Source organism: Oleiphilus sp. HI0067, assembly GCF_001635735.1.
The window spans coordinates 1-57250 of record NZ_LWFI01000922.1 but is presented as its reverse complement, the minus strand read 5'-3'; the positions used below and the strand labels follow the sequence as shown (position 1 = coordinate 57250).

61 protein-coding genes and 3 pseudogenes (1 of these 64 cut by a window edge) are annotated in these 57250 nt (G+C 41.9%); 32 read left to right on the top strand and 32 right to left on the bottom strand.

Annotation, left to right across the window (positions count from 1 at the left end; translation table 11 throughout):
- Positions 1–242 carry the end of a hydantoinase/oxoprolinase family protein gene (locus A3739_RS11045; RefSeq protein WP_197472275.1) on the top strand. Its footprint begins 1720 nt before the window's first position, so 242 of the gene's 1962 nt are visible here — the last part of the coding sequence; its start codon lies beyond the left edge, outside the window; the stop codon is at positions 240–242.
- Here the strand turns inward: A3739_RS11045 and rsmD are convergent.
- The gene (gene rsmD / locus A3739_RS11040; RefSeq protein WP_068501325.1) at positions 239–835 is read right to left on the bottom strand and encodes a 16S rRNA (guanine(966)-N(2))-methyltransferase RsmD; all 597 of its coding nucleotides are present in this window, start codon (positions 833–835) and stop codon (positions 239–241) included. The two genes, A3739_RS11045 and rsmD, sit on opposite strands and share 4 nt — an antisense overlap.
- Positions 836–969: 134 nt before the next feature.
- Here rsmD and ftsY point away from each other — a divergent pair, with 134 nt between their 5' ends.
- From ftsY to A3739_RS10995, 9 genes are all read left to right on the top strand, one after another.
- The gene (ftsY, locus tag A3739_RS11035) at positions 970–2181 is read left to right on the top strand and encodes a signal recognition particle-docking protein FtsY (RefSeq protein WP_156493586.1); all 1212 of its coding nucleotides are present in this window, start codon (positions 970–972) and stop codon (positions 2179–2181) included.
- Between the two features lie 11 nt (positions 2182–2192).
- On the top strand, positions 2193–2867 hold the full coding sequence (gene ftsE, locus A3739_RS11030) for a cell division ATP-binding protein FtsE (RefSeq protein WP_068480398.1): 675 nt from the start codon (positions 2193–2195) through the stop codon (positions 2865–2867).
- Positions 2860–3825, top strand: a complete 966-nt coding sequence (gene ftsX / locus A3739_RS11025) for a permease-like cell division protein FtsX (RefSeq protein WP_082878368.1) — start codon at positions 2860–2862, stop codon at positions 3823–3825. The genes ftsE and ftsX overlap by 8 nt, the downstream gene beginning before the upstream one ends.
- Before the next feature lie 122 nt (positions 3826–3947).
- On the top strand, positions 3948–4802 hold the full coding sequence (rpoH, locus tag A3739_RS11020) for an RNA polymerase sigma factor RpoH (RefSeq protein ID WP_068482772.1): 855 nt from the start codon (positions 3948–3950) through the stop codon (positions 4800–4802).
- 68 nt (positions 4803–4870) lie between these two features.
- Complete coding sequence (locus tag A3739_RS11015) at positions 4871–5764, top strand: NAD(P)-dependent oxidoreductase (protein WP_068501322.1); 894 nt, start codon at positions 4871–4873, stop codon at positions 5762–5764.
- Positions 5757–6536 carry a hydroxypyruvate isomerase gene (hyi, locus tag A3739_RS11010; RefSeq protein WP_068501318.1) on the top strand — a complete coding sequence of 260 codons (780 nt, stop codon included), beginning with the start codon at positions 5757–5759 and terminating at the stop codon, positions 6534–6536. The genes A3739_RS11015 and hyi overlap by 8 nt, the downstream gene beginning before the upstream one ends.
- Before the next feature lie 75 nt (positions 6537–6611).
- On the top strand, positions 6612–7415 hold the full coding sequence (gene djlA, locus A3739_RS11005; RefSeq protein ID WP_068501315.1) for a co-chaperone DjlA: 804 nt from the start codon (positions 6612–6614) through the stop codon (positions 7413–7415).
- A gap of 9 nt (positions 7416–7424) precedes the next feature.
- Positions 7425–8108: a response regulator transcription factor gene (locus A3739_RS11000; RefSeq protein WP_068501313.1), complete on the top strand. Its 684-nt coding sequence runs from the start codon at positions 7425–7427 to the stop codon at positions 8106–8108.
- 34 nt (positions 8109–8142) lie between these two features.
- Positions 8143–9531, top strand: a complete 1389-nt coding sequence (locus A3739_RS10995; protein WP_197472274.1) for a HAMP domain-containing sensor histidine kinase — start codon at positions 8143–8145, stop codon at positions 9529–9531.
- 18 nt (positions 9532–9549) lie between these two features.
- Here the strand turns inward: A3739_RS10995 and A3739_RS10990 are convergent, their stop codons facing one another.
- The gene (locus A3739_RS10990; RefSeq protein ID WP_156502539.1) at positions 9550–9849 is read right to left on the bottom strand and encodes a hypothetical protein; all 300 of its coding nucleotides are present in this window, start codon (positions 9847–9849) and stop codon (positions 9550–9552) included.
- A 228-nt stretch (positions 9850–10077) separates the two neighbouring features.
- Here A3739_RS10990 and A3739_RS10985 point away from each other — a divergent pair, with 228 nt between their 5' ends.
- A complete protein-coding gene (locus A3739_RS10985) occupies positions 10078–10698 on the top strand; it encodes a hypothetical protein (RefSeq protein ID WP_156493610.1) in 621 nt (206 codons plus the stop codon).
- A 24-nt stretch (positions 10699–10722) separates the two neighbouring features.
- Here the strand turns inward: A3739_RS10985 and A3739_RS31430 are convergent.
- The 3 genes and pseudogenes from A3739_RS31430 to greB all read right to left on the bottom strand — a co-directional run.
- A pseudogene (locus A3739_RS31430) lies at positions 10723–10983 on the bottom strand (lipid A-modifier LpxR family protein); the annotation flags it as partial.
- 221 nt (positions 10984–11204) lie between these two features.
- Positions 11205–11735: a lipid A-modifier LpxR family protein gene (locus A3739_RS28100; protein WP_197472272.1), complete on the bottom strand. Its 531-nt coding sequence runs from the start codon at positions 11733–11735 to the stop codon at positions 11205–11207.
- Between the two features lie 105 nt (positions 11736–11840).
- On the bottom strand, positions 11841–12314 hold the full coding sequence (gene greB, locus A3739_RS10975; RefSeq protein WP_068482957.1) for a transcription elongation factor GreB: 474 nt from the start codon (positions 12312–12314) through the stop codon (positions 11841–11843).
- 110 nt (positions 12315–12424) lie between these two features.
- Here greB and A3739_RS10970 point away from each other — a divergent pair, with 110 nt between their 5' ends.
- Both A3739_RS10970 and A3739_RS10965 read left to right on the top strand, forming a co-directional pair.
- The gene (locus tag A3739_RS10970; RefSeq protein ID WP_082878364.1) at positions 12425–13021 is read left to right on the top strand and encodes a FlgO family outer membrane protein; all 597 of its coding nucleotides are present in this window, start codon (positions 12425–12427) and stop codon (positions 13019–13021) included.
- Positions 13022–13033: 12 nt separating this feature from the next.
- Entirely contained in the window at positions 13034–13744 is a 711-nt protein-coding gene (locus A3739_RS10965) for a FlgO family outer membrane protein (RefSeq protein ID WP_068482960.1), read from the top strand.
- A gap of 42 nt (positions 13745–13786) precedes the next feature.
- Here the strand turns inward: A3739_RS10965 and A3739_RS10960 are convergent, their stop codons facing one another.
- Positions 13787–14410 (bottom strand): FlgO family outer membrane protein, encoded by a 624-nt coding sequence (locus tag A3739_RS10960; protein WP_082878363.1) that lies wholly within the window; start codon positions 14408–14410, stop codon positions 13787–13789.
- A 174-nt stretch (positions 14411–14584) separates the two neighbouring features.
- Between A3739_RS10960 and A3739_RS10955 the strand changes: the two genes are divergently transcribed.
- The 4 genes from A3739_RS10955 (at position 14585) to A3739_RS10940 (ending at position 17192) form a co-directional block, all read left to right on the top strand.
- Positions 14585–15034: a hypothetical protein gene (locus A3739_RS10955; protein ID WP_068482965.1), complete on the top strand. Its 450-nt coding sequence runs from the start codon at positions 14585–14587 to the stop codon at positions 15032–15034.
- Positions 15034–15636: a DUF938 domain-containing protein gene (locus tag A3739_RS10950; RefSeq protein ID WP_068482967.1), complete on the top strand. Its 603-nt coding sequence runs from the start codon at positions 15034–15036 to the stop codon at positions 15634–15636. Before A3739_RS10955 ends, A3739_RS10950 begins: the two co-directional genes overlap by 1 nt.
- Before the next feature lie 85 nt (positions 15637–15721).
- The gene (locus A3739_RS10945; RefSeq protein ID WP_068474684.1) at positions 15722–16198 is read left to right on the top strand and encodes a PAS domain S-box protein; all 477 of its coding nucleotides are present in this window, start codon (positions 15722–15724) and stop codon (positions 16196–16198) included.
- A complete protein-coding gene (locus A3739_RS10940; protein ID WP_082878362.1) occupies positions 16116–17192 on the top strand; it encodes a diguanylate cyclase in 1077 nt (358 codons plus the stop codon). Before A3739_RS10945 ends, A3739_RS10940 begins: the two co-directional genes overlap by 83 nt.
- Here A3739_RS10940 and glmS read toward each other — a convergent pair whose 3' ends face one another.
- The 16 genes from glmS to A3739_RS31425 all read right to left on the bottom strand — a co-directional run bounded on the left by glmS (position 17193) and on the right by A3739_RS31425 (position 32927).
- Positions 17193–19025, bottom strand: a complete 1833-nt coding sequence (glmS, locus tag A3739_RS10935) for a glutamine--fructose-6-phosphate transaminase (isomerizing) (protein WP_068482970.1) — start codon at positions 19023–19025, stop codon at positions 17193–17195.
- A 38-nt stretch (positions 19026–19063) separates the two neighbouring features.
- Positions 19064–20431 carry a bifunctional UDP-N-acetylglucosamine diphosphorylase/glucosamine-1-phosphate N-acetyltransferase GlmU gene (gene glmU, locus A3739_RS10930; RefSeq protein ID WP_068483020.1) on the bottom strand — a complete coding sequence of 456 codons (1368 nt, stop codon included), beginning with the start codon at positions 20429–20431 and terminating at the stop codon, positions 19064–19066.
- A 131-nt stretch (positions 20432–20562) separates the two neighbouring features.
- Positions 20563–20979 carry a F0F1 ATP synthase subunit epsilon gene (locus A3739_RS10925; protein WP_068475520.1) on the bottom strand — a complete coding sequence of 139 codons (417 nt, stop codon included), beginning with the start codon at positions 20977–20979 and terminating at the stop codon, positions 20563–20565.
- A 58-nt stretch (positions 20980–21037) separates the two neighbouring features.
- A complete protein-coding gene (atpD, locus tag A3739_RS10920) occupies positions 21038–22435 on the bottom strand; it encodes a F0F1 ATP synthase subunit beta (protein WP_068482973.1) in 1398 nt (465 codons plus the stop codon).
- Positions 22436–22488: 53 nt separating this feature from the next.
- Positions 22489–23349, bottom strand: coding sequence for a F0F1 ATP synthase subunit gamma (gene atpG, locus A3739_RS10915; protein WP_068482977.1), 861 nt, complete (start codon positions 23347–23349; stop codon positions 22489–22491).
- A 58-nt stretch (positions 23350–23407) separates the two neighbouring features.
- Complete coding sequence (gene atpA, locus A3739_RS10910; RefSeq protein WP_068482980.1) at positions 23408–24952, bottom strand: F0F1 ATP synthase subunit alpha; 1545 nt, start codon at positions 24950–24952, stop codon at positions 23408–23410.
- A gap of 31 nt (positions 24953–24983) precedes the next feature.
- Positions 24984–25520: a F0F1 ATP synthase subunit delta gene (locus tag A3739_RS10905; protein ID WP_068481440.1), complete on the bottom strand. Its 537-nt coding sequence runs from the start codon at positions 25518–25520 to the stop codon at positions 24984–24986.
- 16 nt (positions 25521–25536) lie between these two features.
- Positions 25537–26007 carry a F0F1 ATP synthase subunit B gene (locus A3739_RS10900; protein ID WP_068482983.1) on the bottom strand — a complete coding sequence of 157 codons (471 nt, stop codon included), beginning with the start codon at positions 26005–26007 and terminating at the stop codon, positions 25537–25539.
- 59 nt (positions 26008–26066) lie between these two features.
- The gene (gene atpE / locus A3739_RS10895; RefSeq protein ID WP_068453646.1) at positions 26067–26306 is read right to left on the bottom strand and encodes a F0F1 ATP synthase subunit C; all 240 of its coding nucleotides are present in this window, start codon (positions 26304–26306) and stop codon (positions 26067–26069) included.
- Positions 26307–26360: 54 nt separating this feature from the next.
- On the bottom strand, positions 26361–27239 hold the full coding sequence (atpB, locus tag A3739_RS10890; protein ID WP_068482987.1) for a F0F1 ATP synthase subunit A: 879 nt from the start codon (positions 27237–27239) through the stop codon (positions 26361–26363).
- Between the two features lie 42 nt (positions 27240–27281).
- Positions 27282–27752, bottom strand: a complete 471-nt coding sequence (locus A3739_RS10885) for an ATP synthase subunit I (RefSeq protein WP_082878361.1) — start codon at positions 27750–27752, stop codon at positions 27282–27284.
- Positions 27753–27843: 91 nt separating this feature from the next.
- Positions 27844–28713, bottom strand: coding sequence for a ParB/RepB/Spo0J family partition protein (locus tag A3739_RS10880; RefSeq protein ID WP_068482990.1), 870 nt, complete (start codon positions 28711–28713; stop codon positions 27844–27846).
- Positions 28714–28724: 11 nt separating this feature from the next.
- Positions 28725–29519, bottom strand: a complete 795-nt coding sequence (locus tag A3739_RS10875; RefSeq protein WP_068482994.1) for a ParA family protein — start codon at positions 29517–29519, stop codon at positions 28725–28727.
- A gap of 19 nt (positions 29520–29538) precedes the next feature.
- Positions 29539–30192: a 16S rRNA (guanine(527)-N(7))-methyltransferase RsmG gene (gene rsmG, locus A3739_RS10870; RefSeq protein WP_197472271.1), complete on the bottom strand. Its 654-nt coding sequence runs from the start codon at positions 30190–30192 to the stop codon at positions 29539–29541.
- Between the two features lie 2 nt (positions 30193–30194).
- Positions 30195–32093 (bottom strand): tRNA uridine-5-carboxymethylaminomethyl(34) synthesis enzyme MnmG, encoded by a 1899-nt coding sequence (gene mnmG, locus A3739_RS10865; protein ID WP_068482998.1) that lies wholly within the window; start codon positions 32091–32093, stop codon positions 30195–30197.
- Between the two features lie 273 nt (positions 32094–32366).
- Positions 32367–32927 carry a lysophospholipid acyltransferase family protein gene (locus tag A3739_RS31425; protein ID WP_369819768.1) on the bottom strand — a complete coding sequence of 187 codons (561 nt, stop codon included), beginning with the start codon at positions 32925–32927 and terminating at the stop codon, positions 32367–32369.
- A gap of 31 nt (positions 32928–32958) precedes the next feature.
- On the opposite strand from A3739_RS31425, the gene A3739_RS31420 reads away from it, so the two are divergent.
- Positions 32959–33165 (top strand): DUF2523 family protein, encoded by a 207-nt coding sequence (locus tag A3739_RS31420; RefSeq protein WP_369819767.1) that lies wholly within the window; start codon positions 32959–32961, stop codon positions 33163–33165.
- Here the strand turns inward: A3739_RS31420 and A3739_RS31415 are convergent.
- The 6 genes and pseudogenes from A3739_RS31415 to rpmH form a co-directional block, all read right to left on the bottom strand.
- Positions 33099–34133: pseudogene (locus A3739_RS31415) on the bottom strand (MFS transporter); the annotation flags it as partial. The gene A3739_RS31420 and the pseudogene A3739_RS31415 overlap by 67 nt on opposite strands.
- Before the next feature lie 137 nt (positions 34134–34270).
- Positions 34271–35638 carry a tRNA uridine-5-carboxymethylaminomethyl(34) synthesis GTPase MnmE gene (gene mnmE, locus A3739_RS10855; RefSeq protein ID WP_068483003.1) on the bottom strand — a complete coding sequence of 456 codons (1368 nt, stop codon included), beginning with the start codon at positions 35636–35638 and terminating at the stop codon, positions 34271–34273.
- A gap of 3 nt (positions 35639–35641) precedes the next feature.
- Positions 35642–37303 (bottom strand): membrane protein insertase YidC, encoded by a 1662-nt coding sequence (gene yidC, locus A3739_RS10850; protein ID WP_068483006.1) that lies wholly within the window; start codon positions 37301–37303, stop codon positions 35642–35644.
- A 33-nt stretch (positions 37304–37336) separates the two neighbouring features.
- A complete protein-coding gene (yidD, locus tag A3739_RS28095) occupies positions 37337–37582 on the bottom strand; it encodes a membrane protein insertion efficiency factor YidD (RefSeq protein WP_082878359.1) in 246 nt (81 codons plus the stop codon).
- 38 nt (positions 37583–37620) lie between these two features.
- A complete protein-coding gene (rnpA, locus tag A3739_RS31410; protein ID WP_068476076.1) occupies positions 37621–37989 on the bottom strand; it encodes a ribonuclease P protein component in 369 nt (122 codons plus the stop codon).
- A 10-nt stretch (positions 37990–37999) separates the two neighbouring features.
- Positions 38000–38134 carry a 50S ribosomal protein L34 gene (gene rpmH / locus A3739_RS28090; RefSeq protein WP_082878358.1) on the bottom strand — a complete coding sequence of 45 codons (135 nt, stop codon included), beginning with the start codon at positions 38132–38134 and terminating at the stop codon, positions 38000–38002.
- 630 nt (positions 38135–38764) lie between these two features.
- Here rpmH and dnaA point away from each other — a divergent pair.
- The 10 genes from dnaA to A3739_RS10795 all read left to right on the top strand — a co-directional run bounded on the left by dnaA (position 38765) and on the right by A3739_RS10795 (position 51673).
- Positions 38765–40225, top strand: coding sequence for a chromosomal replication initiator protein DnaA (gene dnaA, locus A3739_RS10840; protein WP_068477561.1), 1461 nt, complete (start codon positions 38765–38767; stop codon positions 40223–40225).
- A 15-nt stretch (positions 40226–40240) separates the two neighbouring features.
- The gene (dnaN, locus tag A3739_RS10835; RefSeq protein ID WP_068477560.1) at positions 40241–41344 is read left to right on the top strand and encodes a DNA polymerase III subunit beta; all 1104 of its coding nucleotides are present in this window, start codon (positions 40241–40243) and stop codon (positions 41342–41344) included.
- 16 nt (positions 41345–41360) lie between these two features.
- Positions 41361–42641: an AarF/ABC1/UbiB kinase family protein gene (locus A3739_RS10830; protein ID WP_068477558.1), complete on the top strand. Its 1281-nt coding sequence runs from the start codon at positions 41361–41363 to the stop codon at positions 42639–42641.
- A 50-nt stretch (positions 42642–42691) separates the two neighbouring features.
- A complete protein-coding gene (locus A3739_RS10825; protein WP_068477556.1) occupies positions 42692–43801 on the top strand; it encodes a DNA replication/repair protein RecF in 1110 nt (369 codons plus the stop codon).
- A gap of 28 nt (positions 43802–43829) precedes the next feature.
- The gene (gyrB, locus tag A3739_RS10820) at positions 43830–46250 is read left to right on the top strand and encodes a DNA topoisomerase (ATP-hydrolyzing) subunit B (RefSeq protein WP_068477554.1); all 2421 of its coding nucleotides are present in this window, start codon (positions 43830–43832) and stop codon (positions 46248–46250) included.
- 155 nt (positions 46251–46405) lie between these two features.
- On the top strand, positions 46406–47200 hold the full coding sequence (locus tag A3739_RS10815) for an alpha/beta fold hydrolase (protein WP_068474928.1): 795 nt from the start codon (positions 46406–46408) through the stop codon (positions 47198–47200).
- Between the two features lie 287 nt (positions 47201–47487).
- Positions 47488–48501, top strand: coding sequence for an amino acid ABC transporter substrate-binding protein (locus A3739_RS10810; RefSeq protein WP_068474931.1), 1014 nt, complete (start codon positions 47488–47490; stop codon positions 48499–48501).
- A 74-nt stretch (positions 48502–48575) separates the two neighbouring features.
- Positions 48576–49766 carry an amino acid ABC transporter permease gene (locus tag A3739_RS10805; protein ID WP_068474934.1) on the top strand — a complete coding sequence of 397 codons (1191 nt, stop codon included), beginning with the start codon at positions 48576–48578 and terminating at the stop codon, positions 49764–49766.
- Between the two features lie 11 nt (positions 49767–49777).
- Positions 49778–50881 carry an amino acid ABC transporter permease gene (locus A3739_RS10800; protein WP_068474938.1) on the top strand — a complete coding sequence of 368 codons (1104 nt, stop codon included), beginning with the start codon at positions 49778–49780 and terminating at the stop codon, positions 50879–50881.
- A 12-nt stretch (positions 50882–50893) separates the two neighbouring features.
- A complete protein-coding gene (locus A3739_RS10795) occupies positions 50894–51673 on the top strand; it encodes an amino acid ABC transporter ATP-binding protein (protein ID WP_068474940.1) in 780 nt (259 codons plus the stop codon).
- Positions 51674–51718: 45 nt separating this feature from the next.
- Here A3739_RS10795 and A3739_RS28775 read toward each other — a convergent pair whose 3' ends face one another.
- The 3 genes from A3739_RS28775 to trxA form a co-directional block, all read right to left on the bottom strand.
- Positions 51719–51880 carry a hypothetical protein gene (locus tag A3739_RS28775; RefSeq protein WP_156502538.1) on the bottom strand — a complete coding sequence of 54 codons (162 nt, stop codon included), beginning with the start codon at positions 51878–51880 and terminating at the stop codon, positions 51719–51721.
- 129 nt (positions 51881–52009) lie between these two features.
- Positions 52010–52642: a molybdenum cofactor guanylyltransferase gene (locus tag A3739_RS10785; protein ID WP_068474948.1), complete on the bottom strand. Its 633-nt coding sequence runs from the start codon at positions 52640–52642 to the stop codon at positions 52010–52012.
- Positions 52643–52694: 52 nt separating this feature from the next.
- The gene (gene trxA, locus A3739_RS10780) at positions 52695–53021 is read right to left on the bottom strand and encodes a thioredoxin TrxA (protein ID WP_068474951.1); all 327 of its coding nucleotides are present in this window, start codon (positions 53019–53021) and stop codon (positions 52695–52697) included.
- 138 nt (positions 53022–53159) lie between these two features.
- Here trxA and A3739_RS10775 point away from each other — a divergent pair, with 138 nt between their 5' ends.
- The 4 genes from A3739_RS10775 to folK are packed head-to-tail and all read left to right on the top strand — an operon-like array spanning position 53160 to position 56557.
- The gene (locus A3739_RS10775) at positions 53160–54638 is read left to right on the top strand and encodes a hypothetical protein (RefSeq protein WP_068501303.1); all 1479 of its coding nucleotides are present in this window, start codon (positions 53160–53162) and stop codon (positions 54636–54638) included.
- Positions 54639–54672: 34 nt separating this feature from the next.
- A complete protein-coding gene (tsaD, locus tag A3739_RS10770) occupies positions 54673–55713 on the top strand; it encodes a tRNA (adenosine(37)-N6)-threonylcarbamoyltransferase complex transferase subunit TsaD (protein ID WP_068482500.1) in 1041 nt (346 codons plus the stop codon).
- Between the two features lie 8 nt (positions 55714–55721).
- Entirely contained in the window at positions 55722–56078 is a 357-nt protein-coding gene (folB, locus tag A3739_RS10765) for a dihydroneopterin aldolase (protein ID WP_068482504.1), read from the top strand.
- Positions 56078–56557, top strand: a complete 480-nt coding sequence (gene folK, locus A3739_RS10760) for a 2-amino-4-hydroxy-6-hydroxymethyldihydropteridine diphosphokinase (protein WP_068482507.1) — start codon at positions 56078–56080, stop codon at positions 56555–56557. The genes folB and folK overlap by 1 nt, the downstream gene beginning before the upstream one ends.
- 21 nt (positions 56558–56578) lie before the next feature.
- On the opposite strand, the pseudogene A3739_RS10755 reads toward folK, so the two are convergent.
- Positions 56579–57250, bottom strand: a pseudogene (locus A3739_RS10755) (glucose-6-phosphate isomerase); the annotation flags it as partial.

The window sequence follows — 57250 nt, the reverse complement described above, 5'->3', positions numbered from 1 at the left end:
TGAAGTTGAGTATCGAAGGTGTTCCAGCAATTAATTCTTTATCGAAACCAATGCATACAAGTTCTTCTTCAACATCATTGCTAAACAATGAAATCGCAGTGATCGAACGAGATCATATTCAACTGGGCGATATAGTGACTGGTCCAGCTATTATCACAGAAAAAATATCGACCACCTGGATACCAAAAGCCTGGCAATGTGAATTAGATAGGTTTGGAAATTTACTGCTATCGAGGCCTTAAGATTTGATTTCGTAAAGCCTAGAGATAACCTGACCTGCCTTTTTGGATTTCAGCTCTTGCCATACGCTAGGAATGTCTAGCTGTGACAATTCCGCCTCTGTTTCGATGTAAACAAGCCCCTCTGGCGCTAAGACTTGCCGGTTATCAAGAAGCGCTAGAACCTGATTAACTAAATCTTTTCTGAACGGCGGGTCAATCAATACGATATCTAAAGGCTCTCCAGAATAGCTTTGAAGAAAACTGAGGGCATCGACATGACTCACTGATGCCGGCACATTTAACAGCGCTTTGTTTTGTTCTAGGTAGCGAAATGCTTGTGTATTTTTTTCGATAAACTGCACATGTTTCGCGCCGCGTGATGCAGCCTCAAAACCAAGCGCGCCACTGCCCGCAAACAAATCTAGTACGTTCGCACCAATGACTTCATGGCGCATCCAATTAAATACTGTCTCACGAACGCGATCTGTTGTGGGACGCAAACCTTCTACTTCAGGAAAACTCAAACGACGACTTCGATGCTCTCCAGCAATAATGCGAAAAGAACCTTCACTTTTTTTTTCTGGCTTACGGTTTTTTTTAGCTCGTGCTGGCATTAGAATTTAGCTCATAATCGCGTTGATCTCGGTCGGCATAAATGCTCGCCGCTTATTGTAGTGCGGACACAGTTTCTATCAATCTAATTATCACCTGTCGATATACAGGATGACATTCTTTCTTTGGACGACTCATGGATAACCAAATGCTTATCGGTTTCGCAATTATCGCGCTCATCGCGATCGCCTTCGTTATCGATATCAAAACCAGAAAAGTTACTCACAAGCAACTTCCTCCGTTTGCTAAGAAACAAAGCTTACCGCCTCGAGAGCAAGTCACCGAACAGCCAAAACCAATTAGCGAAACACTAGATACTTCTAGCGTTGAACCGACTCCAACAGCAGAAATCGCAGAAGTTACTGACATTGAACCGGCTGCTGAAGAAAAAGTCGAAGAGATTACTGAAGAACCCTCAACGAACTTCTTCTCTCGTATTGTATCTGGCTTAAATAGAACAAGAGGCCAACTCAGTGATGGCTTGGGCCAACTTCTTCTTGGTAAAAAAGAGATTGATGAAGACCTTCTTGAAGAAATCGAAACACAACTCCTGATGGCAGACATCGGTGTTGAAGCGTGCTCTCAAGTTATTCAAACAATCACAGAGCGCTCTGAGCGCAAAGAGCTTAAAGATTCTGAAGCTATTTATCAGCTACTCAAAACCGAACTAGCTGCTCTTCTTGCCGACAAGCAAGCGCCGCTTGAGATCCCCAAAAGCGATACACCTTTTGTCATATTGGTAGTTGGTGTAAACGGCGTAGGCAAAACGACAACCATAGGCAAGATGGCCAAGCGTTTTCAAAGCCAAGGTCACTCTGTCATGCTGGCTGCAGGTGATACATTCCGCGCAGCAGCCGTGGAGCAACTGCAAGTATGGGGCGAACGCAATGATGTTCCAGTCGTTGCGCAACACACGGGCGCAGACAGTGCATCAGTGATCTTTGATGCCGTTGAATCCGCAAAATCTAAAGGCATTGATGTCATCATCGCCGATACAGCAGGTCGTCTTCAAAACAAAGACAACTTGATGTCAGAACTCGAAAAAGTTGTTCGAGTGATGAAGAAGGTTGATGCACAAGCACCACACGAGGTGATGTTGGTACTTGATGCTGGCACAGGACAAAACGCACTTAGCCAAGCGCAAATATTCCAACAAGCCGTGGGCGTTACAGGAATCAGTCTGACGAAATTAGATGGTACTGCAAAAGGCGGTATTATTTTCGCCATTGCAAAACAGCTCGGTTTACCGATTCGTTTTATTGGCGTCGGCGAACAAATCGATGACTTACGTCCCTTCGATGCGGATGAATTCATTGAAGCACTTTTTGAAAAACAAACAGACGCTTAAGTTGTTAAAGCATGATTCAGTTTATTAACGTCGGAAAACGTTACCCTGATGGGCACGAAGCCCTGAAAAATGTTTCATTCGAGCTCGCGAGAGGTGAAATGGCATTTCTAACAGGACATTCCGGCGCAGGAAAAAGCACACTACTTAAACTAATCATGCTGATGGAACGAGCCAGCAAAGGTCAAATCACGGTTGGCAATCAAAACCTTGCACGTATTCCTCCGCGACAAGTTCCTTATTATCGTCGCCATGCAGGTGTTGTATTCCAAGACCACAAACTTCTGTTTGATCGCACAGTCTTTGATAATGTCGCGATTGCGATGGAAGTTGCAGGAACGCCACCAAAGGAAATTGCTAAACGCGTACGGGCTGCACTCGATAAAGTTGGGCTACTGAGCAAAGAGAAGCTCACGCCCATTCAACTTTCTGGAGGTGAACAACAACGTGTTGGTATTGCTCGTGCTGTCGTCAACAAGCCACCTATTCTGTTAGCTGACGAACCTACAGGTAATCTTGATCCAGAGCTATCGGCAGAAATCATGAAGCTGTTTAGCGACTTTAACCAAGTGGGTGTCACGGTGTTGATTGCAACGCATGACTTAGAGCTTATTTCACGCCTACCTTACCGAGTAATCGAACTTGATCATGGCCACATCAGAAACGAAGAGGCATTCGTAAATGGCTAAGTCAAATTCACAAGGCGCTCAAGTTTCTGCATCAAAACCGATGCTTGGCAGTTACTTTGGTAATCACAAAAAAGCTCTTTCTCATACCCTTAATGAGCAAAAGAAAAAACCATTAGCATCAATCCTTACGTGCGCCGTTATTGGTATTGCTATCTTATTGCCCACTTTACTAGGCGTGTTCTTAAGCAATCTCGAGCGCTCTCAATTGAGCTTTGATAATACGACTCAAATGACGGTGATGCTAAGCAAAACATTATCGCCGATTAAAGGGGCAACATTTGCGCAAGAACTAACAAAAATCGAAGGCATAGAGTCAGCCAAGTTCATCCATCAAGATGATGCTCTTGAGGAATTTAAAGCAACATTTGAACTCGAGTCGACACTTGAGCACTTGAGCGACAATCCCCTTCCTCACAGTATTATCGTAACCCTGAGTGATTCTGCTAATACGATAGAACAAGCGCAAAAACTTCGCACTAGCCTACTAGGAAAGCCTGAAATTGATCTGGTTCAGCTTGATTTAATGTGGGTTCAGCGACTCAACTCTATTACCAACTTTCTTAGTTTAAGCACCTGGATTCTTGGGCTAATGCTAAGTATTGCTGTCATTTTAATTCTCGGAAATACGATTCGATTAGCAATCGAAAACCGAAAAGACGAAATTGCCGTACTTAAGCTGGTAGGAGGAACGGACGCGTTTGTTTGTAGACCGTTTCTGTACTTAGGTATTTTCTATGGCATAGGCGGAGGAATATTTTCCATTATTTTATGCAGCGTGGTGTTAGCCATTCTAGCGCAACCTATTGAAGCACTGAAAGCTTCATATCAAAGCGATTTTAGTTTGTCAGGTTTGAACATTGAAACTACACTTTTTATTCTGTTAGTTGGAACATTTTTAGGTTGGTGCGCTGCCAAAATTTCTGTGAAACAACATATAAGCGCAATTGAACCAAGCTAATACCTATCTACGAAATTCGGAACTTTTTAAGGCTTAAGTAGTCCAACCACTCAACATTAGCACACTTGAGCACAAAAGCGCCGAGATGCTATGATGCAAGGATAACGAATAGAGGAATATTAATGGGCACAAGCTTACAACCCGTCGACATGTTAACTCCTGGTGGCAACCTTGAGTCTTACATCCAAACGGTCAACAGCATCCCGATTTTGTCAATTGAAGAAGAGCGAGATTTAACTGCGCGCTTACATGACGAAAACGACCTTGTGGCTGCGCGACACTTGATTATGTCGCATCTACGTTTTGTTGTTCATATCGCTAAAAGTTACTCTGGATATGGTTTAGCTCAAGCTGATCTTATTCAGGAAGGAAACGTCGGCCTAATGAAAGCCGTTAAACGTTTCGATCCGACATTCGGCGTTCGCTTGGTGTCTTTTGCTGTACATTGGATCAAAGCTGAAATTCACGAATTCATTTTACGTAATTGGCGCATTGTCAAAATTGCGACGACCAAAGCGCAACGTAAAATGTTCTTCAATCTTCGCAGCTCTAAAAAGCGTCTTGCTTGGTTTACCGCAGATGAAGTTGATTCAGTAGCTAAAGACCTTGGTGTAGAACCTCGCGTCGTTCGCGAAATGGAAGGTCGCTTGAGCGCTCAAGATACAGCATTCGATGCTAGCTCTGATGAAGATGATGACAGCGCGTTCTTAGCTCCAGCGAACTATCTAGAAGATCATTCAGCAGACCCTGCACGTGCTGTAGAGCTGGCTGATACATCGAGCGATACGCGTCATCGTTTAACTGAAGCCTTACGTACTCTCGATGAGCGTAGTTTAGATATCATCACCAAACGCTGGTTAAATGAGAAAAAAGCCACGCTTCATGAGCTGGCAGATGAATACGGCGTTTCAGCTGAACGAATTCGTCAATTAGAAAAAAATGCGATGAAGAAAGTAAAAGGCTTAATGGATAGTTAGGCCTCTTTCTTCTACTAAAAACCGCCAACAGGCGGTTTTTTTATGCCATTAAAATTCGGAGTTATGTCATGCATATTGCTTTTATTGGTGTAGGCCTCATGGGCGCTCCCATGGTTACTAACCTGATTCGTGCAGGTTTCTCTCTACACCTATGGAACCGCACCCAATCAAAACTCGACCCATTTCAGAAAAACGCGAATACATATACAGCTATCAGCGAGGCAGTTGCTCACGCAGACATTATCATCACTATGCTAGAGACCGGAGATATCGTTGAGCAAACACTCATGCAAGGCGATGTTCTTCAGGCGATAAAGTCTGGAAGCATGGTCGTTGATATGAGTTCAATACCGCCGGAACAAGCGCGTGCACATGCTCAGCTACTTAAGAATTATGGTATTTCGTATTTAGATGCCCCAGTGTCTGGAGGTACCGTAGGTGCTGAACAAGCGACTCTGTCGATTATGGCCGGCGGAAATAAAAATGACTTCGATAAAGCTCTCCCTATTTTCAATGCAATGGGTTCCGCCACACACATCGGCCCGCATGGTACGGGACAAGTCGCTAAACTGGCTAATCAAGCTATTGTAGGTATTACGATTGGAGCAGTCTCAGAAGCTTTATTGCTTGCTGCAGAGGGTGGAGCAGACCCTGTGGCAGTTCGTAAGGCTTTGGGTGGCGGTTTCGCTGCTAGCCGCATATTAGAATTACACGGTCAACGAATCATTGATGGCAATTATGAACCTGGGGCGCGTAGCCGTGTTCAATTAAAAGACATGCGCACCATACTCGATGAAGCTCGATTACAAGGTTTGACCCTACCCCTGTCACAACGCACGCATGACGGCTATCTGTCGCTAATCGCTCATGGCAAAGAGAACATCGACCATAGCGGATTAATGGTAGAACTCGAACGCCTCAACAATACATCGCACTTTGCTGAGAACAAAGAAAATGCCTAAATTCGCGGCCAATATCACCATGCTATTTCAAGAACATGACTTTCTTGATCGTTTTAAAGCAGCGAAAGACAATGGCTTTCGCTACATAGAGTATTTGTTTCCTTATGATTATTCCGCTCAAGATCTTGTCTCAAGATTGCAAGATAACAATCTAGAACAAGTCTTGTTCAACTTGCCTCCCGGCGACTGGTCAAAAGGGGAGCGAGGCATCGCATGCCTACCTGATCGTAAAGACGAATTTCGACGAGATGTTGATCAAGCCATTCATTACGCCGAACAATTAAACGTCAAACAACTCAATTGCCTGTCAGGCTTAAAACCAAACGATTTGAGTGAAGAAGAAGCTGAATCATGCTGGCTGGAAAATATTCACTACGCAGCAAGTGCGCTCGAATCAGCCGGAATAAAACTACTAGTCGAAGCAATTAACTCTAAAGTCGATATGCCTGGTTTCTACCTCGATACCCTCGAAAAGAGCCAGTCATTAATTGATCAAGTTCAACACACAAACGTTTACTTTCAATTCGACCTCTATCATATGCACATCATGCACGGCGATTTAGAAAGAAGTTTGAAATCTATCTGGCCACACATTCAACACGTACAATTTGCCGACAGCACTGGCCGACACGAACCAGGCACTGGCGACATTGATTTTGAAAAAGCATTCAATTTTCTAGACCAGAATGAGTACACAGGATTTGTTAGTGCAGAATATCTGCCAAAAACAGACACAGTTAGCTCTCTGGCGTGGTTACGAAGCTTTAATTAACGTGTAAAATTACGCTTGTGTTAAAACCATGTAAGTTCGGGATTTTCAGTTAATGCAGTTTAAATAGGTTTGCAAATGAGTTGGTGGGGAAAACTAATAGGCGGGGCACTTGGTTTCGCCGTATCAGGTCCCATTGGAGCAGTACTCGGCGCAGCAATTGGGCATAGCTTTGACAAAGGCTTAGCCGGCATTGAAAACTTTGCCCCTGATGACCTTTCAACAGAAGATATCCAAGCAGCATTCTTTGGCGCAACATTCTCAATTATGGGGCACGTTGCCAAAGCAGATGGAATTGTAAGTCAAGATGAGATAAGTGTTGCTCAGAACACCATGTCTCGAATGCAATTAAACAATGAGCAGCAAAAAGCAGCACAATCATTGTTTACTCAAGGAAAGTCAACCAGCTTCGACTACAAAGCGGTTGCAGAGCAGCTTAAACAAGAATGCGGACGTCGAAGAAACTTACTGCAGATGTTCATCGAAATTCAGATTGCTACGGCACTCGCTGACGGTGAACTTCACGCAAACGAGCAAGCGATTTTAATGGAGCTTGCTGAGATTCTCGGCTTTAACCGTCAACAGTTCGAACACCTTCTTGCTATGGCCGTGGCTCAACAACGCTTCCACCATAGTAATCAAGGCTTTGAAACCGAAGTTCATGCTTCCAAAATTGATGAAGCATATGAGGTACTTGGTGTAAACCAAGACTGCTCTGACCAAGAACTTAAGCGAGCATATCGGCGATTAATGAGCCAACATCATCCGGACAAGTTGGTAGCGAAAGGCTTACCCGAAGAAATGATGAAGCTTGCAACAGAAAAAACACAACAAATAAAAGAAGCTTACGAGCTCGTTAAGCAAAACAGAAATCTAAAGTAGAGGTAAGTAATGCGCGTTCTAGTAATCGAAGACGATAAAGACGTTGCCTCCTATTTGGTCAATGGCCTTAAAGAAAGTGACAATGTAGTCGACCACTGCGCCGACGGAAAAGAGGGCTTGCTATTAGCAGCAAGCGAAAGCTACGACGTAATGATTATCGATCGAATGCTTCCGGGCATGGATGGTTTATCAATCATCAAAACGATCCGTGCAACAGGTAACAAAACCCCTGTTCTGATTTTGAGCGCGCTAGGCGATGTTGATGATCGCGTTGAAGGACTTCGTGGCGGCGGTGATGACTACCTAACAAAACCATTCTCCTTCACTGAATTACTAGCACGACTTGAAGCACTTGAGCGTCGTGGTGCTAGCTCAGGTTCTGAACAAGTCACCCATCTACAAGTGGCTGATCTAGAAATGGATCTACTCGCACGTACTGTTAAACGTGCTGGCCAGAAAATAGATCTCCAACCACGTGAATTCCGTTTACTTGAATACTTAATGAAGCATGCTGGGCAAGTCGTAACGCGCACAATGCTTCTTGAGCAAGTGTGGGATTACCACTTCGATCCACAAACAAACGTCATCGATGTTCATATCAGCCGCTTACGCTCAAAAATCGACAAAGATTTTCCTAAGCAGCTACTTCAAACCGTTCGTGGTGCGGGATACATTTTGAGTGAAGATTCTTAGTCTACTAAGAACCCCTACATTTCAGCTGGCGATTATGTACATGGTACTTTTCGCCACGTCTGTTTTTATTCTAATGGGCTTTATTTACTGGGCAACCGCTGGGTATATGTCGAGCCAAACAGACGAAACCATCGAAGCTGAAATAGTCGGTCTGGCAGAACAATATCAACGCCAAGGTTTGAATGGCTTAATCAGTGTCATTCGAGAGCGTGTAGCACGTGATCCTAACGGCAAAGCGATCTATTTATTTACTGCGCGTGATTTCATCAAACTCGCAGGCAATATAGATAAGTGGCCAGAAGAAGGCGAAGTTCAAGAGGGCTGGCTCAACTTTACACTTAATGAAGAGTTAGGCTGGCACAATGAGCTTGATCGGCCAGCTCGAGCACGTGTGTTCATTGTGCCTGGAGGCTTGCGCTTACTAGTAGGCCGTGATGTCAACGAGTTCATGGCTGTTAAAGAGCTTGTTGAACGCGCGATAAACTTGGGCATGGCGATCACCTTTATGCTGGCAATGATCGGCGGCGTTATGATGAGCCGAAGTACGGCTCGTCGCGTTGAAATTATCAACCAAACCAGCCAGAAAATTATGAAGGGCAACTTATCATTGCGCATACCCGATCGCGGAACCAATGATGATTTTGACCAACTCGCGCGTAACCTGAACGAAATGCTGGATCGCATTTTTCAATTGATGGAAGGTATTAAGCACGTCTCAGATAATATTGCGCACGACCTTCGAACACCTCTTACCCGACTTAGAAATAAGTTAGAAAACACTCTATTAAAAGTAGAAAACGAAGTTCAAAGAGAGCTCGTCGCGAGTGCTGTTGCCGAAGCAGACCAGTTACTTGCCACCTTCAATGCACTGCTGCGCATTGCACGCCTAGAAATGGGTGGTCGTACTGATAACTTTAAACGCTTTAATCTATCCAACCTACTGTTAGATTCGGCAGAGCTTTATGAATTGGTTGCTGAAGATAAACAACAAACGCTTCGCATAAGGGTTCAAAAAGATATCGAAATCCACGGTGACAAAGACCTAATCTTTCAAACTGTCAGCAACTTGATCGATAACGCAATCAAATACACGCCCAATGATGGAGATATATCCATTGAGCTCGATCTCCACGATAAGCTAGTAAGGTTGTCTATTGCAGATTCTGGTATTGGTATTCCTGAAGAAGAACGATCCAAAGTCTTTGATCGCTTTTATCGTGTTGCTAAAAGCCGCTCTCAACCGGGGAATGGCTTAGGCTTGAGTCTTGTACAAGCGGTTGTCGAACTGCATCAAGGAGAAATTAAACTTAGCGATAATGAACCAGGTTTGATTGTGACCCTTGAGTTGCCTGAAATTGATATCGTAGAAGGGAATGAGATTAAAAATGAACAAGCAGGAATAGAAGTTTCTACACCTGCTTAAACATTTGAAAAATGCTAATTATGCCGCGCGTTTTACTCGCTTAAACGCGTAAGTCGCGGGAAAGGTAACTAATTCGAAGCCACTTTTTGCTAGCTTTTCAGCAACAGAAAATGTCTCTTCAACGTTTGCTTTCGTGCTTTCCGCGCGTGCTTTTAAGCTATCTACTTCGCCTTCAACACGTTTTTGTCCTGCAAAAATCGCAGCAATCAGTGTATGTCGATTGATCTGATTTTCAACTCCCATGCTATCAAGCTGAAAGCCTAAGTTATCTACTTGTTTAAATACTAACTCGCCTATTTGTTGTAGCTTTCTGTTCATGATGTTTTCTCGTGTAAAGTCGTCTGAACTGTGCAAATCACATACGTTTAACAAATAAAGGTATGTTTGCACTGATGGCCGGAACGATACGAGTTTTCCCTAGGCGCTTCAACCTAATTTGCCTCACTCAAAAATATCACGCATAACTACTGCCCGTGATTATTCTTCAAGCTATACTGCTTACTACAAACCTCAAAGCCAATGTTTGATGAAATGGAAGCCATACCTATGCGTACTTATATCTTTATTATCTCTTTACTGTTCTCAATGACGGGCGCAGCGTCAAACATTAATTTTCTATCCAGCACTGAGATTGGCTCTCTCAATGACGAAGAGCAAGACTCTTTGAAAGCATTCGTTGTGAACGGCCTTAACAACTACAAACAATTAGAAAAAGCAGAATGGAAAAGCAAAAAAGGTTCTAGAGCTCTATTCAAGATTATTGCGGACTACAAACAAGGTGACACATCCTGTCGTCGCGTCAAATTTGCCGTAAAATCTGCAAAACATAGTCGCTTCCAAACAATGCTTTGGACCTTATGTCAGAATGGAAATCGCTGGCAACTTTCTAAAGCTCCATTAGCTGAGCTATCAACATCACAACGCAGTGCGATTGCTAACGACATATTCGATACGCTAGATAACAAAGCAGACGGGGAGCCAGCGAACTTTCATTATTCTGACGCATCGCTTGATCTTGTCGCAGTTCCTTTCGACTCACCCTCTGATCAAAATACAAGGTGTCGCGTATTATCACTTTCTATCTTGGATGATAAAAGCGCAATGCTGAGCGGAAAATATCGGTTTTGCAATGAAGGTGACGCAACATGGAAATATGTAGGCGATTAAAACGCCCTTAAATCTGATCGAGATTTAAATACGCCATGCAATAGTGAAGGTTCCGAATCTCGTTAGATTCTCAAGAGCCTCATTATCTCTACTATTGGCAATTATATTTGAATCGGAAAACGCCATCGTAAATGCCCAATTCTGATACTCCAAAGTAAGCCCAGCCGACGCACCCAAGTATTCTTTGTCATATGGGATAGAACGACTGTTTCGAAAGGTATTGCCGTCGGTAAAAATTCGATTAAACAAATATCCCGTATTCAATGCGAGATAAAAAACCAACCTTGATTGGCTGCGACTGGATTAGAGAGTCTTGAACTCGATAACAATGTTGTCGGAAAAGATCTCTCTAACTCTTGCCCGAATCGCAGTGCAATCATGCCCTCGACAGAGCTACTTATAGTCCCAGCTTATATCGAAGCAGCCGTAATAATATCGGTACGGCCATCATTGAAGTGCAACTGCCTCCATGCTCTGGAGCGATGAAACTGAAATACCAATTCATTTTATAACTGAGTATCCCAACCCTGAGGTTCATCTGCTCCAATAGCTTTATGCACAGTTTTTTGTGTTTCTTCACCTAAAGCCCAAGGACCAATAATGCCTATGGTTGTCGAAATACGATCAGCAGTATTCACATTTGCAGTTAAATACGTATTGAAAAATGTTAAAAGCTCTGCATAGGGCAATTCATTTTCTGCAGAAACTTCGATCATAATATCACTCGGAGATAACAAAGTTTGGCCAATAGAATAAACATTTACAGCCCCTTCAACCTCTGAGTCATCTAGAGTCCATAACAGCGGCCACACCCAAAAATCGTTCGTGGGCATATATTCTTTGTTATCAGATAAATCTAGTGCTGTGACATAAAAACCATTTGTATACCCATTGTCATTGCTGACAAAAAGATCATTATCTAGCGTCACAGCAATCCAATCGAAATCATCATCCTGCTCAGCTACGGCAACGCAAGACAGTTGCATCATCAATACAAACAAAAATGGGAAAGAAACCTTGCCTAGACCACGCCTCATGGAGATCATCTCTATTTAGTTATCAATAAGAACTGACGTCTCAGACCTAAATTCGATATAGGCCAACGGCAATAAGAATAGTCAGGAAGAATAAGAGGTCAACGCTTAACTAGGATAAGAAATGGATACAACATACCAAGTATTGGTGCCAGTAGGAGTGCGTACGTCAACCTCATCATCAACTTGTTTTGAAAGCAGTGCGCGAGCCATTGGAGAATCAATCGAGATATAGTCATGTCGATCATAAATTTCATCGACACCAACGATGCGAAACTTTTTTTCTTCCCCGTCATCATTATCTACAACAACCCATGCGCCAAAAAAAACCTTACCTTCTTGTTCTGGAGCGTATTCGACAACTCGAAGCGCCTCGATGCGCTTTCGCAAAAATCGAACGCGACGATCAATCTCACGCAAACGTTTTTTATTATATTGATAGTCTGCATTCTCCGATCGATCGCCCAGAGAAGCCGCCCAATTAACTTTTTTGGTGACTTCAGGTCTTTCTTCTCGCCATAAATAATCTAGCTCTTCTTTTAAAGCCAAATACCCTTCTTTTGTTATTAAATTAGTCGCCAAACAGAACTCTCTCTTGTTTAAATATTGCAAAAACTAACTTGGCATTAGCTTTGCTTTTTCACTAACTCGTTATTTTATAAAAACCGACTTGATCATACAGGCACTTCATTATGCCCTTATATGCCTATATTGCAGCAATCTTCACTTTGCTTCTCAGTGCATGCGCGAATACATCGCAAAACAGTCTATTTACAAGCGATTTAGAGCAAACGCAGCGCTCTTTGCATCATCACGTCGAACAATTAACTCGCCAATTATTGCTAACATCATCAGACGAATTAACACTTGGTCAAAGTGTAGCTGTCGGCACTATCTTGCCCATCACTGAATTAAGTGGCAAAAACCGCCCACCAGCCAGTGTCTTAGGGCAACAACTTCAAGAAAGCTTAGTTACTCTTGCCGCGCAGTCTGGTTTAGATGTTATTGAATTTAAGACATCCAAAACGATTCATATGACAGATGATCAAGATGTCATGTTAACCAGAACGCTTAAAGATTTAGATCTCACCTTGGATGCTAACTACTTTCTGACAGGAACGTACTATAGCCAAGGCCAATCGGTCGTTGTAAATATTCGTCTTATTGATGTCTCAAGTCGAAAAGTTGTAGCCGCTGCCACAGATACCATTCCTATCGGAATGATGTGGGCAGGCTCAACACCAAGCACCTCTAATCAAGCTGGCAGTCTTTACCAAGGTATTTACTAAGGGATAACAGATATGCGACTCATTCTTCCACGCTTTCTTTCAAAGCACTTATGTGTTGGTTTACTCACTCTCAGCCAATCTGTAGCCATTGCAAATACTGATGAAGTAGAAACAAAAGATGAAGAGACCTCAACATTATCGCCATCAACACAAGCCAGCGTTTCATTTAGTGAAGAGCAACAAGAACATTTAGGGCAGCGAACCAAAGCTACAGAAGGCACACCTCATCCAATCAAGCTTTTACATAAAGACGTAAACTATTTTGTTCGCGGCTTAATGCAAGATTTGATGGCTAATCTAAGTTTCGTCAATGACAAAACCCCCATCGCAGTTAGTTCCTTTGTATTGCTCGACAGCAACTATCAAGAAACAAATTTACTTGGCTTACAAATATCAGAATCACTCATACATGAAGTGAACAAATTTGGTATTCCTGTCATTGATTTCAAATCTACCAGTGATATTCAGGTAACCAACTCAGGTGATTTTTTCTTCAGTAAAGATCCGAACAAACTTGCTGAAAATCTTCCAATTCAGTTTGTTATCGCAGGCACCTTAGCCCAACAACAAGGCGGATATATAGTAAATGCACGCATTATCGGCGTTAGTTCAAAAGCCGTTGTTTCTTCAGCTCAAGCATTTATTTCTAGAGAAGCAAGTCAAGCCATATTGGATAATGCCCGAGGGCATCAAGCTCCAACGATTCATGTTACAGGCGGTTAAGTTTTGCGCTCACCGAAAATTCTTCGACAAGTATTAATGATCTTATAGATTCGCTACAACAATATTTGGCAAAAACTTTGATGTCGATGCAACGACCTTATTCGTCTTGTGATGCGTAATACGTGCATTCACCACAACGCCTCGCTCACTTTGCACGAGTGTGCCGGTAAGAACATATTCAATCACTAAGTTTGGATTCAACTCATCTAAATCACGCGACAATGCGAAATCTCCAAGCTCATTCACTTGAATCGTTGCTCTCAGTTTATGATCACTAACAGGAAGCCCAAGTGCCTGAAGATCATTAATAAAATATTCCGCAAGCTGATTTCCTAGATAACTCGTCTTTTGCAAAGTCGTATCAAAGTATACAAATGACGCAACCAAAATAAGGCCGTTTAATTTAGCTCCCTCTAAATCATCGTACAAATTACCAGCCATTTGCTCAGTATACTCATGTAACAACCTGAAATTAGCACCACCAGTGTCATAGCTAAAATCGCCATCACTCGCGCCCGTTTGAGGAATCTCTAAATCATCACATGGATAGGAGTCGCCGGTACTACTTTCGCATAAGCCTTCATTGTTTTGTGCACTATTATTAGTTGAACTACACGCCGTTAATACGGTCACAAGCAAAACGGGTAATAAGTAAGACGGTTTCATAATTTCTATGCCATGTAATTTTTGAACGGAAAAATACTTCCGCGATAATATATCGTCTTCACAAAAAGCAAGTAATACGCCATATCACTACCCAATAACATGAGAGTACCTCAACATCTCGTGACAACAATTGTTATGATTGAAATTTTCTAGCTACAGATAGAATTGAACATAATGACTCGTTTATTCTGCTTTTTGATCATCCTTAGCATACAAAATGTTGCCTTGTCAGAGGATAGTGAGTTCGGCAGTTTTGACGACTTCAACGAAAGCTTCGATGAAGAGTTCGATTTTGACTTCACCTTCACACCCAAATCAACAATCGATACCGTGTCGCTTGAGTCTATCGACAATCCAGAACTCTCCGATGCAGCCATCGCTGGTGCGCTCAAAACGAGTGTCGAGTTTTCCGGTGAGGGGACTGATAAACCTGCATATGAACGCGTAGCAGAACGCGAGGAATCACAAAAGAAAATCGAACGAGAAGAAACAGAAACCCGAAAAGGGCAAGACGCAGAACAGAATGCATTCCCCGAAACACCGAGCCCTTTTATAGAAGAGCAATTTGTATATGACACGGGCCGGACTCTTGAGATTAAAACCACGACCGTAGAGCGACCTTAATGCCAAAACCTTTTTCCCAGTCTTGCGAAAACAACAAAGCCGTCATTAGCGACACACTATCAGCCTATGTTGATCAAGGCGGCCATCTACTCGAAATTGGCTCTGGCACTGGGCAACACGGCGCTTATATGTCAGGCAAGTTTTCGTCACTAATTTGGCAAACAAGTGACCGCGTTGAGTACCACGATGGTATTGAAGAGTGGGTCAGTGAGTCCAAACACGAAAACTTCCTTCCGCCATTCGAGCTAGACGTTAATTCATTTAACCCAAAACTATTGGTCGACCGCTACGATTATGTATTTACTGCAAATACACTGCATATAATGAGCGGGAGTGAAGTTGAAGCATTTTTCAGCTTGTTGCCATCACTTCTTAATGACAAAGGAATGGTATTTGTTTACGGCCCTTTTAATTACAACGGCAGTTACACCAGTGATAGCAATGCTCAATTTGATGTGTGGTTGAAAGAGCAGGGTGAACATATGGGAATTCGAGATTTTGAAACGATCAACCAACTTGCTGAAGACCATGATTTAAGTCTCTTAGCAGATTATGCCATGCCAGCCAACAACCGTTTATTAGTTTGGAAAGCTCGAGATTAACTGCATTATTATTCGGCTCAGTAGAACAATAGATTAGTAATTATCGACTACGCTAGTAGGACTTCATCCTCAGAAAAACTGTTATATGTTTTTGAAACGCATCAAGCATTTACTCATTCTTAGTACCGTCGCGGTTACTTGCCTGCTTGTTGCAGCTCATCACGTTTTAGGCACGAACTTGTTATACGTGGCTATCGCTAGCGTGGTCATTTGCCATCTCATTTTATTCTTTCTTGTCAAGCGTTCCTTTACGAAGGGCTCTCTTACAAAATCAACTGAGCAAGGCGCAGAACTCACTAAGTATAAACGTGAACAACAAGCGATCTTACAAACGATCGTAGACGCATTGATCATCATTGATGAACGAGGAAAAATTACGCAAATAAACCCAAGCTGCTCTCGATTATTGGGGTATAGCGAAGAAGAACTTTTAGATAAGAATGTCAGCATGCTCATGGCTGACAACTTAGCTAAACATCATGATCAATATATTCAAAATTACCTTGATACAGGGGATACTAAAATCATTGGTATCGGCCGGGAAGTCAAAGCGCGACATTAGCAAAGAAGTTTCGCTGTGCGAAAAGCTGGTCAAGGAAGCGACGCATGATCAGTTAACGGGCTTATCTACAAGACGCAAACTCGAAGAATTCGTGAACATGCTCATCAGTAGTTCACATAGATCAAACCGTTTGTTCGCAATCTTGTTTATTGACCTGAACAACTTCAAACCAATTAATGATCTACACGGGCATGAGGCAGGGGAAGCAGTACTCAAGAGCATCGCAAAACGAATCAGTGCTTTAACTCGTCAAGAAGACTTATGTGCTCGAATCGGTGGTGATGAGTTCGTGGTTGTCATATCTGAGTTGAAAAACAACTCAAAACTAAAATTCATTACCGCAAGGTATGCGAGTGAGCTAAGTAAAAATATTGCTTATGAAGATTACTCTATTTCGATCAGTGCAACAACATTTCCTGCTGACGGGAAAGACTACACGTCTCTAATACAGCATGCAGACCGTGCGATGTATAGAGAAAAGTTACGTGATGCTAACGGTCGATCTGATATATCTCACACACTCGAACCCAATGAAGCGGACAAAACCTGTAAACAACTATATTCACTGACGTATATCAGTGAATCATTAGTGTCTAAAGAAGGCATATTGGATGTCCTTAATCAGATTAAAGAAAAATCTGAAATCAATAATTCAAAGCAACACATTACAGGTAAATTGCTGCTAAAAGGAGAACACTTTCTTCAGCGTCTAGAAGGGGAAAAAGTGCATTTAGAGAAATGCTTCGAGCGAGTCAAAAAAGACAACAGGCATCAAAATATACAGTTACTGTATCTTGATAAGATCACGGATCGGTATTTTAAAGACTGGTCACAGATGCCAATCGTCACACTTAATGGCACATCCGATGCCTTTGATAAGCTAGTATCGGATGTTCAAACGCAAGACATTCATATGATCGATGAGCAATCAATTATTCATGTTTTTGATGCGGTAACTAATCTAAGTGAGGACAAATCAGCCCACCTAACATAACTATTCTACCGTTACAGACTTCGCCAAATTTCTCGGCTGATCTACATCCGTACCTTTAATCACTGCGACATAATAACTTAGTAGTTGCAAAGGCACACTGTAGAGAATCGGAGCGATTGTGTCGTCACAATGCGGTACATCTAATACTTTCATTGTTGCATCACTTTCAAACTTAGATGCCTTATCTGCGAAGACATACATCAAGCCACCGCGAGCACGTACCTCTTCCACGTTTGAATGAAGCTTTTCCATAAGATCGTTATCAGGTGACACCACAATCACCGGCATATCGGCATCAATAAGTGCTAATGGACCGTGTTTTAACTCTCCTGCAGCGTAGGCCTCTGCATGGATATACGAGATCTCTTTAAGCTTTAACGCACCTTCCATTGCAATCGGATATTGATCTCCACGACCCAAGAACAGACTATGATGTTTATCTGCGAAATCTTCAGCGAGCAGTTTAATCTGCGCATCCATCTCTAAAGCTTGGTCAATTTTACTCGGTAACGATTGTAGTGCCGATACGATCTCTTTTTCTTGGTCTGGGTTAAGCGCTTTATGTTTTCCAATCGCTGCGACTAACAGAAGTAAACCAGCTAATTGAACTGTAAATGCTTTTGTAGAAGCGACACCGATTTCAACACCGGCCTCCATCATGTAAGCAAGATCTGATTCACGTACTAGAGATGAACCAGGAACATTACAGATAGTGAGACTCGATTTATAACCGAGTTCTTTCGCTAAACGCAGGGCCGCTAGCGTATCTGCTGTTTCTCCAGACTGAGAGATAGTTACGATTAAAGCATTGTTATAAACAAACGATTTGCGGTAACGGAACTCAGAAGCGATTTCGACATTACAAGACACGCCAGCGTATTGCTCAAACCAATATCGTGCGACCATACCACTATGGTAGCTCGTGCCACATGCAATGATCTGAACGTGATCAATATCCTTTAAAATTTCTTTAGCATTGTTACCGAAAGCACTCGCTAACACTGCACCGTTTTCAACGCGTCCATTTAAAGTATTCTTCAAAGCGACAGGCTGCTCATAAATTTCCTTCAGCATGTAGTGTTTGAATTTACCCTTATCTCCAGCGTCATGCGTTATATCTGATTCGCTTACTTCCCGCTCAACTTGTTCATCGTTGAGATCAAAAATTGTTACGCTGTGGCGAGTTAGCTCAGCAATGTCTCCTTCTTCAAGAAAGGCAAATCTATTCGTAACGGGAAGTAATGCTAGCTGATCGGACGCTAAGAAATTTTCTCCAATGCCATAACCAATGACGAGTGGGCTACCAGAACGCGCTGCGACCAATCTATCTGGATCTGCTGTTTCCATTGCCACGGTTCCATATGCACCGACTAGCTGACGAATGGCTTGACGGAATGCTTCTAGAAGAGTGGAACTAGTTTTGCGTTCATGATGAATAAGATGGGCAATTACTTCGGTATCGGTATCGGACGTAAAAATATACCCTAATCCAATGAGCGTTTTTTTTAGGTCCAAATAGTTTTCGATAATCCCGTTATGTACGACGGTAATTTCGTTACTTGATGTGTGTGGATGGGCGTTTTGTTCATTAGGCTCACCGTGTGTTGCCCAACGGGTATGTGCGATGCCAGTACCACCTAAGCAAGGAGTTTCTGTTAGCGCGTCGGCTAATGCTTTCACTTTACCGACACGACGTACACGTTGAAATTCTCCGTCTTGAGATAACACAGATACACCTGCAGAGTCATAACCTCGATACTCTAAGCGGCGTAAACCCTCGACTAAGATATTAGCCACGTCACGCTGAGCAATCGCTCCTACAATGCCACACATACTTGAAACCCTTATTTATACTCGTTCCTTGAGAAAACCTAGTCTTTCGTTGGTTTTTTCCAATTGGAAATATTTACTTGCTTACCTCGCGCTACAGCGAGTTGATGCTCATCGACATTTTTTGTCACGACAGAACCTGCACCTACCGTTGCACCCTTCTCAATTTTTACTGGGGCGACGAGAGACGAGTTCGAACCAATAAACACATCATCGCCAAGTTCTGTTTGGTATTTGTTTACACCGTCATAGTTACAGGTGATCGTGCCTGCACCGATATTTACACCCGCGCCAATCTCTGCGTCTCCGATATAGCTCAAGTGATTCACTTTCGAACCTTCGCCAATATTTGTTTTCTTCGTTTCGACAAAATTACCGATTTTAGCGTTGTCAGAAAGCTTAGTTCCGGGGCGGAGTCGAGCATAGGGGCCAATATCGCAATCCGATCCAACAATAGAGTCCTCGATGACTGAATTCGCTTTGATAACCGTACCTGAGGCAATAGTAGTGTTTTTAATCAAGCAATTAGGACCTATTGAAACGTTGGCTTCTATTGAAACATTGCCTTCAAAGATACAATTTAAATCGATTGTTACGTCTTGACCACAGGCCAAAGTACCACGGATATCAATACGGTTTGGATCAAATAGGCTCACGCCGTTTCTTAACAAGGCTTCACCAAGTTGGGATTGATACCAACATTCAAGTTCACACAGTTGTAAGCGATCATTTACGCCTTGAACTTCTTCTGGAGAATTCGGAAAACACGCTTCAACTTCTTTTCCTTGATTAACCGCTAAAGCAACAAAGTCAGTCAGGTAGTATTCTGCTTGTGCATTATCAGCCCTAAGTTGTGGAAGCCATACATTCATATTATTCGAACTGAATGCCATGAATCCTGTATTTACTTCTTGGATCGCTAGCTGTTCGTCAGTTGCATCTTTTTGCTCGACAATCGCAGTTACTTCTTGCGCGATATTACGAACGATTCGACCATAACCTGTTGGATCGGCTAGCTCGATAGTAAGTAGCGCAAGCGTTTCTTCATCAGCCATCTCTACTAGCTCAGTAAGCGAATCTACACCAATTAGTGGCACATCGCCGTACAATACGAGTACTTTGGAATCGGAAGTTATGTTAACAGCAGCCTGAGCCACGGCGTGACCTGTCCCAAGTTGCTCGGTTTGCTGAACCCAATTGATTGGAAATGGAGAATTAGAAAATGCTTTCTGTACTTGATCAGCCCCATGTCCGATTACTACATGAAGACTTGTTGGATTTAACCGTTGTGCCGTATCTAAAACGTGTTCAAGCATCGGCTTTCCGGCCAATTCGTGCAAAACTTTTGGTTTTGCAGACTTCATTCTAGAGCCCTTTCCCGCGGCCAATACTACAACATGTAAATCCATAACCACTTCCATGATTTTCTAGTTAATAAAATTAAGTGTAGCGTGAACTTTAAACTTTGATCCGCTCACAATTATTTTTTCTTAAATAAAAAAGGCAGCCTTATAGCTGCCTTTTTAGCACTCGCTGAAAATTACTTTCTACGAATGTATTGTACCGCTCTCAAACGAGCTGTCGCTTCTGCTAGCTGCAAAGCAACACGGTTATAGTCCATGTCGCCTTTTAAGTTAGCAAATTCACGTTCCGCTTCAGCTTTCGCTTCAAGGGCGGCCGCTTCATCGATGTGATCAGCACGTTGAGCAGTATCTGAAAGAACAGTTACTACGTTTGGTTGTACCTCAAGGTAACCACCAGTGACATAGAAAACCTCTTCTTCACCGCCTTCTTTAACGACGCGTACTGGACCAGGTTTAAGACTAGTCATCAACGCTGCGTGGCCTGGAGCGATACCTAAATCACCAGACTCACCTGACGCAATCACTAGCTCAACAGAGCCAGAAAAAAGCTGTTCTTCGCAGCTTACGATGTCGCATTGTACAGTTGTACCCATAGGTCTTCTCCGGTAGAAATCAGTGTCGTAATAATTATCACGACACTAATAACTCAGATTACATGTCCTTCGCTTTCTCGATCGCTTCATCGATAGAACCAACCATGTAGAACGCCTGTTCTGGAAGGTCATCGAACTCACCGTTAAGAATGCCTTGGAAACCACGGATAGTATCTGCAAGAGACACATACTTACCAGGAGAACCAGTAAATACTTCAGCAACGTGGAAAGGCTGCGACAAGAAACGCTCAATCTTACGAGCACGTGCAACAGTTTGCTTATCTTCTTCAGAAAGCTCGTCCATACCAAGAATCGCGATGATGTCTTTCAATTCTGCATAACGCTGAAGAACTGTTTGAACACCACGAGCAACTTCATAGTGCTCGTTACCGATTACTAATGGATCCAACTGACGTGAAGTTGAGTCAAGTGGGTCAATCGCTGGGTAGATACCCTTAGAAGCGATGTCACGGCTCAATACAACCGTTGCGTCCAAGTGAGAGAACGTTGTTGCTGGTGATGGGTCAGTCAAGTCATCCGCCGGTACGTATACCGCTTGGATAGAAGTGATCGAACCAGTCTTAGTAGAAGTGATACGTTCCTGAAGAACCCCCATCTCTTCTGCTAGTGTTGGCTGGTAACCTACCGCTGAAGGCATACGACCTAGAAGTGCTGATACTTCAGTACCTGCAAGTGTGTAACGGTAAATGTTGTCTACGAATAGTAGAACGTCTTTGCCTTCGTCACGGAACTTCTCAGCCATCGTCAAACCAGTTAGCGCTACACGCAGACGGTTTCCTGGTGGCTCATTCATCTGGCCGTAAACCATTGCTACTTTAGAGTCTGTAGGAGTCTCTAAGTTAACAACGCCCGCTTCCTGCATCTCGTGGTAGAAGTCGTTACCCTCACGAGTACGCTCACCAACACCTGCGAATACTGAAAGACCAGAGTGCTTAAGTGCGATGTTGTTGATAAGTTCCATCATGTTAACGGTCTTACCAACACCGGCACCACCAAACAGACCAACTTTACCACCCTTAGCGAATGGACAAACTAAGTCGATTACTTTGATACCTGTTTCTAGAAGCTCTGCACTTGCCGCTTGCTCAGCGTAAGTAGGAGCTTTACGGTGAATAGGCATACGCTCTTGTTCACCGATTTCACCGCGCTCATCGATTGGTCGACCAAGTACGTCCATGATACGACCCAGTGTTTCAGTACCTACTGGTACAGAAATTGGAGCGCCAGTGTTTGCTACATTAAGGCCACGCTTAAGACCTTCTGTGCTACCCATTGCGATGGTACGAACGACACCATCACCTAGTTGCTGTTGAACTTCGAGAGTGGTTTCGCCACCGTCAACAGTCAACGCATCATATACATTAGGTACTGAATCGCGCGCGAATTCGACGTCGATTACCGCCCCAATGATTTGTACGATACTTCCGCTACTCATGTTCGGTTCCTCGTTAAAAATATATTCTTTATCAATCTCTTAATCGCTGTGCGCTAAACTGCAGCTGCACCGCTAACAATCTCAGAAATTTCTTGAGTGATTGCTGCCTGACGTGCTTTGTTGTAAACCAGTTGCAACTCGTTGATCATTTCGCCCGCGTTATCCGTAGCGGCCTTCATTGCAATCATACGTGCTGCTTGTTCACATGCTGCGTTTTCCACAACGCCCTGATACACCTGAGATTCGATAAAACGAGTCAATAATCCGTCGAGCAAAGCTTTTGCGTCGGGCTCGTAAATGTAGTCCCAATGATGTTGAAGCTCTTCTTCTCCAGAAGCCTTCAAAGGTAGCAACTGATGTAACTCAGCTTGCTGCGTCATGGTGGTCACAAATTCGTTGTATACAACATAAAGACGGTCGATCTTGCCTTCGTCATAAGCGTCAAGCATCACTTTAATTGATCCAATCAACTCATGCGCAGAAGGTTCTTCACCTAAACCGCTAACTGCCGCTACTACGTTTCCGCCGTAACTTTTGAAGAATGAGATTGCCTTTTGGCCGACGGCACAAATGTCCACTTCGACTTCTTGATCAGCCCATGTCTTCATATCGGCTAGTGTTTTCTTGAACAAATTAACGTTCAAGCCGCCACATAAACCGCGGTCAGTAGATACAACGATATAACCTACACGTTTAACATCACGATCTTTCAGATATAAGTGATGATATTCTGGGGTTGCATTTGCCAGGTGGCTAACAACCGCACGAATTTTCTCAGCGTACGGTTTGCCCTGGCTCATACGCTCTTGCGCTTTACGCATTTTACTAGCTGCAACCATTTGCATTGCACTAGTAATCTTTTGCGTACTTTTAACGCTAGAGATTTGATTTCGTATTTCTTTACCAACGGCCATTGTTAGTTGCCTATAAAGTCTGATTAAAAAACTCGATTAAACGGGCAAGCCCATCTAATTACCAAGTTTGGGTAGACTTAAATGTCTCCAAAGAACTCTTGATACCGTCTGCGATATCATTGTTGTAGTCGCCTTTCTCATTGATCTTATTCATAAGATCAGCTTGTTCAGCGTTCATGTAAGAAAGCAATGCTTCTTCAAATGCTACAACTTTGTTCACTGGTACATCATCAAGGAAACCTTCATTGGCTGCGTAAAGTACAACACCCATTTCAGCAACGCTCTGCGGGCTATACTGCTTCTGCTTCATGAGCTCTGTTACACGTTGACCGTGCTCCAATTGCTTACGAGTTGCTTCGTCAAGGTCAGAAGCAAACTGAGCAAACGCTGCAAGCTCACGATATTGAGCAAGTGCTAGACGGACGTTACCGCCAAGTTTCTTAATAATTTTGGTCTGAGCTGCACCACCTACACGAGATACCGAAATACCTGCGTTCATCGCTGGACGAATACCAGCGTTAAATAGGTTAGTTTCTAGGAAGATCTGACCATCAGTGATCGAAATTACGTTAGTGGGTACGAATGCAGATACGTCACCACCTTGTGTTTCGATAACTGGTAGCGCTGTCAAAGAACCTGTTTGGCCTTTAACTTCACCATTAGTGAACTGCTCTACGTACTCTTCACTAACTCGCGATGCACGCTCTAGAAGACGTGAGTGCAAGTAGAATACGTCACCAGGATATGCTTCACGACCTGGTGGACGACGAAGAAGCAATGAAATTTGACGGTATGCCCAAGCTTGCTTAGTCAAATCATCAAATACGATCAATGCATCCTGACCACGGTCACGGAAGTATTCACCCATTGTAGTACCAGCGTATGGCGCTAAGAAAAGCATTGCTGCTGGATCTGCTGCACCCGCCGCAACGATGATGGTGTGATCCATTGCACCGTGCTCTTCAAGCTTACGTACTACTGCTGCGATAGAAGACTGCTTCTGACCAACCGCTACGTAGATGCACTTAACGCCTGTACCTTTTTGGTTGATGATTGCATCAATTGCAATCGCAGTTTTACCTGTTTGACGGTCACCGATAATCAACTCACGCTGACCACGACCGATTGGCACCATTGAGTCAATTGACTTAAGACCGATTTGAACTGGCTCGTCAACAGACTTACGCGCGATTACGCCTGGTGCAACGACTTCGATAGGAGCCGTCATGTTTGTTTCGATAGGACCTTTGCCATCGATTGGGTTACCAAGTGCGTCAACAACACGGCCGAGAAGCGCTTCACCGATTGGCACTTCCAAAATACGACCAGTACAACGTACTTTCTGACCTTCTGCTAGGCCATTGTAGTCACCTAATACAACGACACCTACAGAATCACGCTCAAGGTTAAGCGCCATACCGTAAACACCGTTTTCAAATTCAACCATCTCACCGTACATTACTTCGGCAAGACCATGAACTAGAACGATACCGTCAGATACGCTGACGATCGTGCCCTCGTTTTGGGCTTCAGAAGAAACATCGAGCTGCTCGATGCGCTTCTTAATGATTTCGCTGATTTCAGCTGGGTTTAGCTGTTGCATGCTTTTAAATCCTCAAATCTGAATCCGCTACCTAAGCACTTACTGCTTCTGCAAGTTTGGCTAATTTGCCTTTCACAGATGCATCAATAACTAGGTCGTTCGCGCGAATAATTGCGCCACCTAACAATGACTCATTGGTCGTTGTTGATAGGTTTACTTTACGATCTAGTTTCTTGCTCAATGCTTGTGCCAGCTTCTCTTGTTGTTCACTACCCAAGTCGTATGCACTTTCTACTTCTACGTCTACTGACTGCTCAAGTTGCGCTTTAAAAGCTTCGAATAACTCTGAAATCTCAGGCAACAATGCAATGCGATTGTTTTCTGATAATACGTGAATCAGGTTACGCGCTTCTTGATTCAAAGCATCGCCGCATACATCACAAAATGTATCGGCTTTCGCTTTGCTAGTTAGTGCAGGGTGATCGAGAACAACAACCATATTCTCTTCCTTCGCTACCGCAGAAGCTGCAGCTAGCATACTTGACCAAACGTCAAGGCTATCAGTTGCTTTTGCTGCTTCAAATGAAGCTTTAGCGTAAGGTCGGGCAATCGTGATTGACTCTGCCATCATCCACTCTCAATAGTTAAATTTCAGAGGCAAGCTGGTCTAGTAACGCGCTGTGCTTGCTTGCATCGATTTCTGCGCCAAGAATCTTCTCTGCACCTGCTAATGCAACTGCTGATACTTCTGCACGTAGTTCTTCACGTACACGATTCTTTTCTTGCTCAATTTCTGCTTGCGCTGCATTCAGAAGACGATCGCCTTCAGTTTTTGCAGTTTCTTTAGCCTCGTCAACGATTTGGCTAGCACGCTTGTTCGCTTGCTCAATAAGCTCAGCTGCTTTAGTTTTTGCTTCTTTCAATTCTTCATCTGCTTTTTGTTGAGCAAGTTCCAAATCTTTTGAAGCACGGTCAGCTGCAGCTAAACCATCGGAAATCTTCTTTTCACGCTCTTGCATGGCAGCCATGATTGGCGGCCATACATATTTCATGCAGAACAACACGAAAACAGCGAAGAAGATTATTTGTCCTATAAGTGTGTAATTAAGATTCACACCAATAACCTCGCTTTGTTGCCGGTTTACTTAGTCAGAAATACTTAAACCTTAATGGATTAAGCACCAACACCTGGAGCAACTACGAAGATCAAGTACATAGCAATACCAACACCGATGATTGGAATAGCATCGATCAAACCAGCAAGTAAGAACATCTTACCTTGTAGCATTGGGCCAAGCTCTGGCTGACGCGCTGTGCCTTCAAGCAAACGGCCGCCTAGAAGACCCATACCTACTGCTGCACCAAGTGCACCCAAACCAAGCATAATTGCAGCTGCAATGATTACTAGTTCCATTTTTTTCTCCTATCTTTTAGATTTCAATTTAAAAATGAAGTGAGTAAAACTCGTTTAGTGGTCTTCGTGAGCCATGCTCAAGTAAACCACGGTTAAAACCATAAATATGAACGCCTGAAGAGTGATAACTAGAATATGGAAAATCGCCCAACCTAGTTGTAAGAAGCCACCAAACAGACCAAAGAATAGTCCCGCGCTGTACATAACGGCGATCAAAATAAAGATCATTTCGCCTGCATACATGTTACCGAATAGTCGCAAACCTAAAGAGAAAGGTTTTGCCAACAAACCAACCAGTTCCATGAACAAGTTTACTGGGATAAATAACCAGTGATTGAATGGATGCATTGTCAATTCTTTAACAAATCCACCCAGACCTTTGATCTTGATTGAGTAGTACAGCATCAAGATAAAGACAGCGACCGCCATGCCTAACGTGATGTTAGGGTCCGTAGACGGAACAATTTTGTGGTACTCAACACCTAAGGCCATCATCAACGAAGGAACAACGTCCACTGGAACAAGGTCCATCAAGTTCATGAGGAATACCCAAACGAAAATCGTTAGAGCAAGCGGAGCAACCAAAGGATTACAACCATGGAACATGTCTTTAACATTGTTGTCGATAAATTCAACGATAATCTCAACAAAGTTTTGAAGACGTCCTGGAACACCAGAAGTTACAGATTTTGCTACGAGAGCGAACAACGCGCAGAAAATGACACCTAGTCCAAAAGACCATGCCAAACTGTCCACGTGAAACGCATTAAAGCCCATAGCAGAAGCTTCTGCTGAGCCGTGCGCCATTGTCCAAGTATCTGCTTCTAAAACAGTACCATCGTAACGTTCATAACCAGCGGGCAACTTACCATACGTGAGATTGGTTAAGTGGTGCTGGATATACTCGGTAGTTGTTGGGTTTTCACCTGCCATAGTTAAGGGCCTACACTTACTTTTAAGAAACTTGTTTAAGGTCTATTTGGCTGTTAACAGCGGATAGATCCCATTAGTTAAGACGAGCACAATAAAAGTCGTCATTAACGCAAATACATCTACTTCTTTATAAAAACTAAATGCCAGAGCAAATCCCATTGCGATTAATAGCAATTTGGAACTTTCCGCACTGTAAAAGCTCTGAACTGTTTTGGCCGCTGCTCTTGCCCCCATATATCTGAAGGACTTAAATGCAAAATATTGCTGAGGAATAATAAAAACCACACTTCCTATAAAGGCTGACAAGGCACTATTCTCACCAGAAATCAGGTAAAAACTGATGACTGAAACGGCCATGACCAAGCACTGAATTCCAAAATATTGGATCAATGGTGGCTTTTTAATTTTCAACTCCAAATATTTATTGGGCGAACAGCGAATACGATGCCCTAAAACGGTTCTTTTCCGCACTATAAAAAAGCGCGGCAATTGTATGGTAAATACCCCTACCATTCAACACTTGGCAGTGCGAATTAAAGTTAGATTGATAATTTTCGTTATAAAGTTTTTTCGTTGCCCATTAACGGTTTAGCCGATGTTCTTATTATTTTATGTGGGAAAGGATGCCGTCTAACTCATTGAGAGAGTTGTACGAAATCACTAACTTACCTTTTCCACCTTTACCATGAGCAATATCAATGCTTGCGCCAAGCTTCTCAGAGAGATCTGTTTCAAGGCGCAAGATATTGGGGTCTTTCTCTGCTTTTGTTGCTTTTTTCGTCGCTGGCGCTTCTAACATTTTTCGCACGAGCGCTTCGGTTTGTCTAACTGACATCGATCGACTATTTACTTGATTCGCGGCAGATAACTGATCTTCTTCGGCTAACGCTAACAATGCCCGACCGTGGCCCATTTCTAAGTCGCCATGCTCTAGCATTAATTTCACATCATCGTTCAAATTCATCAGTCGCAATAAATTTGTAACCGTTGAACGAGATTTGCCAATAGCCTCAGCGACTTCTTGTTGCGTAAGATCGAATTCATCTTGCAAACGTTGCAATGCAATTGCCTCTTCCATCGCATTTAAGTTTTCACGTTGAATGTTTTCGATCAATGCCATAGCTACAGCAGCTTCGTCTGGCACATCTCGAACAATTGTAGGAACGCGATCTAAACCTGCAATTTGTGAGGCTCTCCAGCGGCGCTCGCCTGCGATAATCTCAAACTTACTCTCTGAGATAGGACGAACAACAATCGGCTGCATAATACCTTGCTGTCGAATCGATTCCGCTAGCTCTTCAAGCGCTTGTTGGTCCATGTCGCGGCGTGGCTGATACTTACCTCGCTGGATCAACTCGACAGGGATCTCTCGAAGATGCTTTTCGTCATGAGTCGATTTTTTTAAGGCTTCTACATTTGAGCCTTTCAAAAGAGCTCCAAGCCCTTTTTCACCGATTACCCGCTTCTTAGCCAATTTACTTCCTCTTATACAGCCATCAAATTAGGCTGTGTTTTTTTCTTAGAACGTCGAACGATTTCGCCAGCTAAAGCTAAATAAGCTAGAGCACCTCTGGACGATTTATCATAATACAGTGCTGGCATACCATGGCTAGGAGCTTCTGCTAGTCTCACATTTCGAGGAATCGCTACCTTGTAGACTTGGTCACCAAAGTACTCTTCTAACTCCTCTGATACATCTTTAGTTAGACTATTACGAGGGTCGTACATGGTGCGTAGAATCCCTGAAATTTTTAAATCAGGGTTTATCGTTTCACGAATCTGCTCAATTGTAGTCATAAGGGCTGCCAAACCTTCTAATGCGTAATATTCGCATTGCATCGGTATGATCACGCCATCACTTGCGGATAAGGCATTCACCGTCAACATATTTAATGATGGAGGGCAGTCTATAACAATAAAGTCGTAGTTAGTACGTACTTCGTTTAAACCCAAGCGGAGACGGTGCTCTCGACCAATTTCATTTAGTAACTCAACCTCTGCAGCCACTAAGTCGCCATTTGCTGGTAAAACATCAAATTGCCCATGTGTCGTTTCTACAACAACCTCTTCAAATTTGGCTTTTTTCGTTAGTAAATCATAGACAGTGCGATCTAATTCATTCTTCATAATGCCGCACCCCATCGTCGCATTGCCTTGGGGATCAAGATCAATCAAAAGGATCTTTCGCTTTGTCGCTGCCAAAGACGCGGCTAAATTAACGCTGGTAGTCGTTTTTCCTACACCGCCTTTTTGATTAGTTACTGCAAAGATTTGAGCCACAGGCTTACCTATTTCTTACTTAGTTTGATGTTTTTGCTTTTTCTATAATAAGTAAATGACGCTGTGCATCACAACCAGGGACAGTTAGCTTTATCACATCTTGATAAACATACTCTGACGATAGTGCACTTGCTTCATTTTCCACTTCGCTTCCTTTCATAGCAAGAAGCTTTCCATTTTCTGATAAACAAGGGCCACATAAACTGGCAAAATTTTCTGCAGCAGTAAATGCTCTGGAAATTATGGCGGGGAAAAAACGCTTACCAACAAGTTTTTCTATTCGCGTATGCAGCACCTCGACATTTTTTAACCCCAGAGTAATCGCTGCTTGCGTCAAGAATCGCGTTTTTTTGATATTGCTATCGACCAAGGTAAATTGGCTATTGGGAAACAGTAGCGCAAGAGGAATACCAGGTAAACCAGGTCCAGTACCCACATCCATGATTTCTGACTCAGTGATAAACGGAACAACGCTTAACGAGTCAATAATATGGCGCTCCAACATTTCTTTCGGATCGCGAATCGCTGTTAAGTTGTAGGTGGAGTTCCATCGATACAGTAGTGAAACATACTCAACTAACTTATCTGCGTTCTGAACACTTAGCTCTATGCCGATTTCACCTGCAGCGTTTAACAGACATTCAGAAAACCCTTCGGTATTAATCTGGCCCACAACTAATTCGTCTCTTTCACGGATATTGCGCGCTTCATACTCGCTTTTTTCATGAACACCAGAACAAGTGAGATAGCAGCAGGTGTTACGCCAGGAATGCGCGAAGCTTGAGCAATCGTTGTAGGCTTCTGAGTCATCAACTTTTGCTTCACTTCATTCGACAAGCCCGATACTTGTTCATAATCAAAATCATCTGGAATCACAGTATTTTCATTCTTACGCAGCTTATCTATCTCATCTTGTTGACGTGAGATATATCCTGCGTACTTTGTCTGAACTTCTATCTGCTCAGCGACATCTTCTCGAGTAACGTGCTCAGGATCTAATTCAGAAATGTTTTTATATCCAATTTCGGGTCTGCGTAATAATTCTTCCAAGCTGTATTCGCGCGAAATCGGGTTTGGTAATAAATCGTTCAACTTATTTGCTTGCTCTGAGTTTGCCTGAACCCAAGTACTCTTAATTCGGGCTTGCTCTTTCGCAATTGCTTCTGTTTTTTCTTGGAAAAAAGACCAACGCTCATCGCCAACAACACCAAGATTGCGACCAATCTCAGTCAATCGGAGATCTGCATTATCTTCTCTAAGCAGCAATCGATATTCGGCACGACTGGTAAACATACGATATGGCTCAGAAGTACCTGAGGTAATTAAGTCGTCAACCAAAACACCGATGTATGCTTCGTCTCGACGCGGATACCATTGCTCTTTGCCATTAGCTCGCAACGCAGCATTTAATCCAGCAAGCAAACCTTGTGCGCCAGCTTCTTCATATCCTGTGGTGCCATTGATTTGTCCGGCAAAATACAAACCGTCGATAAAGCGCGTCTCAAGGGTATGTTTAAGATCTTGGGGATTAAAATAATCATACTCGATTGCATATCCTGGACGCGTGATATGCGCATTTTCGAATCCGGCAATAGAACGCACGGCAGCGAGCTGTATATCGAAAGGCAAGCTGGTCGAAATGCCATTTGGATATAATTCATGCGTTGTTAAACCTTCAGGTTCAACAAAAATCTGATGTGTGTCTTTGTCTGCAAAACGATTAATCTTATCTTCAATCGATGGGCAGTAACGAGGCCCCGTCCCTTCAATCACACCTGTGAACATAGGCGAACGATCAAAGCCTGAACGAATGATGTCATGGGTACGCTCATTGGTATGTGTAATAAAACACTCAATTTGACGCGGATGTTGCGCTACATTCCCCATGTAGGACATGACGGGAGTAGGTGAGTCGCCTGGCTGGCGTTGCATTACGCTGAAATCTACACTTCGTGCATCAATACGAGGAGGCGTTCCCGTTTTTAATCTACCGACACGGAAAGGCAGCTCTCTCAAACGATTGGCTAGCGCAATAGAAGGAGGGTCTCCGGCACGTCCGCCACTATGATTTTCTAGGCCAACGTGAATGACACCACCTAAAAAGGTTCCCGTAGTCAGTACGACCGATTCCGCTCTAAACGTTAAGCCCATATTGGTGATCACACCTTTTACGGAATCACCTTCAACAACGAGATCATCAGCAGCTTGCTGGAATATATCTAAGTTTGGCTGATTCTCTAGGATATCCCTGATCGCAGCTTTATATAAAATTCTATCTGCTTGAGCGCGCGTCGCTCTAACTGCAGGTCCCTTTCGACTATTCAATACGCGAAATTGTATTCCCGCCAAATCAGTCGCTTTCGCCATAGCGCCATCAAGAGCATCAATTTCTTTTACTAGATGACTCTTACCAATGCCGCCTATAGCCGGGTTACAAGACATTTGTCCAAGCGTCTCGATATTGTGCGTCAACAATAATGTTTGCGCGCCTGTCCGTGCTGAAGCGAGAGCTGCTTCAGTACCAGCATGACCACCACCTATAACAATGACATCGTAAAGCTTTGGATATTCCACAAATAACCTCTAAAAACGGAATAAAAAAGGGCGCGCAATTATAATGAGTCACGCTTCGCTTTAACAGAATGAAATGTATATTTTTTGATCAAATTTAACTAAAGCTATGAACTTAAATGATTTTTTGCAAATATTCGCTTTTTATCCAAAGAGTTATCCACAGAATTTTAGAGATAAGACTTAAAATAAACATCATAAACCATTGTTTTATATAGTTTTTACTAATATTTATATTAATGAGCGAAGAAATAACTCAATGTTATCCACAGGAATCTAGGAATTTTTCAGCGTTAAAACAATATCTTCTAAAGCTTTAGAGCTTATTTGTTCAGGCATTACAGGGGCAGAAGCGAGTATCTTTACCTTTGACCAAAACCGCTTTGGAGCTTTCTGAAGAGCAGGCCTATCTTTGTGACTAAAGAAGCTTCCCCACAGGCCCACCAAAGCTAATGGTATTACTGGAACAGGATCTCTTTCTATAATTTGCTCGATCCCGGCTTTAAAAGGCTTTATCTCTCCATCATCAGTTAGCTTTCCTTCTGGAAAAATACAAACAAGCTCATCGTTATTTAAAGCCTTAGAAATCTCATCAAATGCATTGTGGTATGTCTCTTCGTCTTTATGTTTGGGAGCAATTGGAATCGCATTCACCAACTTAAAGAACCACGATAGAACAGGTTTTTTAAATATCTTGTAGTCCATTACAAACCGAATGGGTCTTGGGCTGGCACCGGCAATCAATAACGCGTCCATGTAACTCACATGATTACAGACAATAACGCCTGCACCAGTTTCAGGAATACTGGACAAATTAACGTGTTTCACTCGATACATGGTGTGAGATACACACCAAACAACGAATCGAATAAAGAAATCCTTTACTCGAACAAAGATATATACACAAACGATCACATTCATAATCGATAATGCAAGGAAAAATTTAGGAATAGTAAGATCAAGCATTCCGAGTAAAATCATCGCCGTAATCGCGCTAGCGACCATAAACAATGCGTTGATAATATTGATAACAGCAATTGTTCTTGCTCTGACTTCTTCTGCAGCACGTTTCTGAACATAAGCGTAAAGAGGCACAATAAATATCCCACCGAATATGCCAATTCCCAAAAGGTCAATTAAGACTCTCGAGCTCTGTTCTCCGGTAAAATACATTAACCATGTAATTGAGTGATCAAGATTCACTTGGCTAGCAAAATATAAATCCACACCAAACACACTTAAGCCAATCGCTCCAAACGGTACAATGCCAAGCTCAACGCGCGATGATGATAGTTTTTCACAGAGCATTGAGCCCACGCCGATACCCAAGGTAAATATCGCTAACAGCAGAGTAACAACCGACTCGTCACCTTGGAGCGTTACTTTTGAATAGTTAGGGAATTGAGTGAGATAAGCAGCACCCAAAAACCAAAACCAAGAAATAGCTAAAATAGCCAAATAACTTGGTTTATCAGCCTTAATCAGTTTCACCATCTGATAAGTGTTAGTCAGGGGATTCCAAGAAATCTGCAAATCAGGTTGGGATGATGGTGCCGATGGAATTGACCGACTAAAAACATAACCAATCACTGCAAAGACGACTATTAACACAGCTGACCACCACAAGTATTGGGGGTGTTGCACTATAAAGCCCGCACCAATCGTGCCTAATAAAATCGCAACGAAGGTGCCCATTTCAACTAACGCATTCCCTCCTACTAATTCTTCGGGCTTTAAATGCTGAGGGAGAATCGCGTATTTAGCAGGACCAAAAAACGTACTTTGTAAGCCCATCAAAAATAACAATGCCAACAATACGTAATACAACTCAAAAATAAATGCTAAGGCAGCAAATGACATCAATACGATCTCTGCTAACTTGATTCGCCGCATCAACATCGCTTTGTCATATTTGTCGGTAATTTGGCCTGCAATGGCCGAGAACAAAAAGAAGGGAAGGATAAATAAACCAGCCGCTAGATTGAGCAGTAAATTGGTATCCACTGCAATCTTATCAACGGCATGATAAGCAACGATCAACATCAAACAATTTTTGAATATATTATCGTTGAAGGCGCCAAAAAACTGCGTGGCGAAAAATGGAGCGAATTTTTTGTTCTTTAATAACTGACTTTGGCTCATCCTTGAATACCTTTAGATTTTGTTTGCAGTAATAGTATTTATTTACCTATACAAAAACTGCCAAATATTTCTCCAAGTAAATCATCAGGACTAAAACGTCCTGTAATTGTACTCAGAGCTTCTTGAGCAAGACGCAAATCTTCAGCAAGTAACTCACCTGCATTAGCAACCACTAACTGATCTCGCCCAAGTCGTACATGCGTCAAAGCAGTATCTAAGGCGTTCAAATGACGTCGTCTAGCGGTAAATGTACCTTCTTCAACTTGTTTAAAACCCACAAAGCTCTTGAGCTCTTGTTTTAACAAATCAACACCATTGTTTAGCTTGGCGGACAAACGAATAAGTGGATAAGCCCCATCGCTTACGAATTCTGATGACTCACTTGTTTGATCAATTTTATTCTGCACAAGAAAAATATGATCTTGTCGATCTAATCGCGCTAAAAAGTCATTCCAATCATTTTTTGGATCAAAATTTGGTTCTTTTTTTCCATCAAAAACTAACAGAATAAGATCAGCTTGGTTTATTTCGGCCCAAGCTCGCTCGATACCAATTTGTTCAACTTTATCAGAACTATCTCTCAAACCAGCAGTATCGATAATGTGTAAAGGCAAGCCGTCTAAATTGATTTGCTCTTTTAAGACGTCTCGTGTTGTCCCTTCAATATCAGTAACAATCGCGGAATCCGTTCCCGCCAAAGCATTTAATAAACTCGATTTCCCAGCATTTGGACGCCCCGCAATAACAACTCGAACCCCCTCAGTGAGGAGGGCACCTTGATTCGCTGAACTCAAGACTCTTTCTAGACTAAGAATCAAGCCATCTAATTGTTGCAAAACTTGGGAATCAGCAAGAAAGTCTATTTCTTCTTCAGGGAAATCAATCGCAGCTTCAACGAACATCCGAATTTTAATCAATTCATTCGTCAAACTTGTAATGCGCTTCGAAAAATCACCATGCAAAGAACGCAAAGCACTGCGTGCTGCAGCCTCAGAATTACTATCAATTAAGTCGGCTATTGCTTCAGCTTGAACTAAATCTATCTTGTCATTTAGAAAGGCACGCTGAGTAAATTCTCCAGGCTCTGCTAGTCGAGCTCCATGAGCCAAACAAGTATTAAGCAGCATATCCAAAACAACTGGACCACCATGTGCTTGTAACTCAAACACATCCTCTCCAGTAAACGAATGAGGAGCTTTAAAATACAGGCCTATGCCTTGATCAATAGCTTGCCCATTTTCATCAAAGAAAGTGCTGTAAAGCGCTTGGCGTGGAGTCGGAGATTGTCGAAGAAAAGATTGCGCGATTGAAACCGCCTTTTCTCCTGATATACGAACTATGCCAACACCACCACGGCCCGTTGCCGTGGCAATCGCCGCGATGGTGTCAGAATGATAGTCCGTCATACCCTAAGCTTTTGCACCATTCTCAATCTGGCGTGTGATGTACCACTGCTGTGCTATCGATAAAATGTTGTTTACTAACCAGTAAAGAACCAGTCCAGAAGGGAACCATAAGAAGAATACAGTCATCATCACAGGCATTATCTTCATAATTTTCGCCTGCATTGGATCAGGGGGGGTCGGATTCAACTGCATTTGAATGAACATACTAATGCCCATCAAAATAGGTAACACGAAGAAAGGATCTTGAACTGATAAATCTTCAATCCATAAGAAGAATGGCGCATGACGTAGCTGCACACTCTCCATCAACACCCAATATAGAGCGATAAACACCGGCATTTGAACCAAGATTGGTAAACAGCCTCCCAGCGGATTAATACTTTCTTTACGGTAAAGATCCATCATCGCCTGAGACATTTTCTGGCGATCATCACCATATTGCTCTTTCAGCTGCTGTAATTTCGGCGCAACACGACGCATGTTGGCCATCGAGCGATAACTCGCAGCAGATAATTTAAAGAATAAGACTTTGACGACGACAGTTACCAAGATAATTGCAACACCCCAGTTCATGACGAGGCCATGCAAGAAATCTAGCAATAAAAACAAAGGATAAGCTACAAAGAATAACCAGCCATAATCTACGGTTAAGTCTAAATTCTTCGCTGTTGCTTCAAGCCGATCGATAATCTTAGGGCCAAGATATAGTTGCCCACCGACACTTGCTTTCTCGCCAGGTGCTACAACAGTCGCAGGACTGATATAACCCATCAAGTAACGACCATTTTTGACACGTGTTTGATACGTTTGAACGACTTCAGAATCGGGAATCCATGCTGAAATAAAGTAGTGCTGAATAAATGCAATCCAACCACCTTGAATCTGTTGATTCACTGGCGACTCGAGCATGTCTTCGAAATCAATTTTTTCATAAGGTTCTTCAGCGCTAGACAGAACCATACCGAGATATGACTGCATACCTAGGCTATTTTGTTGTGATGGATCTACGGTTCTATCACGTACAATCTTGCCTGAAAAATTCGCTTCGAATGTGTTCTGAGATTGATTATCTATTAAATATTCAACGTTAATACGATAATCATCGCGAGCAAATGTATATCGTTTTGTTAAAGCTACGCCATCGTCAGAAGTGAAGTTGAGATCAACTTGTAGCTGTTCTTCATTGTCTGCTAACACATACGAAGTCTGGGCACTTTGATAGATCGGTTTACCGCCATTTTTAGACGAGTCAAAACCGTTTTTGCCAAATAAACCACTTTCGATAATATAAAATCGTTGGTTATCATTTTGAAGCAATGGAAGCGGCGTATTCGTATCAAAACCTTCATCGTAATTGAGCAATAACGCTGATTCTAAGTTACCGCCTTCAGTATTGATTTTCAGATCTAATACATCAGTTACGACAGAAATATACTGACTTGCTGCTGATGAGCTAGTTGATTCAGATAACTGTGTCTGCTCTCCCGGTACCGCAAACTCAGCTTCAGCGCTAGTTTCGTTTGAAAAACTCACATCATTTACAACTGATTGTTGTTCTACCTTGGCTTTCGTTTGCGCAGTTCCATAATCCTTGTTCCATTCTAAAACAAGCATATAAGACACGATGGCTAAGCCAACAAAAATAATCGTTCTTTTAATATCCATTCAGTCAAACCAACTAATTTATTATCGTAGGTGCTATAAAATATCTTTATTCTCAGAGTCTTTAGTTAGCGGAACAGGGTCGAATCCGCCTTTACAACCAGGATGGCATCGTCCAATTCTTTTTAATGCTAACCAAGAACCCTTGAGTGGCCCATGCACAGAAATTGCCTCAATTGCGTACTCCGAACAGGTAGGTGAGTACCTACAAGATGGAGGCAATATAGGGCTGATTGCTAGTTGATAAAAGCGTATTGGAATTAAAAATAGCTTTTTTAGCATTTCTACATGGACCGTTTAAAAAACCGCCGGCAAGTGTACTACGATTTAGCTCTTTGTTTTAGCTTTCGCCAAATATATTGCAGTTCTTTATTTAAGTTTTCGTTTTCAGCGTCGGCAGCCGAGCGTTTAGCCATGAAGACTAGATCATAGGAAGGAAGCTTATGTTGGGATTGTCGAAAGCTTTCACGTAAAACGCGTTTTATGCGATTTCTGTTTACAGCGAATCTAACGTTTTTTTTCGCAACAATGATCCCAAGCTTTGGATGTTGGAGCTCTTGTTTGCTTGCGAGACAGAGAAAATATTGAGTGGAGAGTTTGATATCGACGCCACTGAATACGTCAGAATAATCTTTCGCATTCAGAAGGCGTATCGATTTGGGAAAAGTATTATCTGACGTTTCCGTCATTATAGAATGCTTATGCACTCAATACTTTACGGCCTTTAGCGCGACGACGAGCAAGTACTTGACGACCGCTTTTAGTAGCCATGCGTGCACGGAAACCGTGTGTACGCTTGCGCTTAAGTACGCTTGGTTGGAATGTTCTTTTCATTTGCAATACTCACAACTTGGTTTGGCAAAAATTCAGGGTGCGGGATTGTATGGCTTTTAATCTAAACACGCAAACCTTTTTTTATCTTTTCTCGAACGTAGTGAGAGTTAATAAATATAAGAAAAAAGAAATAGATAGTGAATAGTAGTTATTAGTAGGCGCTAACTTCTGTGGATATCAATAAAAAACCCATAAAAATCAATAATTTATTGGATTAGTAAGTACGTGCTTAACTATGTAGATAAGCCCTCAATAAGCCTTGGAAGAAATCTTGGATAACTTTTAGTTGTAGTTATTCAACGTGTTATTCATTTTGATTTACACAAGTTAGTAAATGCTTACTGTGGATAAAAAATTTAAAATTTAATTTTGTGCACAAGCTTGTTAGTAAGTTGTTAATTTGTTGAATTTTATAATAAAAACTATTAACAGGCTGTGTATAGCTTTGTTTTTTGCTATAGATATAAAGCTAAACAATAGGTAAACTTACTCTCGTTCGTAGCGCTGCAAAGTACATTCATGTCATTTCAGCCAGTCTAGTGTCTGTGTTATTCAATACAGAGCTCAGTGTGACAACTTTTATCTTCTGAGATAAATCTTTAATCAATAATTTGTGTGCTTGGGAAATTGATGGCTGAGTCAATTTGGGAAAATTGTCTTGCTCGTTTAGAGGAAGAAGAATCTGCTGATCAATTTGGTATGTGGTTAAAGCCTCTCCAGTTTGATATGCAAGGCGATGTAATTTCATTGTTTGCACCAAACCGATTTGTTTTGGATTTTGTAAAGAATAAATACGTCAAGCGTATTAAGGATCTTATCCAAGAGTTGTCAGGAACGAATTACGATATCAGATTGTCAATTGGGCAAGCCACTAAGAATAAAGGTCCTGCAAAGCCACTTGTTGAAGCAAGCAAAGTTACTGCACCATTTGAAGCTAGAAATTCATCATCGGATGCTGATCGCGAACAAAACAGTGGAGCTAGCGCATCAAGTTCTGCGCCAAAGCAGGAAAGTCTGGCCTTAGCCACTAAGAAGCCTAACGAGTTTAGCGGTGCTGACGATATTTCACATAAGAGTAATCTGAACCCTAAATTTACGTTTGAAACCTTTGTAGAAGGTAAAGCTAACCATATGGCTCGCGCTGCAGCAATGCGAGTAGCTGATGAGCCTGGTTCAGCATATAACCCACTGTTTCTTTATGGTGATGTTGGGTTGGGTAAAACACATCTCATGCACGCCGTCGGAAATGAGATAAAAGCACGCAATCCCAATGCGAAAATTGTATATCTGCATTCTGAGCGTTTTGTTGGTGATATGATCAAAGCACTTCAAGCTAACGATATTGCGAGATTTAAGAAGTACTATCGATCTCTTGATGTATTGTTGATCGATGATATTCAATTCTTTGCAAAAAAAGAGCGTTCACAGGAAGAGTTTTTTCATACGTTTAATGCCTTACTTGATGGGGATAAACAAGTCATATTGACGAGTGATCGTTATCCTAAAGAAATTGAGAATATGGAAGAGCGTCTAACTTCTCGATTTGGTTGGGGTTTGTCGACGAAATTAGAATCTCCTGAATTAGAAACGCGAGTAGCGATATTAATGCGTAAGGCAGAACAAGAACGTGTTGTGTTACGTGAAGATGCTGCTTTCTTTATTGCTCGACGTGTTCGATCGAATGTAAGAGAGTTAGAGGGCGCTCTTAGATTGGTAGCGGCGAACGCAAGTTTTACACGTCAAGACATCACGCCGACTTTCGCACAGGAATGTTTGAAAGACCTATTATCTGTTCATGATCGGCAGGTAAGTATCGATAATATCCAAAGAACGGTTGCTGAGTACTACAAAATAAAAGTAGCCGATCTTCTTTCTCCCAGAAGAACAAGGTCTATTGCGCGGCCGAGACAAGTCGCTATGGCCTTAGCTAAGGAGTTAACGGAACATAGTTTACCCGAAATAGGGGATGCCTTTGGTGGGCGTGACCATACAACAGTCTTACATGCTTGCAGAAAAATAACTGAACTCAACAAGACAGATGCAAGTATTAGAGAAGATTATTCAAACTTCATGAAAAAATTAACGATGTAAGCAAGGCCAGAAAGAATGAAATTTTCGATTAGCAGAGATGACATATTAAGCCCGCTTCAAATTATTTCAGGCGTGGTTGAGCGAAAGCAAACAATGCCAGTGCTTTCAAATATTCTTGTTGTTGCAGAGCAAGGTCAGGTTTCTTTGACAGGCACAAATATGGAAGTCGAGCTTGTTTGTCAGCTACAAGGCGCCGAAATTTCCGCTGAAGGACGTACTACTATACCTGCACGTAAGTTAGCTGATATTTGTCGCTCTTTACCTTCAGAAGCAACGGTTGAGTTGAGTTTAGAAGCGGATAAAGCTCACCTAAGAGCAGGTAAAAGTCATTTTAAATTAGCGACATTACCAGCGGATCAATTCCCTAATACGGAAGATAATCCTCAGGATATTGAAGTTCGATTTAGTGAAGGTGATTTCAAAGCCATGCTCGATGCCACTTCATTTGCGATGGCGCAGCAAGACGTTCGATATTATCTAAATGGAATGTTGCTCGAAATTGGAAATCAGTATGTTAAAACGGTTTCGACAGATGGGCATCGTCTAGCCTTGGCCAGCGTTGATACTGTTCAAGTATTACAAGATAAGTTACAGGTTATCGTTCCAAGAAAAGGTGTTCAGGAATTTAGTCGTCTACTTTCTGACTCTGATAATGAGGTTGCTGTCTTTATCGGTGACAATCATATTCAATCTCAAATCGGGAACTATAAATTTACGTCGAAATTGATAGACGGTAAGTTTCCTGAATACGATCGAGTGATACCGCAGGGCGGCGACAAAATTATGATCGCCGATCGTGAATCATTGAAGGCAATGTTTACGCGCGCAAGTATTCTCTCACATGAGAACATTAGAGGTATTCAGCTGCATCTAACTCCCGGTCAAGTTCAAGTGTATGCAAATAACCCTGAGCACGAGCAGGCAGAGGATTCGATTGATGTCATGTATGATGGACCTGAATTGCAAATAGCGTTCAATGTTGGCTATTTGATTGATGTTCTTAATACAATAAAGTCAGACAGCGTAAAAATGACTCTCTCTAATGCTAGTTCGTCCGCGTTACTTGAGTCTGGCGACGAGGATGGTTGCCTTTATGTTGTTATGCCTATGCGACTTTAAATAACGAGGGATAGGGATGAAAGGGTTGTTGGTAGATTCTGTAAAGGGTGCATTTCGACTTACACAGACAGCAAAAGTGCTTGGATTAACGGGGTCCAAATGGGTTCTTGGTAAGCGTCCGCCTAACCCTGTTTTGTTGAGACAGGTTTTTGAGCAGTTGGGCTCAACCTATATCAAGTTAGGGCAGTTTATTGCTAGCTCCCCCACATTTTTTCCAAAAGAGTATGTGGATGAATTTCAATATTGTTTAGATCAAACCCCACCATTTGAATTTTCGGTTGTTAGAAAAATCATTACTCAAGAACTTGGGTGTAGCCCAGAAAAAGTTTATAGCTATATCGAAGAGAAACCATTAGCTTCGGCATCAATCGCGCAAGTACATGCGGCAAAGCTTGTTACTGGTGAAGATGTGGTTATTAAGGTGCAAAAACCAGGTGTTGAAAACGTCCTGTTGACGGACCTTAATTTTCTTTACGTCTGTGCTCGGTTATTAGAAAAAGTCGCACCGAAGTTGTCATGGACATCTATCTCTGGTGTTGTTGAAGAGATTCAAAAGACCATGATGGAAGAATGTGATTTCATTAAAGAAGCGAAAAATCTAGATACTTTTCGTGCATTTTTATTAGAAAGCGATAATCACGATGTAGTTGTGCCTAAAGTTTATAAACAGGCATGTTCAAGACGTATTCTAACAATGGAAAGATTTTACGGCTCCTCTTTAACGGATTTAGAGAGTATTCGTAAATATTGTGATGACCCTGAAAAAACGCTAATTACAGCTATGAATACTTGGTTTGCTAGTTTGACTCAGTGTGAATTTTTCCACGCTGATGTACATGCCGGTAACTTGATGGTGTTAGACGACGGTCGCATTGGATTTATTGATTTCGGGATCGTTGGTCGGATAAATCCTGGCACGTGGGAAGCTGTCTCGGATTTTATTTCATCTATTATGATCGGGAATTTTGAAGGTATGGCTGATGCGATGATCCGTATCGGTATTACTGACACAGATGTTCAGTCACAGGATTTAGCCGCAGATCTTCGTGGTTTATTCAATAAGATGGATGTAATGGTTCCAGATTATGCGTTGCTCGGGGATTCATCTGGTAGTGATGACGACGATATTAATAACATTTTGATGGAAATGGTTAGGGTAGGGGAAGAGCATGGATTACATTTTCCTAGAGAGTTTGCCCTGCTGCTAAAACAGTTCCTTTATTTTGATCGTTATGTTCATATTTTAGCTCCTGAATTAGATATGTTTGTCGATGCTCGGCTAAGCATGCTGCATTAGAATCTTTTGTAGTACTCTTCAATACACCAGTTATTTGATTTTGTTAGAACATGATTAATAGATTTCAGGTAGCTGGTTTTCGAAATTTAAAAGATCAAACACTCCAGTTTTCGTCTCCATTCACGATTGTTTTTGGAAATAACGGCTCGGGTAAAACTAGTTTCCTTGAAAGTATCTACACTGCTCTGAACGGTAAGTCTTTTCGCTCTGGTAAGACAAAAAACATAATCTCTAATAACAGTAATAAGGACAGCTTCATTGTCCGTGCTGAACTTGAGTTTTCTAATAGATCTCATCAAGTAGCTTTAAGGAAATCTTTAAACGATAAGTATGTTGCCAAAGTCGATGGTGATTTTGTTCAGTCAATCTCCGAGCTTGCATCCATTTACCCTACCCAGATTGTTGAACCGCGTAGCTTTAATGTGTTCGATGGTGGAGCTTCTTCTAGAAGACGTTTATACGATTGGATGATGTTCCACGTGGAACATTCATTCAATGACCTTTTAAAAGTCTACCAAAGTTGTTTGAAGCAACGTAACGCTCTTTTACGAAAAGGTGTTATGAATCCTTCGCAGTTAGCACCGTGGGACCGACAACTCTCATACTACGGTTCACAAATTAATAACTTAAGGTTTGAAATTTTTAAGGGTTATCAAAACTATTTTGAATCAGCAATCGGTGAGTTACTAAGTCCTGAAATTGTTGAACACATAACTATAACGCTTAAATCTGGTTGGGACTCAAATCAGGATTTATCAAATGTTTTGGCCGAAAGCATAGAGTCTGATATTAAGAAAAGAGCAACTCAATTTGGGCCGCATCGTGCTGATCTAAAAATAACTTATTCAGGCTTGCCAATTCAGGAGGGTTTGTCGCGTGGACAGCAAAAGCTCGTTGTCTTAGCAATTCACTTGGCGAACTTACGAATTGTTCGAGAACAAAATAATAGTACCAGTCTTCTTTTGCTGGATGATCTTGCTGCTGAGTTAGATGAACCCAATTTAGAGCGATTATTATGTCTGCTCTATGAAAGCGGAACGTCTGTCATAGCAACAACGCTCGATACAATGCTTTATAGCAGAGTGTTAGAACGCTGTAATTTACTGGATAAAACACGAATGTTTCACGTGGAACATGGTAAGATAAGTGATTATAAATAAACTAATCTGACGTAATTCAGGAAAGCTAATGAGCGATACTCAAAACTCTTATGACTCGTCTAGCATTAAAGTTCTAAAAGGCTTAGATGCGGTAAGAAAACGCCCCGGGATGTATATCGGCGACACCGATGATGGAACCGGTTTGCACCATATGGTTTTTGAGGTTGTTGATAATTCTATCGATGAAGCCTTGGCTGGATATTGTTCAGAAATCAGAGTTACGATTCACGAAGATGAATCTGTATCAGTCTCTGATGATGGTCGAGGAATTCCAACTGATATACATGAAGAAGAGGGTGTATCTGCTGCCGAAGTAATCATGACTGTACTTCACGCAGGTGGTAAGTTTGATGATAACACTTACAAGGTATCTGGTGGTTTACACGGTGTAGGTGTTTCGGTTGTAAATGCTTTATCGAGTAACTTAAAACTTACGATCCGTCGTAATGGTGAAGTGCATGAGCAGGTTTATCACGATGGTGTCCCTCAAGAACGTTTGGCTGTAATTGGAAAAACTGAAACGACTGGTACAGAAATTCATTTCAAGCCATCTCCTGAGACTTTTTCAAACATCAAGTTTCATTATGATTTATTGGCAAAACGTATTCGTGAACTTGCCTTTTTGAACTCTGGTGTTCGAATTGTCCTACGAGATAATCGTACAGACAAAGAAGAAGTATTTGAGTATGAAGGTGGTTTAAAAGCTTTTGTTGAGTATTTGAATACAAACAAAACTACCATCAATAAAGTATTTTACTTTACTACTCAGCGTGAGGACGGCGTTGGCGTTGAAGTCGCCTTACAATGGAATGATGGCTTCCAAGAGAATATATACTGCTTTACCAATAACATTCCTCAACGAGATGGCGGAACGCATTTAGCAGGTTTTAGAGCCTCTCTAACACGCTCTCTCAATCAATACATTGATCGGGAAGGGTTGGGTAAGAACGCTAAAGTAGCAACGTCTGGAGATGATGCTAGAGAAGGGCTAACAGCGGTAATCTCTGTCAAAGTTCCAGATCCTAAGTTCTCTTCTCAGACTAAAGATAAATTGGTCTCGTCAGAAGTTAAATCAGCAGTTGAACAAGAGATGAATGCTTCATTTGGTGAATATCTAATGGAAGCTCCACAAGAAGCTAAAGCTGTTGTTGGCAAAATGATTGAAGCGGCAAGAGCACGAGAAGCAGCCCGAAAAGCACGAGAAATGACAAGACGTAAAGGTGCTTTAGATATCGCTGGCTTACCAGGTAAGTTGGCAGATTGCCAAGAGAAAGATCCGGCTTTATCTGAACTATACATCGTGGAGGGTGACTCAGCAGGTGGCTCAGCTAAGCAAGGGCGTGATAGAAAAACCCAAGCGATCTTGCCGCTGAAAGGTAAGATTTTAAATGTCGAAAAAGCGCGTTTCGATAAAATGTTGTCTTCTGCTGAAGTTGGCACATTAATTACTGCGCTGGGGTGTGGTATCGGTCGTGAAGAATACGATATTGAAAAACTTCGTTACCATAGCATCATTATTATGACCGATGCTGACGTTGACGGCTCACACATCCGTACTTTATTGCTTACCTTCTTCTTCAGGCAGATGCGTGAAATCATTGAGCGAGGCCATGTCTTTATCGCCATGCCACCTCTTTATAAAGTGAAGAAAGGCAAGCAAGAACAGTATTTAAAAGATGAGAAATCTTTAGAAGCTTATCTGACGCAAACAGCGCTAGATGGTGCACAGTTATTCGTAAATGAAGATGCTCCTGCTTTAACTGGCGAGGCATTAGAAGCCTTAGTAAATGATTATCGTATTGCCTCAGATGCGATTTCAAGATTGTCTCGTACGTACCCTGAGAAAGTCCTTCAAGCATTATTGAAAGTCAAAGGCCTTACTTCTGAAAACTTAAAAGATGAGAATGAAGTAAAAACTTGGACTGATGCATTGGCTGAGAATTTGGGTCTAGACACATCTACCGGTACAAACTACGTGACATCAGTTTTTGCTGATCAAGAAACAGGATTGTTCTTACCTAAGATCGAAGCTTATGTTCATGGAATTTCGACACCATATATATTCAAATCAGACTTCTTTGAATCAGGTTCTTACTTAGCTATTGTGAAAACTGCTGAAGCCTTACTTGGTTTATTAGAAGACAATGCATTTGTGGTGAAGGGTGAAAAGAATATTCCGGTGAAAGACTTCGGTTCTCTCATTGATTTACTTATGAAAGATGCACAGAGAGGATTATCGATCCAACGCTATAAAGGTTTGGGTGAAATGAACCCAGATCAATTATGGGAAACTACAATGGATCCAGACACTCGCAGAATGATGAAGGTAAATATCGAAGACGCCGTTGCAGCTGATATGATATTCACAACGCTAATGGGTGATGAAGTGGAACCTCGTCGTGACTTCATTCAATCTAATGCTCTAGAAGTCACCAACCTAGATGTATAGCTAGAAGATTATCGAATGTTCTGTTAAAGCCGTACTTTGAATAAAAGTACGGCTTTTTGTTATCTGATCTTTGTTACTCAGCGTTAGTAGATATTTACTTATAGTTAAAATTCAGACTGATAGCAGACTAACGACAAATAATACGTGGATGAAATATGCTATTGAACGCGCGTGTTCTTGAAGGACCAGAAGAAGTTAACAAACATGTCGTCATCCTTCATGGGTTATTTGCTGCTTCTGATAATTTATTGAGACTAGGAAAACACTTAGCGGAAGGGTACACCGTCCATTTATTGGATTTGAGAAATCATGGCAATTCATTTCATGTCACTGATATGAATTATTTATTGATGGCAAATGATGTTGATGAGTACCTAACACATCAAAATATCAACAGCGTCGCTCTTATTGGCCATTCAATGGGAGGGAAAACAGCAATGCAATATGCTTTATCTTACCCAGATACAGTTGAAGCTTTAATCGTTGCTGATATTGCGCCGGTAGAATATAAGCCCGGTCATGTTCAAATCTTGAAGGGTTTAGAGTATTTAGCTAACTATCCTCCAGCAAATAGACGAGAGGCAGATACAGCACTTAATAAGTTTGTGGAAGATGTTGGAGTCAGACAGTTTCTTATTAAGAATTTAAAGGCTGTAGGGGAAGAATCAAAAAAGCTTGGTTGGCGTTTCAACTTAAACGCAATTCAAAGCAATTATTATAATGTTCTTGCTGCGCCGGTTGGCGAAGAATTTAACGGTCCAACATTGTTCATAGCCGGTGCATTGTCAGATTATATTGCGCCAGAATATCGCGATATTACAACGAAATTATTTCCTCATGCCCAATTAAAGGTCATTCCTGATACATCTCATTGGTTACACGCCGAGAAACCCCAAGTCTTTAATGCACTATGTGAGCGTTTCTTACACAAGCATTTCATTTCACAATAGTTATCAACGGAAAGAATACAATATTTCATTATGAGCTAGACTTAATAAATGCGGTGTTTTTAAGCATTTAAGCCTGTTGTAAATCTATTTGAAATAGATGACACTGATTGCGTCGCTAATGATGACGCTGAAATGTCCGAACTTTCGGGCGAACAATAATAATGCGAATCGTGGTGGCATCAATTTTGTATATAGAGCTCACATCAGTGCATGTGTCAGCTTTCTGTTGTTGCTTAGGTGCGCTGCGAAATCCTTTTTGGAAGAAAACAAAACTTAGGAGAACACGAATGTTGAAATTCTCTTCATTGGTCGCTGCAGGTCTTGCAGTAGGCTTATCTTTTGGTGCAAATGCAGGAACGCTTGAAGACGTTAAAAAACGCGGAATGCTTTCTTGTGGTGTGAGTACTGGTCTTGCTGGATTTTCTCAGAAAGACGAAAAGGGTGAATGGAGTGGTCTAGATGTCGACGTCTGTAAAGCTGTTGCAGCAGCTGTTTTAGGCGATGCATCTAAGGTTCAATACAAGCCTTTAACTGCTAAAGAGCGTTTTACAGCGCTTCAGTCTGGTGAGATTGATATCTTATCTCGTAACACTACATGGACACACACTCGTGACACCTCTCTGGGATTAAACTTTGCAGGCGTTAACTACTACGACGGTCAAGGTTTCATGGTGTCGAAAAAGCTTGGTGTTAAAAGTGCTCTTGAGTTAGATGGTGCTGCGGCTTGTATTCAAGCTGGTACAACAACTGAGTTGAACTTAGCAGATTATTTCCGTGCAAACGGTATGAAATATACTGCTGTAACATTTGATACTTCAGATCAAACACGTGCTGGTTTTGAAAGTGGTCGTTGTGATGTTCTTACTTCTGACCAATCGCAGTTATACGCAATTCGTATTGGTTTGAAGGATCCAGATTCAGCAATGGTTCTTCCAGAAGTTATCTCTAAGGAACCTCTAGGTCCAGTTGTTCGTCAGGGTGATGACGAGTGGTTCAACATCGCTAAGTGGTCTTTGGTAGCAATGATCGAAGCTGAGTTCTTGGGTGTCGATTCTGCGAACGCAGCTGATATGAAAGACAACGGTAAGCCTGCTCAGAAGCGTCTTCTTGGGACTGAAGGTGATGCTGGCGAGAAGCTTGGTTTAAGTGCTGATTGGGCTTACAACATCGTTTCACAAGTAGGTAATTACGGCGAGTCATTCGAGCGTAATGTAGGTATGGGTTCTCCTCTTAAAATTGCACGTGGCATTAACGAGCAATGGAATAAAGGTGGCTTCCTGTACTCACCACCGATTCGTTAATTCGAATAGGTAAATAAAGGGGCTTTATGCCCCTTTTGCCGTTCTAAATTACACCCCAAGACTAGAGGCACTATATGTCCGAAGAAATTCGTGCAAAAGCATCGAGCTCAGGCTCAATGCTCAATAACCCAAGAGTTAGGGCCATCTTATATCAGGCTTTACTATTGTTTGGACTGGGTTATTTTTTCTATTCTATAGTTTCAAATGCGCTGAACAATATGGAGGCGCGAGGCATAAAGAGCGGTTTTGATTTTCTATTTACCGCCTCTGGTTTCGATATACTCATGACCCTGGTGCCGTATTCGGCAACGTCAACATATGGAATGACATTTGTTGTTGGGTTGTTAAATACAATTTTAGTCTCGATCGTTGGGATTTTCTTTGCGACCGTTTTAGGCTTTCTTATAGGTGTTGCATATTTTTCCAACAACTGGCTTATTAAACGCTTATCTGTTGTTTATGTAGAAACCTTCAGAAATATCCCATTATTGTTACAAGTATTCTTCTGGTATTTCGCTGTTTTAGCATCGTTGCCAAGCGCGCGCGAGAGCTTAAGTTTAGGCGAAGTCATCTTCCTCAATGTACGTGGATTATATTTACCTGATTTAGTTGGTGGCGCTGGCTCATCCATTGTTTATGGTTCGATTGTTGTAGCTATCGCAGCAATAGTTTTTCTCAAGAAATGGGCTAAAAAACGTCAAGACGATACAGGAGAGCAGTTCCCCGTTGCGTTAACAAGTCTTGGGATCCTTTTGGGGCTGCCACTTATCACCCTTTTCATAATGGGCGTTCCTTTCACATGGGATTTTCCTGAGCTCAAAGGTTTTAATTTCCGTGGAGGAATTACTGTTATACCTGAGTTAATGGCACTGACTATCGCTCTGTCTGTTTATACGGGAGCTTTTATCGCAGAAGCGGTAAGAGCGGGAGTTCAATCTGTTCCACATGGGCAAACTGAAGCAGCGCGCAGTATTGGTCTGCGTGAAAACAGAATTATGTCATTGATCATTGTTCCTCAAGCGATGCGAGTAATTGTTCCTCTGTTGAATTCTGAATATCAAAGTTTGGTGAAAAACTCTACGTTGGCAACAGCCATTGGTTACCCTGATTTGTTTACAGTCTTCGTAGGCACATCGCTTAATCAGACAGGACAAGCTATAGAGATTGTATTTATGACGATGGCCGTTTATTTCGTTATTAATATGACTATCTCATTCTTAATGAATCGGTTTAACGCTAGCGTTGCGTTAGTCGAACGTAAATAGGAGAGGGTGATATGAGAGTTTTTAAACCGCAAGAAGCTCAGCCAGCTCCAGAGGAGACTATGGGCGTAGCTGCTTGGATTAGAGCTAACTTGTTTTCTAATGTTCCAAATTCCATCGCTACGATCGTTATTCTAGGCTTATTGGCGAGCGTTTTACCTGGCTTAATTGATTGGTTATTCATTCAAGCAAATTGGTCCGGCAACACACAGGCTGATTGTACAAATGATAATGGGGCTTGTTGGGTATTCGTTTCTGCTTGGATGCAGCAATTCTTATATGGAAGTTATCCTATAGAAGAACTGTGGCGAGTAAATACAGGTTTAGTAGCATTGATCTTGGTTATTGCTGCGCCATACGCATTGCCTAAACATCTGCGTAATACTGTGGGTGTACCATTATTTTTGGCTTATCCGTTTATTTGTGCGGCCTTATTAGATGGTCGGCTCTTTGGATTAGAATTTGTAAGCACAGATTATTGGGGTGGTTTTTCTCTTAATATTTTTCTAGCTGCTGCAAGCATCATTATTGCCTTTCCTTTGAGTTTCCTATGGGCTCTAGGACGTCGATCAGACATGCCTTTTATACGAAGTGTGTGTGTTGTATTGATCGAATTTTTCCGTGGTGTTCCGGTTCTCGCATTGTTCTTTATGGGATCAGTAATGCTTCCATTGTTTTTTCCTGAGGGAACGAACGTAGACAAGTTATTGCGTGTGTGGATTGTTCTAATTCTATTTATGTCAGGATATATGGCTGAAGTATTTAGAGGTGGGTTCCAGGCAATTCCACAAGGACAATATGAAGCCGCAGATTCACTAGGTCTAAGTTACTGGCAAAAAACACTGCTGATAATCTTTCCACAAGTAATTAAGGTTTCAATGCCAAACATCTTGGCAACGTTCATCATGCTATTCAAGAATACAACTTTCTTATTGATCATTGGTATTTTTGAATTGTTGAGTACAACACAAACCGCACTTACAAACTCAAATTGGTTAGGAGGGCATGCTCCTGAAGGGTATATATTTGTAGCTGTTGTATTTTGGGTGTGTTGTTTTGGTATGTCGATGATCAGTGCAAATATCGAGAAGAAACTAGATACGAGTCATAGGAATTAGAGGTTATTACACATGAGTGATAATACACAAGAAACAGTTCAGACCGCTTCTTCTGATGAACCGGTAATACAAATTAAAGATTTAAACAAGTGGTACGGAAATTTTCATGTACTGAAAAACATCAATTTAGATGTAAAGAAGGGCGAGAAGATAGTAATTTGTGGTCCTTCTGGTTCCGGTAAATCAACGATGATTCGTTGTATCAATCGCTTAGAAGAATTCCAACGCGGTTCTTTAGTGGTTAATGGAATTGAGATGATTGAAGATGTTAAGAATATCGAAACTATTCGTCGCGAAGTAGGGATGGTATTCCAGCACTTTAACCTGTTTCCGCATTTAACGATTCTAGAAAATCTCACCTTAGGGCCAATTTGGGTTCAGAAAAAGCCGAAAGAAGAAGCAGAAGCAACGGGAATGAAATACCTAGAGCGCGTTAAAATACCGGATCAGGCGAATAAATTCCCTGGACAGTTATCTGGTGGACAACAACAGCGTGTAGCGATTGCTAGGTCTCTATGTATGAACCCACAGATTATGTTGTTTGATGAGCCAACATCTGCGCTTGATCCAGAAATGATTAAAGAGGTTCTCGACGTGATGGTCGAGCTAGCTGATGAAGGGATGACGATGCTTTGTGTTACCCATGAAATGGGCTTCGCCAAAAAGGTTGCTGACCGAGTCATATTTATGGACGCGGGAGAAATCGTTGAACAGAATACGCCCGATGTATTCTTTGATCACCCTGAAACTGATCGCTTGCAGCTGTTCCTCAGTCAAATACTTGATCATTAAACTAAAAAGGCGGGGACTTGATCAGTTACCCGCCTTTTTAATGTTCTATGCTTTAATCGCTGCGTTCGTAGCTGCTGATTCCTCACTTCTTTTTCGTTCAAGAAGTTTCTTAGTTTGATGATCTAGAAACGTGCCTAGCGTATAAGTAATACCAAAAAGAACAGATAATGCAGCTAAAAGAAATGCGACATGTACATCAATAAACATGTTTAAAATATCCCTAATTAAATTTAAACGCCCTTTTAAAACGCTTGTTTGAATTTCGAAAAAGATAGTATACAAATTAACCATAAAGATCAACATTTAACCATTTGGTTAGTTTATACTTGAGATAATCTACCTTTCTAAAAGGGCTAGGTCCTCGAGAGAGTTTGCATTGTCAAAACAAGCAGAAGGGCCGGTTGCCCAAATAACCCCTTCATCTTCAAGCCACTTAATTAACTTAAAGTGCCGTGAACTAATCGCACGCATTACCGAACCAAGAGAGCGATTAGGTAGACAGCAATGTAATGGGTGCTTTTGATTGTTCTGTATTAAAGCGACGGGTTTTAAATCAGTCCCTGATTCAAGCTGCGTGATAATGTGGTTAGCAATAACGGTAAAGCATTCAGATGTAACAAGAGGCGTGTCGCAAGGTGAGATAAATAACACATCTGAACTTGAGTTAGATAGAAGCGCTTCAATACCTGCGAGGGGACCAAAGAATTCAGAATATCGATCACGACAGATTCTTTGAGAAATCTGTTTATATTGATCAAAATTACGATTACAGCTAATGATCGTCTGATGATCTTGAGCTAAAGGAGAGAGAAGTCTACTTGGGTAGCTTGCTAGAGGTTTACCAAGAAAATTCACTAGGCCTTTGTCTTCACTACCCATACGGAGTGATTGACCGCCTGACAGTACACCTGCATCACAGGATGTCCCTAAAGACGCAAGCTTTTGACGAATATCTTGGAGGTTAGGCATAATTTAAGAAAAAAAAAGCAGCTCATTGAGCTGCTTTATATTCAATAATTTACTACAGATTGCTATCAACAAAAGCTGTTAGTTGTGACTTAGAAAGTGCACCAACTTTAGTTGCATCAACGTTGCCATTCTTAAATAGCATAAGTGTTGGAATACCACGGATATTATACTTCGGTGGTGTTTGGTCGTTTTCGTCGATATTCAACTTACAGATTTTAACTTTACCTGCGTAGTCTTCAGCAATCTCTTCAAGAACCGGAGCGATCATTTTACAAGGACCACACCATTCGGCCCAGTAATCAACTAATACAGGAACATCAGAGTTTAATACTTCTTGCTCAAAAGAAGCATCTGTAACATTTAAAATACTATTGCTCATTATTAAACCTTAAAACGTAAATGACTGTGGGCTGCACTATTCTAATAGTCAGCCTTCACCTAAAATGCGTGAAGATAGTTCCAATATATAGCTTTAATTTTGGATTTCAAGGATGCCTACGGCTTTGGTAATACAACAATGACAATTGACAATAGAGAGATCGCAGCGATTGATCTTGGATCAAACAGTTTTCATATGGCTGTTGCTAGCGTAAAGCAAGGGGAAGTCCGCTTTACCGACCGTTTGGGTGAGAAAGTTCAATTAGCTGCTGGTATTAATAGCCAAGGTGCATTTGAGGCGGACACCATTGAACGCGCTCTTGCATGCATCGACCGTTTTTCTCAACGATTACACAATATCGACAAAAGTATGATTCAAGTCGTTGGAACTGATGCATTGAGAGTCGCAAAAAATGGTGGGAACTTTATAGCTAAAGCGGAACAAAAATTAGGTGCGCGCATAGAAATTATTTCGGGTTTAGAAGAAGCGCGTTTAATTTATTTAGGTGTCTCACATACATTGGCTGATGACGATGGCCGTAGATTAGTGATCGATATAGGTGGTGGATCGACGGAGTTCATAATTGGTGAACGATTTGAACCACTTGAACGCGCAAGTTTGCACATGGGTTGTGTCTCGTTTAGGGAGCGTTTTTTTAAAGACGGAAAAATAACAAAGATCGGTTTCCATAAAGCTGTTGTTCAAGCAGAGCGCGAAATCATGCCGATTAAGAAAATATATAAGAAGAAGGGTTGGGAGCAATGTGTTGGGGCTTCAGGCTCCATCAAAGCAATTTTTCAAGCGTTAGAAGCAGAAGATGGCATTCAGATAGAGCGACTATCCTATAAGCGATTGAAGACTTTACGAGATCAAATCATTGAACTTGGCCATATTGATAACCTTAACGAGCTAAATATAAAGAAAGAACGCTTAAGCATATTTCCAGCTGGTTTAGCGATCTTAATGGGAGCGTTCAAAGCACTCAAAATAAAAAAAATGGAGTATACACAAGGAGCTCTGCGCGAAGGTTTACTCTATGACATGCTTGGTAGACTTGATCATGAAGATGTTCGAGATAGAAGCATTAGCGCTTTACAACAACGCTATGGAGCAGACATCGCCCATGGTGACTATGTCGCAGACATTACTAAGGCGTTTTTTAGAAAAGCGAAGACAGATTGGCAGATAGATCACCCTCGATATGAGGGTTTACTAACTTGGGCATCAAAGTTATTCGAAATTGGTCTGGCTATCGCTCACAGCCAATATCATCGTCACGGCGCGTATTTAGTGGCGAACTCTGATCTGGCTGGTTTTTCGAAACGAAGCCAAGAAGAGTTAGCCTTACTTGTTAGAGCGCATAGAAGAAAAATTCCCTTAGAAGATTTTGAGCGTGTCGATGAGGCAATACTTAAATTGACGCTTTTATTTCGGATTGCTGTTTTATTCGCATCGGATCGAAAAGTAAGGTCTATCCCTTTTCATTTAGAAGTTAGCTCAAAATCTGTCCACTTAGCATTTAAAAAGGGCTGGCTAGAAAAGCATCCCCTTACCGTTGAAAACTTAGAAATTGAACGAAATTATTTAAGAAAAATCGGATTTGAACTAAGTTTTTGATAACCTTACGAGTTTTTATGATTGATACACAATAATGTTAGTTCTTGGCCTTGAAACCTCATGCGATGAAACCGGAATCGCTCTTTTTGACACGGACAAAGGTTTGCTTGCTGACGCTTTGTTTTCCCAAATTGATCTTCATGTTGATTACGGCGGTGTAGTCCCTGAATTAGCGTCTAGAGACCATATACGTAAAACACTTCCTCTGGTTGAGCAAGTGTTAAACGATGCGGGTAAAACCAAGAGCGATATTGATGCAATTGCCTATACCGCGGGCCCTGGTTTGATTGGTGCATTGTTAGTTGGATCAACGATAGCTGAAGCATTAGCTTTTGCACTCGATATTCCCAGCATCGGCGTGCACCATATGGAAGGCCACCTTCTAGCACCGATGCTTGAGGATACGCCTCCTGAATTTCCATTCGTTGGTTTACTTGTATCGGGTGGACATTCACAGTTAGTTGCAGTGAAGGGTATTGGCGAATACGAAATTTTAGGTGAATCGCTTGATGATGCAGCTGGTGAGGCATTTGATAAAGCTGCAAAAATGCTTGGCCTCGATTACCCTGGCGGTCCTCAAATCGCGAAGTTAGCATCTTTCGCTCGAGAAGAGCTCGGCGGAACGCCGTATCGTTTTCCTAGGCCAATGACAGATCGTCCAGGCTTAGAGTTCAGTTTTAGTGGTCTGAAAACGTTTACCCTCAATACAGTTAACAAGGCGAAACAAGCAGACTCTTTTGACGACAAAGAAAAAGCTAAGATTGCGTTAGCTTTTGAAGATGCTGTCGTGGATACCTTAATGATTAAATGTCGAAGAGCACTAGAGCAAACAGGCTTCAAACGTCTTGTGATTGCAGGGGGAGTTAGTGCCAATATTAATTTGAGAGAGACGATTAAAAAAATGGAAGTAACAATCGGCGCTTCCGTTTATTATGCTCGGCAAAAATACTGCACAGATAATGGTGCAATGATCGCTTATGCGGGTGCACAGCGATTGTTAGCGGGTCAGAAAAGTGACGGAACCGCTGTTGTTAAACCTCGTTGGCCTATGGATCAATTAGAGCCAGTTAATTAGTAAAAACTATGCAAGATAAAATTTTTATAGAGGGTTTAATGCTTGATGCTTCAGTTGGTATTTTCAACTGGGAAAAGCAGAAAAAGCAGCCTTTGGTAATAGATTGCGTACTCGATGTTGATTTACGACGAGCAGCGCTGAGCAATGATATTGTCGATACAGTCAGTTATGCCGAGGTTGCTCAACGAATAGAGGCCCTTGTAACAGAGCAGCACCATGACCTTGTCGAGTATTTAGCGGAGCGCATTATTAGCGATATATTCGAAGCTTTTGAGGTCTCTAAGATTAAACTAAAATTGGCGAAACCCGAAGCTGTAGCAAGTGCTCATCGCGTTGGTATTATTCTAGAGCGAACACGACCATAATGTCGCAGGTTTATCTGAGTTTAGGAAGCAACATTGAACGGGAAAAGAATATCCGTTCTTGCTTGAGATGTCTTGAGAGAAAATTTGGAGAGCTTACCGTATCTCCTGTTTATGAAAGTGAGCCGGTTGGATTTAAGGGGTCTAATTTTTTTAACTTGGTCGTTGGTATTACAACGACTCTGACTATCTCTGAATTAAATGATGTTCTTAAAGAAATAGAAGACCAGCATGGCAGATCTCGAGCAGGACCTAAATTTTCGTCTAGAACCTTAGACATTGATATCATCACATATAACGAGTTAGTTGGTATACATGATGGTGTTGAACTTCCTCGCCCCGAGCTATTTTATAATGCCTTCGTTTTATTGCCGATGATTGATCTCTGTGCTGATCAATTAGAGCCAAAGAGCGGGCTGCCTTATCGTCAATTGATAAATCAATTACCGACAAGGCAGAATTTAGAAAAGGTTCCTTTTTAGCCCAGGAACCATATTCTCAGGCTAGCTACGCAAGAGTTGTACTAACTTAGCGGTTGAAGGGTCTAGAGCATCTATCTTGTTTTTCTCGGCTTCCTGAGTGAGCAAAGGAAACAACTCTTTTTCTAATACCTTACCTAACTCAACGCCCCATTGATCAAATGAATTGATGCCCCATATTTGACCTTGAACAAACACTTTGTGTTCGTACAAGGCAACTAGAGCACCGATAGACTCGGGGCTAAACATCTCAACAAGTAGCGTATTACTAGGCTTGTTACCCGCGATCACCTTATGCGGTGCGATACGTCGCGCTTCCTCTGGTGCAACACCTTTATCTAGAAGTTCTTGCTCTGCGTTCTTTCGCGATTTTCCAACCATTAGCGCGCGACTTTGAGCTAGACAGTTGCCAAGTAAGTGAGCGTGGTTATCACGTACGGGATAAGGACTGTTTTTCGCAATGATGAAATCGATAGGAACGGCGCCTCGTCCCTGATGGAATAATTGATGATAAGCATGTTGTCCGTTGGTGCCCGCTCCACCGAATAGCAATGGGCCACTGGCATAGCTAATTTGATGGCCTTCTGTATCAGCGGTTTTACCATTGCTTTCCATATCGAGTTGCTGTAAGTGCTCGGGCAAGAATCGTAGTTGATGGTCATAAGGGATAACCGCAATCGATGCGTGACCTAAAAA

Excerpts from the sequence above, each read along its gene's own strand:
- rsmD (WP_068501325.1), bottom strand. The coding sequence starts at position 835 with ATGCCAGCACGAGCTAAAAAAAACCGTAAGCCAGAAAAAAAAAGTGAA.
- ftsY (WP_156493586.1), top strand. The coding sequence starts at position 970 with ATGGATAACCAAATGCTTATCGGTTTCGCAATTATCGCGCTCATCGCG.
- ftsE (WP_068480398.1), top strand. The coding sequence starts at position 2,193 with ATGATTCAGTTTATTAACGTCGGAAAACGTTACCCTGATGGGCACGAA.
- ftsX (WP_082878368.1), top strand. The coding sequence starts at position 2,860 with ATGGCTAAGTCAAATTCACAAGGCGCTCAAGTTTCTGCATCAAAACCG.
- rpoH (WP_068482772.1), top strand. The coding sequence starts at position 3,948 with ATGGGCACAAGCTTACAACCCGTCGACATGTTAACTCCTGGTGGCAAC.
- A3739_RS11015 (WP_068501322.1), top strand. The coding sequence starts at position 4,871 with ATGCATATTGCTTTTATTGGTGTAGGCCTCATGGGCGCTCCCATGGTT.
- hyi (WP_068501318.1), top strand. The coding sequence starts at position 5,757 with ATGCCTAAATTCGCGGCCAATATCACCATGCTATTTCAAGAACATGAC.
- djlA (WP_068501315.1), top strand. The coding sequence starts at position 6,612 with ATGAGTTGGTGGGGAAAACTAATAGGCGGGGCACTTGGTTTCGCCGTA.
- A3739_RS11000 (WP_068501313.1), top strand. The coding sequence starts at position 7,425 with ATGCGCGTTCTAGTAATCGAAGACGATAAAGACGTTGCCTCCTATTTG.
- A3739_RS10995 (WP_197472274.1), top strand. The coding sequence starts at position 8,143 with ATGTACATGGTACTTTTCGCCACGTCTGTTTTTATTCTAATGGGCTTT.
- A3739_RS10990 (WP_156502539.1), bottom strand. The coding sequence starts at position 9,849 with ATGAACAGAAAGCTACAACAAATAGGCGAGTTAGTATTTAAACAAGTA.
- A3739_RS10985 (WP_156493610.1), top strand. The coding sequence starts at position 10,078 with ATGCGTACTTATATCTTTATTATCTCTTTACTGTTCTCAATGACGGGC.
- A3739_RS28100 (WP_197472272.1), bottom strand. The coding sequence starts at position 11,735 with ATGAGGCGTGGTCTAGGCAAGGTTTCTTTCCCATTTTTGTTTGTATTG.
- A3739_RS10970 (WP_082878364.1), top strand. The coding sequence starts at position 12,425 with ATGCCCTTATATGCCTATATTGCAGCAATCTTCACTTTGCTTCTCAGT.
- A3739_RS10965 (WP_068482960.1), top strand. The coding sequence starts at position 13,034 with ATGCGACTCATTCTTCCACGCTTTCTTTCAAAGCACTTATGTGTTGGT.
- A3739_RS10960 (WP_082878363.1), bottom strand. The coding sequence starts at position 14,410 with ATGAAACCGTCTTACTTATTACCCGTTTTGCTTGTGACCGTATTAACG.
- A3739_RS10955 (WP_068482965.1), top strand. The coding sequence starts at position 14,585 with ATGACTCGTTTATTCTGCTTTTTGATCATCCTTAGCATACAAAATGTT.
- A3739_RS10950 (WP_068482967.1), top strand. The coding sequence starts at position 15,034 with ATGCCAAAACCTTTTTCCCAGTCTTGCGAAAACAACAAAGCCGTCATT.
- A3739_RS10945 (WP_068474684.1), top strand. The coding sequence starts at position 15,722 with ATGTTTTTGAAACGCATCAAGCATTTACTCATTCTTAGTACCGTCGCG.
- A3739_RS10940 (WP_082878362.1), top strand. The coding sequence starts at position 16,116 with ATGATCAATATATTCAAAATTACCTTGATACAGGGGATACTAAAATCA.
- glmS (WP_068482970.1), bottom strand. The coding sequence starts at position 19,025 with ATGTGTGGCATTGTAGGAGCGATTGCTCAGCGTGACGTGGCTAATATC.
- glmU (WP_068483020.1), bottom strand. The coding sequence starts at position 20,431 with ATGGATTTACATGTTGTAGTATTGGCCGCGGGAAAGGGCTCTAGAATG.
- A3739_RS10925 (WP_068475520.1), bottom strand. The coding sequence starts at position 20,979 with ATGGGTACAACTGTACAATGCGACATCGTAAGCTGCGAAGAACAGCTT.
- atpD (WP_068482973.1), bottom strand. The coding sequence starts at position 22,435 with ATGAGTAGCGGAAGTATCGTACAAATCATTGGGGCGGTAATCGACGTC.
- atpG (WP_068482977.1), bottom strand. The coding sequence starts at position 23,349 with ATGGCCGTTGGTAAAGAAATACGAAATCAAATCTCTAGCGTTAAAAGT.
- atpA (WP_068482980.1), bottom strand. The coding sequence starts at position 24,952 with ATGCAACAGCTAAACCCAGCTGAAATCAGCGAAATCATTAAGAAGCGC.
- A3739_RS10905 (WP_068481440.1), bottom strand. The coding sequence starts at position 25,520 with ATGGCAGAGTCAATCACGATTGCCCGACCTTACGCTAAAGCTTCATTT.
- atpE (WP_068453646.1), bottom strand. The coding sequence starts at position 26,306 with ATGGAACTAGTAATCATTGCAGCTGCAATTATGCTTGGTTTGGGTGCA.
- atpB (WP_068482987.1), bottom strand. The coding sequence starts at position 27,239 with ATGGCAGGTGAAAACCCAACAACTACCGAGTATATCCAGCACCACTTA.
- A3739_RS10885 (WP_082878361.1), bottom strand. The coding sequence starts at position 27,752 with ATGGTAGGGGTATTTACCATACAATTGCCGCGCTTTTTTATAGTGCGG.
- A3739_RS31425 (WP_369819768.1), bottom strand. The coding sequence starts at position 32,927 with ATGTATCGAGTGAAACACGTTAATTTGTCCAGTATTCCTGAAACTGGT.
- mnmE (WP_068483003.1), bottom strand. The coding sequence starts at position 35,638 with ATGACGGACTATCATTCTGACACCATCGCGGCGATTGCCACGGCAACG.
- yidC (WP_068483006.1), bottom strand. The coding sequence starts at position 37,303 with ATGGATATTAAAAGAACGATTATTTTTGTTGGCTTAGCCATCGTGTCT.
- yidD (WP_082878359.1), bottom strand. The coding sequence starts at position 37,582 with ATGCTAAAAAAGCTATTTTTAATTCCAATACGCTTTTATCAACTAGCA.
- rnpA (WP_068476076.1), bottom strand. The coding sequence starts at position 37,989 with ATGACGGAAACGTCAGATAATACTTTTCCCAAATCGATACGCCTTCTG.
- rpmH (WP_082878358.1), bottom strand. The coding sequence starts at position 38,134 with ATGAAAAGAACATTCCAACCAAGCGTACTTAAGCGCAAGCGTACACAC.
- dnaA (WP_068477561.1), top strand. The coding sequence starts at position 38,765 with ATGGCTGAGTCAATTTGGGAAAATTGTCTTGCTCGTTTAGAGGAAGAA.
- dnaN (WP_068477560.1), top strand. The coding sequence starts at position 40,241 with ATGAAATTTTCGATTAGCAGAGATGACATATTAAGCCCGCTTCAAATT.
- A3739_RS10830 (WP_068477558.1), top strand. The coding sequence starts at position 41,361 with ATGAAAGGGTTGTTGGTAGATTCTGTAAAGGGTGCATTTCGACTTACA.
- A3739_RS10825 (WP_068477556.1), top strand. The coding sequence starts at position 42,692 with ATGATTAATAGATTTCAGGTAGCTGGTTTTCGAAATTTAAAAGATCAA.
- gyrB (WP_068477554.1), top strand. The coding sequence starts at position 43,830 with ATGAGCGATACTCAAAACTCTTATGACTCGTCTAGCATTAAAGTTCTA.
- A3739_RS10815 (WP_068474928.1), top strand. The coding sequence starts at position 46,406 with ATGCTATTGAACGCGCGTGTTCTTGAAGGACCAGAAGAAGTTAACAAA.
- A3739_RS10810 (WP_068474931.1), top strand. The coding sequence starts at position 47,488 with ATGTTGAAATTCTCTTCATTGGTCGCTGCAGGTCTTGCAGTAGGCTTA.
- A3739_RS10805 (WP_068474934.1), top strand. The coding sequence starts at position 48,576 with ATGTCCGAAGAAATTCGTGCAAAAGCATCGAGCTCAGGCTCAATGCTC.
- A3739_RS10800 (WP_068474938.1), top strand. The coding sequence starts at position 49,778 with ATGAGAGTTTTTAAACCGCAAGAAGCTCAGCCAGCTCCAGAGGAGACT.
- A3739_RS10795 (WP_068474940.1), top strand. The coding sequence starts at position 50,894 with ATGAGTGATAATACACAAGAAACAGTTCAGACCGCTTCTTCTGATGAA.
- A3739_RS28775 (WP_156502538.1), bottom strand. The coding sequence starts at position 51,880 with ATGTTTATTGATGTACATGTCGCATTTCTTTTAGCTGCATTATCTGTT.
- A3739_RS10785 (WP_068474948.1), bottom strand. The coding sequence starts at position 52,642 with ATGCCTAACCTCCAAGATATTCGTCAAAAGCTTGCGTCTTTAGGGACA.
- trxA (WP_068474951.1), bottom strand. The coding sequence starts at position 53,021 with ATGAGCAATAGTATTTTAAATGTTACAGATGCTTCTTTTGAGCAAGAA.
- A3739_RS10775 (WP_068501303.1), top strand. The coding sequence starts at position 53,160 with ATGACAATTGACAATAGAGAGATCGCAGCGATTGATCTTGGATCAAAC.
- tsaD (WP_068482500.1), top strand. The coding sequence starts at position 54,673 with ATGTTAGTTCTTGGCCTTGAAACCTCATGCGATGAAACCGGAATCGCT.
- folB (WP_068482504.1), top strand. The coding sequence starts at position 55,722 with ATGCAAGATAAAATTTTTATAGAGGGTTTAATGCTTGATGCTTCAGTT.
- folK (WP_068482507.1), top strand. The coding sequence starts at position 56,078 with ATGTCGCAGGTTTATCTGAGTTTAGGAAGCAACATTGAACGGGAAAAG.